Here is a 56,533-nt window from a genome sequence, read left to right as displayed (position 1 = left end):
CGGCACTCGTCTGTCTGTACGGGGGCAGGAGAGCTGCAGGAGGGCCCTGGGCAGGACGGGACGGCCCGCCCGCGTAGAAAGGGTGCATGCGGGGCAGCAACCCTCAAGACGGACAGCGATGGGGAGTTGAAAGGCGTTGGACACGCAGGAGCGTCATGGTGCGGCGGAGGTGCCGCCGGCCCGGATGACGGAAGAGGCGGGCACCGCGGAATCGGCGACGTGGGGCGGGCCGGAGATCCCACGGCAGCCACTCTGGGTCGAGGAGCCGGCCACGCGCCGGCGGATGCCGGATCCGGTGCGCAGAGCCGCCGTGCGCGCCGTACTCATCACGTCGCTGACACTCATCCAGGCCGTGGTCGCGTTCCTCGCCTCGTTGGCCGGTTCCTGGCTGGCCTTCCCGATGGTGCTCAGCAGTGTGGGCAGCACGGTGGTCGCGACGTGGTCGGTGCTGGACGTGTGGGTCACCCGGCAGGTGTGGAACCAGCGCAACGGCGTGGTGTCGGCGCCCAGCAGTTCGGCCCGGCAGCTGCGCCGCGAGCGGCGCAGGGCGAAGCGGGAGGCGCGGGTCGCCGAGCGGGACGCGGCGCGGATACGGCGGCGGGACGCGGGTCGCCGCCTCTCCCGGGCCTGACCGCGGCCCCGCCCCTCTCCTCGGGCGGGACCGTGGCCGGCTTCCGGGCCTGCGGGCCGGTCCCCGTGCCGCTTACCGGCTGCCGCGCGTCGCTTGCGTTTTTGGGCCTACGAGGCCGTGCCGGGCTCCGGAGCCCGGCGGTGCTCGTCCCCGGTCCGGGCCGCCGGCACATCCGGCGTAGCCGCGGACCGCTTGAACATGCGGGTGGCGGTGATCTCTCCGTGCACCGTCTCGCTTTCCGGGTCCTGCTGGGGCAGCCCGGGGCGCAGATGCTCCTCGACGCTGATGTACTTCAGCCCGGCCCTCAGGTCGGCGTCGTTGCGCAGCCTGATCACCAGCGGGAATTCGGCAAGCGCCGTCGTGTCGAAAAGCCCTGTGGTGTACAGCAGTTGGACGCCCAGCGCGTCCGCGACGGCGCGCTGGAGCTCCAGCAGGTAGGTGGCGTTGGCGCGGCCGATGGGATTGTCGAGGAACAGCGTCCCGGCGTGCCGGTGCTGGTGCCGGTCGCGGCCGCGGTCGTTGCTGCGCAGGGCGGCCATCGTGCAGTACAGGGCGATGGCGGCGGTGAGCAGCTGGCCACCGGAGAAGACGTCGCCCATCTGCCCGACCGGCACCCGCTCGGCCCGCAGCACCGCGTCCGGCTTGAGGATCTCGACCGCGATGCCGCGGGGCTCCAGCGCCGCCTGTACGCCGCGCAGCAGCAAGGACATCCCGTCCCGGCGCAGGTCGGAGTTCTTCTTCAGGGCCGCCTTGGTCGCCTCGTCGATGACGTCGCCGAGCCGTTCGGTGAGGGTGGCCTGGTCCGGTTCCTCGAAGCGGATCCGGAGGAATTCCTGGCCGGACCACTCCCCCAGTCCCTCCGGGAGCCGGGAGAGCCGCTGGGCGGAGCGGAGCGTGGTGAGCGCGGAATCCACCAGCCCGCGCAGCCGGTCGACGATGGAGTCACGGTTGCGCTCCAGCTGTGCCAGTTCGTCGGTGAGGACCCGCAGCCGGGGTGCGAACGCCGTAGCCCACTTCTGCGCGTGCTCGGGCAGCGCCGCGGCCGGGAGTTCGCGGATCTGCTGGCGGGCCGGGGTGCGGACCTGTTCGTAGCGGGTGGAGTTGGCGTGCCGGACGAGGATGTCGCTCGCCTCCCGTACGGCTGCTTCCGCGGTGGACAGGTCGGTGGCGCAGCCGCGCAGTGACCGGCGGGCCTCGGCCGCGGACTGCCGGGCCTCCTCCAGGCTGCCGGGGTACGGCTCGGGGGTTTCGGTCTCGTCCTCGGCGCCGTGGTCCCGCAGGAGGTCGCGCAGCAGGGCCGCGGTCTCGTCGAAGCCACCTGCCGAGTCCTCGGCGGTGCGGTGGGCGTGCAGCAGCTCCGCGTGGGCGGCGCGGGCGGTGTCCAGCGCGTCGGTCGCGGCGGCGAGCTCGGCCGTCGCGGTACGCAGCAGCGCCTGGGCCTGGTCGGCGTCGGCGGGTACCTGGTCGTCGGGGAGTTCCGTGTGCAGGCTCTCGCCGTCGGCGGGGGCCAGCCGCTCGGCCTCACCGCGCAGCCGCCCCAGCTGCTCGCTGGCGGCCGAAGCGCGCGTCTCCAGCAGCTGGACCAGGGACTCGGCGCGGGCCGCAGCGGCCTGCCGAGAGGGCCCGTCGGCGCCGTCCGTGCTTTCCAGGAGCTGGGCGGCCCGGGTGCGGACCTTGTTGGTGAGCCGGTCGAGCTCGGCCAGCGCGGCGCTCTCGTCGCTCTCCGCACGCGCCTGTTCGGCGCGCAGGTCGGCGCCCACGCCGACCTTCTCGTACAGCTGGGACGCCGCCCGGTAGGCCTCGCGCAGCGCGGGCAGGGTGTGACGCGGGGCGCCCGGCTCCGGCTCCGGGAGGTGCTCGGGGGCGCCGGCGATCTCGGCCCGCTCGGCGCGCAGGGCGCGGGCGGTGCGGCGGGCGTCGTCGGCCGCGCGCTGGGCGGCCCTGCGGTCCTCGTCGGCGGCGCGGGCCCGCTCCAGGCAGACGGTGGCACGGGCCTCGGACTCGGCCGCCTCGTCGACCAGTTCGCGCAGCTTCGCCTGCCAGCCCGCCCGTTCGCGGAGCCGGAAGGCGAGTCCGGCGAGCGCGTCGGCGGCACGACGGGCACGCTGGGCGGCCTCCTGGCGTTCGTCGCGGACGCGGGCGGTGTCCGCGGCCGCCTCGTCGGCCTCGGCCCGCACGGTTCGGGCCTCGGCGAGAGCGGCCTCGGCCGTCTGTGCGGCCGTACGGGCGGCGCGGGCGGCTTCGGCGAGTTCGGTGAGCATGCCGGGCGGGCAGTCCGCGCGCCAGGAGCCGATACGGGCGGCGAGGGCGCGGTCCCCGGCGAGGCGGGCCGCCAGCGTGCGGATGTCCTCGTCGCGGGCCGCGGCCCGGCTCCTGAGGGCCTGCCGTTCCTCGTCGGCGGCGTGCTCGTCGTGCATCGCCGGGTTCGGCGGGACGAGGAACACCCCGTCGGTGCTCGCGACGGATCCGGCGATGTGGTCCGGCACGGGCGCGAGCAGCGCGGCGGCGGTGCCCACGGCCACGGCGGAGCGCGGCAGCAGGGCGGCGGCGCCGAGCACCTCACGGGCGCGGGCGTGGGCGTCGGGGTCCGTGATGACGACGCCGTCGACGAGTTCGGGGCGGGCCGCGAGCACGGCCGCGTGGTCGGCGGGGTCGACGGCCTGGGCGAGGTAGCGCCAGCCGGGCAGCGCCGGAATGCCGTGTTCGCCGAGGTATTCGACGGTGGCGAGCACGTCCGGCCCCGGCGGCAGCAGCCCGCCGTCTCCGAGCGCGCCCAGGATGCGGGAGTCGTCCGCCGCCGCGGTGCGCAGTTCGAAGAGACGTCGTTCGGCTGCGGCCACACCCTGGTCGAGGAGGTCGCGCAGTTCCTCCGCGCTGCGGTCGAACTCGTCCGCGGTGAGGGGCTGTCCGGCGGACCCGGGCCGGGCCGCCGTGGCAGTGTGGGCTCCGTGCGGGGCCGCGCCGGTCCCGTCCGGGACGGCGGAGCCGGACTCCGGCCCCGATCCCTCCCCACCCTCGTCGTGCTGCCGCTGGTCCTCGCCACCGTCCTGCCCGTCCGGCGCGCCCCGTCGGGGCCGGGGCACTCCGCCGGTGGCGGGCAGGCCCAGGAGGTCGGCGAGACGGTGTTCGGCGGCGATCGACTCGGCGGTCCTGAGCTCGGCCTCGTACGCCTGTTCCGCGGCGCGCGCTCCGTCGGCGGCCCGCGCCGCGGCGAGTTCGGCCCGGCTCTCGGCGGCGGTGGCCTGCCTGGACCGGTCCGCCGCCGCCGCGGCGGCCTCGCGGGCGGTGTCCCACGCGGCCACCGCGGCGTGCTCGGCGTCGTTCGCCGCGAGCGCGGCGCGGGCCGGGTCCGCGTGGGGCGCGGTGTCGTCGAGCCAGCCCGCGCGGACGGCTTCGGCGGTCTCCTGCTCCACCTCGGCGAGGCGCTGGCGCAGATGACCCGCCTCGCTGCGGGCGCGCTGGGCCTCGGTGGCGGCGGTGGTGGCGTCGCGGTGGGCGGCCTCGCCCGCGGTCTGGAGGGTGTCGGAGCGTTCCTCCTCCTCGTTGGCGAGGCTCTCGCCGGCTTCGGCGGCGGTGTGCAGGGCCCGTACGAGATCGGCGGCGGCGGTGGCGCGTGCGGCAAGGGCCGGGGCGGCGTCGCGTTCGGCCTCACGGATCGCGACGGCGACCCGGGCGGATCGGTCGGCGGCGGCACGGTGGCGGAGCACCGCCTCGGCGGCCTGCCAGGCGGAGTGCAGGGTGCGGGCGTCGCCCAGTTCGCGGCGCTGGGCGGCGGCGCTCTTCTCGGCCGCGGTGAGCGCCAGGGAGGCGTGCCGGTAGGCGAGTTCGGCGGCGATCAGGGCGCTGCGGCCGCGGGCCTCCTCGGCACCGGTGACGGTGTGGGCGGCGCCGGTGACCTGCTGGGCGAGCTCCGCGGTCCGGCCGCGCTCCAGGCCGGCGCGGGCGGAGAGCCTGCGGGCCAGGGTGCGGGTGCGGCGCTCGGCGCCGGCGTGGACGTCGCGGGTCCTGGAGCGTACGTCGGCGGCTTCCACGATGCGGCCGAGCAGGTCGACGGAGCCCGCGGTGAACTCCCGCTCGGCGGTGAGCTCGGCACGGCGGCCCAGCTTGTTGCCGAAGCCGCTGACGAGGTCGGCGAGTCCGTCGGTGTCGCGGGTATCGGTGACGGCGCGCAGCAGCAGATCGGTGAAGTCGGAGTCCTTCTTCACCGCGAAGAGTCCGGCCGCCTCCCCCTCGTCGGCGTTCATCTCGCGCTGGTAGCGGAAGAGTTCGGGGTCCAGGCCCAGGTCGCCGAGGTGCTCGTTCCAGCGGTCGTGGATCTCTTCCCAGTGCACGTCCAGGTGCTGGTAGAACTTGCCCGCCTCGGTGAGCGCGTCGCGGAAGCCCTTCATGGTGCGGCGCCTGCCGCGGGCGCCGGAGACGCCTTCGGCGGGGCGGCCGACCGTGGTGGCCTCGGCGACGGGCAGCGAGTCGAGGCTGAGTCCGGGTCCGGGGCGGAAGGAGTACCAGGCCTCGGCGAACTTCCTCGGGTCGTTGGAGACCTGGCGCCCGCGCCACTCGCTGACCTTGCCGACGACCACGCACTCGCCGGTCAGGGTGTGCTGCCATTCCAGCGCGACGTGACCGCAGTCCTCCGCGAGCAGGAACTTGCGCAGGACGCCGGAACTGGCGCCGCCGAGGGTGTTGCGGTGACCGGGCAGCATCACCGAGAAGATCAGCTTCAGCAGGACGGACTTGCCTCCGCCGTTCTCCAGGAAGAGCACCCCGGCGGGGGCGGGCCGGCGCGGCGGGCCGACCGGCTCCTCCTCGAAGAACTCCGCCTGTGCCGGTGCGGGACGGGGCACGGGTTCGCCGACCCCGCGCAGGTCGAGCACGGTGTCGGCGTAGCGCGCGCCGGCAGGCCCGATGGAGTAGAGGCGGACCCGGGACAGCTCGTACATGGCGGCGGACTCTCGTCGTTCAGGCAGCGGGGGGAAGGCGTCGGGAGGAAGGCGTCGGCGGGGGTGGCCGGTCACCACCGCCCCGGTGGTGACGGGGGCCGGTCACCGGCCGCCCCGGTGGGGGCAGGTCAGCTGTGGAACGGGAGGCCGGCGTCGGCCACCAGCTCCAGGTCGTCGGGGTCGGGTGGCGGCAGCAGCGTGGCCGATCCGTCGGTGACCGGCACCACGCCCAGTTCCAGGAGCTCGGCCATGGCGGCGCTGCCTGCCATGTCGCGGACCTGGAGCTGGTAGCGGGCGGTGGTGCGGAAGGCGCCGCCGGCGTCGTCCCCGGTGCGCTGGAGGAAACCGGAGTCGGTGAGGAAGGCCACGGCCTTGCCGACGATGCCGGTGGTGGACCCCGCCAGCCGCCGGGCGTCCTTCGTCGCTCCGGTGGAGCTGCGCCGGGCGTAGATCCGCCAGCCGGCTTCCAGGCCGGGGGCGTCGCTGGCCGGGTCGGTGTTGTCGCCGTGCTCCTCCGCCCGCTCCTCCAGACGGTGGCACGCCTGGCGGACGAAGGCGTCGACGCCGTTGACCGTGATCCGGCCGATGTACGCGTCGTCGGCGAGGTCCTCGGGGCGCGGGAAGGCCATCGCGGCGACGGCCAGGTGCGCGAGCCCGTGGAGGAAGCGGTCGGCGGAGTCCGAGGAGGCCCGCCGCGCGTAGTCGCCCATGCGCACGGCGAAGACCGAGTCCTCGCCCGCCGTGACGGCCATGCCGGCCCGGGTGGACACCTCCAGTACGACGAGGCCCAGTCCGGTGGCTACGGCGTCGGCGAGCCGGGCGAAGGCCGGCTCCTCGCGGTAGCGGCGCAGCAGTTCGGCGTACTCGGCGTCGCGTGCGGGCAGCAGTTTGGGCTGGAGCCCGAAGGCGACGAGCCGGGAGGCGTCCGCCGCGTCGGCCGGGGTGACGGGGGTGGGGGCCGCCGCCGGCCCGGACGCGGGCCGGTCGGCGGGGTAGCCGGCCGTCGGCGTCACCCGGTCGGCCGGGTGCGCGGCGGCCGGGTCGCTCCACGCGTCGGTGTGCTCTGCGCGGTGGTCGCTCACGACGGTCGCTCCTCGGTGCGGAAGGTCTTCGGTACGGGGGGACCGGCCGGGGCGCCGGTGGCCGCGCCGTACAGCGCGGCGCCGGGTGCCGCAGGGGCGGCCGGGGTGGCCCGGGGCGTTCTCATGTCGCCTCCGAGCGGTCCGCCGCCATGCCGGCGGCGTCCAGCAGGGCCGTGCCGACGATCAGGTCGGCGCCGCCGAACTCGGGGTCCTGCAAGGGGGTCCCGTCGTCCACGGAGAACAGCAGGCGGCGCTCGCCCTGGCGGTAGGCGGTGCCGACCGGCGGGCTGGCGGCGTGCACCGCGAGCAGGGCGACCAGGTAGGGCAGTTCCGCGTCGCGCCGCCGGGCCTCGGCCAGGAGTCCGGAGAGGCGGCGCGGGGCGTCGTGTTCCAGGTCGAGCAGTTCCCTCGCCGACGCCAGCTGCTCCTCGCTGAACCGGCTGTCGTCCGGGGTGGCGATCAGGTCCGGCTCGGGCATCTCGGCGCCCAGGTGTTCCCGTTCGAGCGGCGGGGTGAGCAGCAGGTCGACCAGGTCGCCCACCCGGACCGCGGTGGGCGTGCGCAGCCCCGTGCCATGGGCGAAGAACGCGTCGGTGGCCCGGATGGCCTGCTCGACGGGGAGCGGCAGCAGCGGGGCCAGGAGCTGTCCGTACAGGTCGAGTCCGGTGCGGGCGGCGGGTGCGGCGAAGGCCTGGCGGTCCTGCTCGGCGCGGAACAGCGGTCCGGCCTCCAAAAGACGGGACTGGAGCTGGGTGTGGCGGCGGATGCAGTCCTTGACGATGTCGACGAGCTCCGCGGCGCGCCGCTTGTGCTCGGGCTCCTCGGCCTCGTCGCGGGCCTTGCGGATGTTGGTGAGGATCGCGTTCTCGTGGCGGTAGCGGTCGGCGACGTGGTCGAGTGCCTCGGCGATCATGTCGGGCACGGCGTTGAGCCAGTCGACCGCGCGCACGTTGCGCCGGGTCGCGTCGAGGGTCTTGCGGAGTGTCTCCGCGTACTGCACGGTCCGGTAGCGGGCCTGCTCCGCGGCGAGCTGGGCGTCGGCGAGGCGGCCCCGGCTGATCAGGACCTCCAGTTTCACCTCGGCGGCGATCTGGGCGCTGGTGACGTCCGTGTCGAGCGCGCCGACCAGGACGTTGACCGCCTCGTCGGTGGCTCGCAGGTAGACGCTGCCGCCGTATCCCGGGACCTCCTCGATCAGCTTGAAGTCGTAGTCCCGGCGGACGTAGACGCCGTCGGGTCCGAAGGTGCCGTAGACCGCGCGGAAGCCGCGGTCCACACTGCCGACGTTGATCAGGTTCTCCAGCACCCAGCGGGCGACCCGTTCGTGCTCGGCGACGGGGCGGCGAGGGGCCTGGGCGGCGACGCGCGGGAGCAGTCTGGCCACTATCTGGTCGTGGTCGGCGCCGGTGTCGAAGTCCATGTTGAGGGTGACGAGGTCGATCGCCGCGAGGGCGACCTCGGCCATCGCGTACACGGTGTACTCACCGGCGAGGTTCGCCTTGCGCACGTCGAGGTCGTGCAGCGGCGCCGTGCACGCGAGCGCGCGCAGCCGCCGCGAGAGCCCCTCGTCGGCGGCCGGGCCCGGTGCGGGCCGCGGCCCCGCGCTGAGCTGGGGCGCAGCGTTTTCCGTGTAGGCAGGCGAAGTCACGCTGCACAGATTAGGTCCTCGGACTGACAACGGTCGAAACGGCGCAGAAGCGGCCGGTTGCCCCGCAGTCGGTCATGCTCCCGCGCGCGGCTCCGGCCGGCCTTGCCGCGGGCCGTTCCCGGGCTCTTCGCCCGGGTCTCCGTATCCCCCGCCGCCCGGGGTGCGGACGACGAGTACGTCGCCAGCGCCGAGAAGGGCGGTGTCGCAGCCCTTCAGGGGGGTGCGGCTGCCGTCGGCGCGTTCGACGTGCTGGCTGCCCAGGGCGCCCGGGCCGCCGCCCGCCATGCCGTACGGCGGGACGCGGCGGTGGCCGGTCAGCAGCGCGACCGTGACGGGTTCGAGGAAGCGGATCCGGCGTTCCACTCCGCGGCCGCCGTGCCGGTGGCCGCGCCCCCCGCTGCCCTCGCGCACCTGGAAGCTCTCCAGGAGCACCGGGTAGCGCCATTCGAGGATCTCGGGGTCGGTGAGCCGCGAGTTGGTCATGTGCGTCTGCACGGCGTCGGCGCCGTCGAAGCCCTCCCCGGCGCCCGACCCGCTGGCCAGGGTCTCGTAGTACTGCACCCGTTCGTTGCCGAAGGTGACGTTGTTCATGGTGCCCGAGCCCTCGGCCTGGACGTTGAGGGCGGCGTACAGCGCTCCGGTAACAGCCTGCGAGGTCTCGACGTTGCCGGCGACCGTGGCCGCGGGGTGCACGGGCGACAGCATCGAGCCCTCCGGGATCCTGATGTCCAGCGGGGTGAGACAGCCGCTGTTGAGCGGGATGTCGTCGGCCACCAGGGTGCGGAACACGTACAGCACCGCGGCCATGACGACGGACTTCGGGGCGTTGAAGTTGCCCGGCTGCTGCGGTGAGGTGCCGGTGAAGTCGACGAGCGCGCTGCGGGCGGCCCGGTCCACGGTCAGCGTCACCTCGATCACGGCGCCGTTGTCGGTCTCGTACCGGCAACGGCCGTCGTGGAGCCCGGCGATGATGCGGCGCACGGACTCCTCGGCGTTGTCCTGGACGTGCCCCATGTAGGCGTCGACGACGTCGCGGCCGAACTCATCGACCATGCGGCGCAGTTCGGCGATGCCCTTCTCGTTGGCGGCGATCTGGGCGCGCAGGTCGGCGAGGTTGGTGTCCGGATCGCGGGAGGGGTGGGCGGCGGTGGTGAGCAGTTCACGGGTCTCCGCCTCGCGGAAGGCGCCGTCCCGTACCAGGAGCCAGTTGTCGAAGAGCACCCCCTCCTCGTCGACGGTGCGGCTGAAGGCGGGCATCGAGCCGGGCGTGATGCCGCCGATCTCGGCGTGGTGGCCCCGCGAGGCCACCAGGAATCTCAGCGCGGCAGCGCCGTCCGCCTCGTCGAAGACCGGGGTCACCACGGTCACGTCGGGCAGGTGTGTACCGCCGTGGTACGGATCGTTGATGGCGTACACGTCGCCGGGGCGCATCGTGGCGCCGTTGCGGCGCAGCACCTCCTTGATCGACTCCCCCATGGAGCCCAGGTGCACCGGGATGTGCGGTGCGTTGGCGATCAGGTTGCCGTCCGCGTCGAACAGGGCGCAGGAGAAGTCGAGCCGCTCCTTGATGTTGACGGAGCGGGCGGTGTTCTCCAGGCGCACGCCCATCTGTTCGGCGATGGACATGAAGAGGTTGTTGAAGATCTCCAGCATGACCGGGTCGACGCGGGTGCCGACGGCCTGTCGCGCGGGGCGCGGGCGGGCGCGGGTCAGGAGCAGGTGGCCGGTGGGGCCGGGGGCGGCCTGCCAGCCGGGGTCGACGACGGTGGTGGCGTCGGCCTCGGCGATGACGGCCGGACCGGTCACGGTGTCCGTGGGCCGCAGGTCGGCTCTGCGGTGGAGGGCGGCGTCCCGCCAGCCGCCCTCGGTGAACATCCGTGCCGTGTCGTGGGGTCGCGGGACGGTGGCGTCGCCCCGCTCCGGCCCGGACGGTCGCGGAGTCCCGTGCTCCCCCGCCGCCCCGGTGGCCTCGACGGAGACCGCTTCGACGACGAGTGGCCGGTCCATGGTGAAGCCGTAGCGCGCGCGGTGCTCAGCCGTGAACGCCTTGGTCATGGTGTCCGTCGTGTCCAGGTCGGCGGAGAGGCTCGCGTCGGTGCCCCGGTACCGCAGGAGTACGCGCGCCCGGGTGCTGATCGCACGGTCGGGGACACCGTCGGCGCGCAGGTCGGCCCGGGTACGGGCGGCCAGCGCGTCGCACACCTCGTCCAGTCGGGGCCGGGTGGACGCGTCGAGCGGCGCTTCGACGGACTGTTCGCGCATGGCGGTCGCGTCGGCCAGTCCGATGCCGTACGCGGACAGCACACCGGCCAGCGGGGGCACGAGGACCGTGTCGATGCCGAGGGCGTCGGCGACGGCGCAGACGTGCTGGCCGCCGGCTCCGCCGAAGCCGGTGAGGGCGTACCGGGTGATGTCGTGCCCGCGCTGCACGGAGATCTTCTTGACCGCGTTCGCCATGCCGAGCACGGCGATCTCCAGGAATCCGGCGGCGGTGTCGGCAGCGGTCCGCCGGATCCCGGTGGCCCGTGCGACCTCGTCGGCGAGCGCCTCGAAGCGCGTCCGTACGGTGTCGGCGTCGAGGGGCAGGTCGCCGTCCGGCCCGAACACGGCGGGGAAGTGGGCCGGCTGGATCCGCCCGAGCATGACCTGGGCGTCGGTCACGGTCAGCGGGCCGCCCCTGCGGTAGCAGGCCGGGCCCGGCACCGCTCCGGCCGAGTCGGGGCCGACCCGGTAGCGCCGGCCGTCGAAGTGCAGGACGGAGCCGCCGCCGGCCGCGACGGTGTGGATGCTCATCATGGGGGCGCGCATCCGCACACCCGCCACCTCGGTGCCGAGCTCGCGTTCGAACGTGCCCGCGTAGTGCGAGACATCGGTGGAGGTGCCGCCCATGTCGAGGCCGATGACCCGGTCGTAGCCCGCCTGCGCGGAGGTCCGGGCCATGCCGACGACCCCGCCGGCCGGCCCGGAGAGCACCGCGTCCTTGCCCCGGAAGTGCGCCGCCTCGCGCAGGCCGCCGTTGGACTGCATGAACATCAGCCGGATGCCGTCGAGCTCGGCGGCGACCGTGTCGACGTACCGGCGCAGGATCGGCGAGAGATAGGCGTCGACGACGGTGGTGTCGCCGCGCGGCACCAGCTTGATCAGCGGGCTGACCTCGTGGGAACAGCTGATCTGTGTGAACCCCGCCGCTCGGGCCTCGGCGGCGACCGCCTTCTCGTGGCCGGGGTGGCGGTAGCCGTGCATCAGGACGACGGCCGCGCTGCTCAGGCCGTCGCCGCGCGCGGCCCGCAGCCGCTCGGCCACGGCGGCCCGGTCCAGGGGCCGCACCGTGCGCCCCTGGGCGTCGACCCGCTCGGGGACCTCGATCACCCGCTCGTACACGGCCTCCGGCAGCAGGATGCGGCGGTCGAAGAGCCGGGGCCGGTTCTGGTAGGCGATGCGCAGGGCGTCGCGGAAGCCTTCGGTGATGACGAGGACGGTGGGCTCGCCGCGCCGCTCCAGCAGTGCGTTGGTGGCGACGGTGGTGCCCATCTTGACCGCGGCCACCCGGTCGGCGGGGACCGGTTCGTCCGGTCCGAGCCCCAGCAGCAGCCGGATCCCGGCCACGGCGGCGTCCCGGTAGCGGTCCGGGTCGTGGGAGAGGAGCTTGCGGGTGACCAGCCGCCCGTCGGGGTCGCGGCCCACCACGTCGGTGAACGTACCGCCTCGGTCGATCCAGAACTCCCAGCGCCCGGTCACCCCTCCATAGTGGCGCTCGGCCCTCGGGAAGGGATGCGAAACGCGCGAAAGGTCCGGCCGAGGGGTGGGGCGGTACGGCGCGGCGCGCCCCCGACGCGCTGCGTTCGTGCGGTTCCCCGGCTGGGCGGACGCCCGGTGAGGTGCGCCCGGCGCCCTGGGACCGCCGGTGTGTTCCTCGGCCCTGCGGCCGTCCTGCGGGATGCGTCCGGCGCCTTCGGACCGCTGACGCGTTCCCCCGTCGGACCGTCACCCCATGAGGTGCGTCCGGCGTCGTCAGACCGCCGGTGCGTCCGGTCCGATCCTGCTCCGTACGGCTGACTGCACCTCGGCCTCCTCGGCCGGGTCGGCGGCCAGTCGGCGCAGGCGCTCGGCCACCCTGATGTCACCGGTCTCCGCGTGGCGGGCGGCGACCTCCCGGGTCGTCTCCTCGCAGTCCCAGAGGCATTCGACGGCGAAGCCGGTGGCGAAGGAGGGATCGGTGGCGGCGAGGGCCCGGGCGGCCCTGCCCCGCAGCTGGGAGGAGGACGTCTCCCGGTAGACGTGGCGCAGGACGGGCGCGGCGCAGGCGATGCCGAGCCGGCCGGCGCCGTCGACCAGGGTCCACAGGCGGGGGGCGTCGGGTCCCTCGCCCCGTACGGCGTCGCGCAGGGCGCCGAGGACCAGCGGGGCGTCCTGCGCGCCACCGCGGCTCGCCAGCACACCGGCCGCCGAGGCGCCGAGGGCGTCGGGCCGCCGTGCCCAGCGGCGGGCCCGTTCCACGGCCGCCTCGCCGCACATCCGCTCGAAGGCGGCGACGGCCGCTTCGGCGACGGTGCGTGAGGCGCTGACCGACGCCTCCTCGATCAGGCCGAGCACGGCCGGGTCGCGGACCTCGGCGGCCAGGTAGTGCAGCGCGGCGCAGCGGGCGCCTTCCGGGCCGCTGCGGGCGGCCTCGACGATCATGGGCCGGTCCTCGGGTCCCGCCACCGCGGAGAGGCAGCGGGCGGCCGGCACGTGAAGGACGCTGCCGCGGTCGAGCCCTTCCTGGGCCCAGTCGAAAACCGCCTGGACGCTCCAGCCGGGGCGTGGACCGCCGGGCCGCATCTGCCGCTGCCAGCGGTCGAACGAGCCCTGTTCGGAGGCGGCGCGCACCCGGGCGCCGACCGATGCGCGCGGATCGTCGGCCCAGAGCCGCCAGGGGCGGGGCTCGTAGGCGTCGCGCACGGTGGCGGCCAGTTCGGCGCGGCCCTCAGCGTCCTCGGGGAACCGGGCGAGCACGGGCACGGCGAGGGACCGGAGCCCGGCGTCGTCGTCGCGCAGCGCCAGTTCGTCCAGGGCCCAGGCCCAGTTGGAGCCGGTGGCGGCGTAGCGCCGCAGCAGGGCCAGGGCGTCGCCGCGGCCGTAGGAGGCGAGGTGGCCGAGGACCGCCAGGGCCAGGCCGGTCCGTGAGTCGTCCGTGTCGAGGTGGTCGTCGGCGTCGCACAGGTGCCGCTCGATCTCCTCGATCCCGCCGTCGAGGTCGAGATACAGGCGTGCGTAGTAGAGGGAGCGGTTCTCCACCTGCCAGTCGTGACGCGGATCGCTCAGGACGCAGTGGTTGAGAGCCGCCAGGGCCTCGGGGCGTGGTGCGGCGAGCGCGTGGAGCGTGCCGTCGCCGCGGCCCCTCTGCAGCAGGCCGAGCAGCGTGCCGCTCGGCGCTATGAACGGATCAAACATGGGAAAAGCCTCACATCAAGCTGTCGACGCAACCGGGACTGTGCAGTTCCACGTGCCGGGTGGGGCACTGGTGCCGTGACCGGCGATGTTTGCCGCGACGGGCAAAGCCTGCCGGGAGGGGGCACTAAGCCGCGCAGCAACATGATCGGCCGACTGCCGTCTTCTGCCTGGTGTAGACCATCTTCCTCTGCCTCTCGTCGGTGGCCCGGATCGGGCCCGCGACGTCATGATGACCCAGCCATATCGCCACCGCGACCACATTTACGGCGAAGCCCCCTCAGCGGGCGCCGAAGAGTTCCAGCAGGTCGGCCTTGCCGAACATGCGCGCCGTGTCCAGCGCGGAGGGTACTCCGACGGCCGGATCGGCTCCGGCGTCGAGCAGGGCCCTGATCACCGCTTCCTCGCCCTTGAAGACGGCTCCGGCGAGCGGCGTCTGGCCTCGGTCGTTGGCGCGGTCCGGGTCGGCGCCGCGGCCGGTCAGGGCCGTGACCGCGCAGGCGTGCCCGTGGTAGGCGGCGAGCATCACCAGCGAGTCGCCCCGGTCGTTGGTGAGGTTGACCGGGACACCGGCGTCGACGTAGGCCGCGAGGGCGTCCGCGTCGCCGTGGCGGGCCAGGTCGAAGACCTTGGTCGCCAGTTCGACCACCTCGGGATCAGGGGTTTCGCTCATCGGGGGACCGCCTTCCTTTAACCGTCCGTGCTGCCGCCGGCCTGCCGGGGCGTGCGCCACGTGGGCCGTGCGAGTGAACCGACAGGGTACTGCCCGGGGGTGCACATGCCCCGGCCCGCCCATGGCGAAAGATCACGTCGAGTGACGACGGAGCGGGGCGCGGCCCCGGAATCCGCTCCGGCTGACGCCTCGGCGTGCGCCAGTCCAGTGAGAAAACAGACTTTTCACCCAATTGCAGCTTTTATCCTATAGATACTTCCGGTGAGCTTGGAAGGACTCATGGTGACTGTCCCCCCAACCAGGAGAACCACTCATGATCCTTTCCATGTCAGGCGTCGTCATCCTCGGCATCATCGTCTTCCTGTTCTTCAGGAAGGACGGCCTCAAGGCATCGCACGCCCTCGTCACCGCCCTGTTCGGCTTCTACCTGGCCGGCACCGCCATCGCACCGAGCATCACCGCGGGCGGAGCGAGCCTCGCCGGCCTCTTGGGCGGGATCAAGTTCTGACCTCCGCTACCGTTCCCACCCCTTTCAGGAGACCGACGTGGCCCGGCGACCACTCCCCCGCATTCTGAGCAGCGGCAGCGCTTCGCTCACTCGCAGTCGCGAGTTCGCGCGCACGGCCGCCGACAGCGCCACCGACGTGCTCCATCCGCTGATCATGGTCACCCGTGGTCTGCGGCTGCTGGCCGGTGCAGGACGGCAGAAGTGGGCCGCGACGCCCAAGGACCGGCGTGGTCCCACGCTGTTCCTCGTCGCGGCCTGCGTGCTCGTGGTCGCGCTCATCCCGTACGGGCCGCTGCTGGCCCTCGTCACGGTGATGGGCGCCGCCGCGTGGAAGGGACGGGAACGCACCCCCGCCAAAACCGGTCCGGACGAGGCGGAGGCCGGGCGCCTGCAGGCTCTGTACGAGGCGCTCGTTCCCTACTTCTCGACGGCCGACGACCCCGGTCCGCTGTTCACCCACGGCGGCGACTGGGACAAGGTCTTCAGTGGGTACGCGTTCGACGGCGACGGCCGGGTGAGCAGCCTCCGCGTGACGTATCCCCCCTACTTCACCGACAGCGAGCCCGCTTCCCGCGCCCGGATCGAACAGCTGTTGCACGCCAAGTCGGGCCGCGGCCGGGAGTACCGCTTCAGCTGGGACGAGGAGGGCAACCAGCTCCTCATGAACGTGCTCGACGCCCTGCCCACCTCCCTCACCGCCCAGCGCTTCGTCACGGCCCCCGGCGAGACCGTCCTCGGGTTCACCGACGACGACGCCGTGCAGCGCACGGTGCCGGTGAGCGACGGCGACGAGACCCGTGACGCGCCGGGAGTCGTCTGGCGGACCGGCGCGCGCTCCACCGAACCGCATCTGCTGATCGCCGGGCAGCCCGGCAGCGGCACCACCACCCTCCTGCGCTCCATCGCTCTCCAGGCCCTCCAGAACGGCGACATCCTGATCATCGAAGGCAGCGGCACCGGCGAGTACGCGTGCTTCACCGGACGCGAGGGCGTCCTGGCCGTCGAGAGCGGGCCGGCCGGAGCGCTGTCCACCCTGGAATGGGCGGCCAACGAGACGGAACGGCGGCTCATCGAGGCCCAGCGGGCCCGGCAGGCCGGTGACCCCGCCCCCGACGACATCCGGCGTCCCCTCTGGATCCTGCTGGACCGGCCGAGCGCGCTCGGCCCCCTCGCGGCCTCCGACGGCGTGAGCGATCCGCAGCGACTGCTCCAGGTGCCGCTGCGGCACGGCAGGGCCGCGGGCGTCACCGTGGTGGTGACCGAGCAGTTCGACAGCCTGGACGGCCTGAGCGACACCGTCCGGTCCCACACCAGGGCGCGGGTCGTGCTCGGCCCCTGCACGCCCGGCCAGATCGAGTCCGTGCTCGGTCTGGAGCCGCACACCACCCCCACTCCGGACGTCCCGCCCGGCCGCGGGTACGCCCGGCTCGGCACGGGCCAGGTGCTGCGCATCCAGGTGCCCGCCACGCCCGATCCGTACGACGACGCGACGAGCGAGGCGCAGCGCCAGGCCGTGCTCGACCTGCTGCCCGAGCGGCGGACCGCGGTCGAGGCGAGCATGCCCGAACCGGTGAGGGCGGAGGCCGTGACCGCTTCCGTCGCCGTCGAGGACCTGGCCCTCAGCGACTGACCCCGGCGGACGACGGGGCCCGGCGGATCCGCCGGGCCCCGTGGTCCGCCGCGGTGCTCACGCCACGAACGTGCGGGGCGCCTCAGCCCCCGCGCCCGCTCCCGAACCGACCAGCTGGGCGGCGGCCGCGAGCCGCAGGGCCGCTTCGTCCGCCACCGGCCCGCCGACCGTGAACGGCAGCCGCACGTACCCCTCGAAGGCCCCGTCGACCCCGAACCGGGGCCCGGACGGCACCCGCACCCCCACCCGCTCGCCGGCCACCGCGAGCCGCGAGCCGGAGAGACCGCCGGTGCGCACCCACAGGGTCAGCCCGCCGCGCGGCACGGCGAACTCCCACTCCGGCAGCTCCCGGCGTACCGCCGCGACGAGCGCGTCCCGGTTGTCGCGCGCCTGCTCCCGGCGGATCTGCACGGCCTGCTCCCAGCCGCCGGTGCGCATCAGCCAGTTGACGGCCAGCTGCTCGAGGACCGGGGTCCCCATGTCGGCGTAGGCGCGGGCGGCCACCAGGCTGCGGATCACGTCCGGGGCCGCACGGACCCACCCGATGCGCATGCCGGCCCAGAACGCCTTGCTCGCCGATCCGACGGTGAGCACGGTGCTGCCGGCCGGGTCGAAGGCGCAGACACGGCGGGGCATGCGCACGTCGTCGTCCAGGTACAGCTCGTGCATCGTCTCGTCGACCACCAGGACCGTGCCGGCCGAGCGGGCGGCGTCCACCAGCGCGCGGCGGCGGTCCTCGTCCGCGAGGGCGCCGGTGGGGTTGTGGAAGTCGGCGACCACGTACGCGAGCCGGGGCGCCGCGTCCCTCAGCACCTGGCGCCACCGGTTCACGTCCCAGCCGCCGAGCCCCTCCTCCATGGCCACCGGCACGAGACGGGCGCCCGCCTCCCGCATCAGCTGGAGGATGTTGGCGTAACTCGGGGACTCCACCGCGATCCGTTCCCCGCGGCCGGCGAAGAGGTGACAGATCGCGTCGATCGCGCCCATCGCCCCGGTGGTCACCATGATCTGTTCGGGCATCGTAGGGATACCGCTCGCGGTGTACCGGTCGGCGATCATCTGCCGCAGCGCGGGCAGCCCGGCCGGATAGTCGCCGTGGGTGTGCGCGTACGGGGCCAGCTCCTCCAGGGCGCCCTGGACGGCCCGGGTCAACCACGGCTCGGGGGCGGGCAGCGAGGCGCAGCCCAGGTCGATCATCGAGCCGAGCGCCTCGGGCGGCAGCGGCTCCAGTCCGCGGGCGGGCAGCGGGTTGCCCGCGGGGACCGCCGTCCAGCTGCCGGCCCCTCGCCGGGACTCCAGGAAGCCTTCGGCACGGAGCGCCTCGTAGGCCGCCGCGACCGTCGTACGGCTGACGGAGAGGGCCAGCGCCAGCTCGCGCTCGGCGGGCAGCCGGGCGGCGACCGGCACCCGGCCCTCGAGGACGAGCAGCCGGATGCCGTCGGCGAGCGCACGATAGGCGGGCGGCCTGCGGCTGCCGGGGGCCGCGGGCCGGGGCTGCTGGGCGTGGAGCTGCCGGGCGAGTTGCGCCGCACCGACGGCCGAGGTCCACTGCGCCATGAGAATCAGTCCACCTTCCTCGGATTGGCCATAGTTGGCGGCCAATCCCCTGCCACAGAGTGACACGCAGCAGTCCACGACCACCACTCCAGGGGGCACGCCTTGTCCATCACCGCCGCAGCGCGCGGAGCTCACCTCCCCCGACGGCTGATCCAGCTCTACGCGGGCCTGGCGCTGTACGGGGCGAGTTCGGCGCTGCTGGTCGTCGCCGGGCTCGGCCTGGAGCCCTGGGGTGTGCTGCACCAGGGGCTCGCCGAGCGCACCGGCATCAGCATCGGGGTCGTCTCCATCATCATCGGGGCGATCGTGCTGCTGCTCTGGATCCCGCTCCGGCAGCGGCCCGGACTGGGCACCGTCTCGAACGTCTTCGCCGTCGGTCTCGCGATGGACGGCACGCTCGCCCTCGTCCCCGAGGTGCGCGGGCTCGCCGCTCAGGCCGGGGTGATGGGGGCCGCGATCGTCCTCAACGGCGTGGCGACGGGGCTCTACATCGCCGCCCGGTTCGGCCCCGGACCACGGGACGGGCTGATGACCGGTCTGCACCGGCGGACCGGCCGGTCGATCCGGCTCGTCCGCACGGCGATAGAGATCGGGGTCGTGCTCACCGGATTCCTGCTCGGCGGCTCCCTCGGCGTGGGCACGGTCGTGTACGCCCTCGCCATCGGCCCGCTCGCCCAGTTCTTCCTGCGCTTCTTCGCGGTCAAGGACAACGGGGGCACCGCGGTCGCCGCCGGGACGTCCGAGCAGGCCATACTGCCGCGGTGACTTCCGTACGCCACCCCTATCTGGACCACCCCGTCCCTCTCGCGTTCGCCCACCGGGGCGGCGCGGCGGACGGGATCGAGAACACGGCGGCCGCGTTCCGCCGCGCCGCCGACGCCGGGTACCGCTACTTCGAGACCGATGTCCACGCCTCGGCCGACGGCCGGCTGGTCGCCTTCCACGACTCCACCCTGGACCGGGTCACCGACGCCCGGGGCCGGATAGCGCAGTTGCCGTGGAGCGAGATACGACGGGCCCGGGTCGCGGGGCGCGAGCCGCTGCCCTTGTTCGAGGAGCTCCTGGAGGAGTTCCCCGAAGCCCGCTGGAACGTGGACATCAAGGCGGGTCAGGCGCTCGCACCCCTCGTGCGGCTGATCCGCCGGGCGGACGCCTGGGACCGGGTGTGCGTCGGATCGTTCTCCGAGGCGCGGGTGGCCCGGGCGCACCGGCTGGCGGGCCCGCGGCTCGCCACCTCCTACGGCGTCCGCGGGGTCCTGGCGCTGCGGCTGCGCTCGTACGGCGTCCCGGCGGCCCTGCGTTCGGGCGCCGTCTGCGCCCAGGTCCCGGAGAGCCAGGGCGGCGTCCGGGTCGTCGACCGGCGCTTCGTGCGGGAGGCGCACGCGCGGGGACTCCAGGTGCACGTCTGGACGGTGAACGAGCCGGATCGGATGGCCGCGCTCCTGGACCTCGGGGTGGATGGCATCATGACCGATCACATCGAGACGCTGCGCACGGTGCTGAGCGAGCGGGGGGCCTGGGCCTGACGCCGGCCCGGTGACGTCTCCACGGGGAGAGACGAGGGGTGCGCGATGAGCGCCGAGACCGCGAACACCGCCGGACCGGCGGACGGCACGGCCTGGGCGGACAGCCCCGGCGACCGACGCCGGGAGCAGCGCGGCTGGTACTTCTACGACTTCGCCTGCTCCGTCTACTCGACGAGTGTCCTCACGGTGTTCCTCGGGCCGTACCTGACGTCCGTCGCCAAGGCCGCGGCCGACGCCGAGGGCTACGTCCACCCGCTCGGCGTGCCGGTCCGGGCCGGGTCGCTGTTCGCGTACGCGGTCTCGGCCTCCCTCGTCGTCGCGGTGATCCTGATGCCGGTCGTGGGCGCGGCGGCGGACCGCTCGGGCCGCAAGAAGCCCCTTCTCGCGGCGGCGGCCTACACGGGCGCGACCGCGACGGCCGCGATGTTCTTCCTGGACGGCCACCGCTATCTGCTCGGCGTCCTCCTGCTCATCGTGGCGAACGCCTCGATATCGGTGTCGATGGTGCTCTACAACGCCTATCTGCCGCAGATCGCGGGGCCCGACGAACGCGACGCGGTCTCCTCCCGGGGCTGGGCCTTCGGTTACACGTCGGGGGCCCTGGTCCTCGTCCTCGATCTGGTCCTCTACACCGGCCACGACTCCTTCGGCCTCTCCGAGCCGGACGCCGTGCGGATCTGCCTCGCCACGGCCGGCCTCTGGTGGGGCGCCTTCACCGTCATCCCGCTGCGGCGGCTGCGCGACCGGACCACGGGGGCGCGCGGGGGCGAGGCGGTCGGTTCCGGATGGCGGCAGCTGAGGGCGACCCTGCGCGACATGCGCCGCCACCCGCTCACCCTTTCCTTCCTGCTGGCCTACCTCGTCTACAACGACGGGGTGCAGACCGTCATCTCCCAGGCGTCCGTGTACGGCTCCGAGGAACTGGGCCTCGACCAGACGACGCTGATCACGGCGGTGCTGCTGGTCCAGGTGCTGGCGGTCGCCGGGGCGCTCGGGATGGGGCGGACGGCCCGGGTGTACGGGGCGAAGCACACGATCCTCGGGTCGCTCGTGGTCTGGACGCTGATCCTCGTCGCCGGCTACTTCCTGCCCGCCGGCTCACCGGTCTACTTCTACGCGCTGGCCGCGGCGATCGGCCTCGTCCTCGGCGGCAGCCAGGCGCTGTCCCGGTCCCTGTTCTCGCATCTGGTGCCGCGCGGCAAGGAGGCCGAGTACTTCTCCGCGTACGAGATGAGCGACCGGGGACTGAGCTGGCTGGGGCCCCTGGTGTTCGGGCTCGCGTATCAGCTGACCGGCAGTTATCGGGATGCGATCATCTCGCTGGTGGTCTTCTTCGTGGTCGGTTCCGTGCTGCTCGCGAGGGTGCCGGTACGGCAGGCGGTGGCGGCGGCCGGGAATCTCGTTCCGGAACGGATTTAGACGTTGAAGTGAAAGGCCGGTAGTGTACGCCTTTGGCCTGCCCGGAGGACCGTTACTGCGAGTGGAAGAATCCAAACCGTTGGGTGACAGCTTCCGTCAGATGTGACAAACCGGGCATTGGCGGGTACTTGAACACTCGCAAACCTGAAAAGCAGCGGCACGACGGGCGACGCATGACCGGCGACGGGAATCTTTGCCGCCGACCGGACGTTGACCGGATGACGACGACAGCGACACCTGTCCTGTGGGCGACAAGCCCGGGAGGCACGATTCATGAGTGAGCGAGCTCTCCGCGGCACGCGACTCGTGGTTACCAGCTACGAGACGGACCGCGGCATCGATCTGGCCCCGCGCCAGGCGGTGGAGTACGCATGCCAGAACGGACATCGATTTGAGATGCCCTTCTCGGTAGAGGCGGAAATTCCGCCGGAGTGGGAGTGCAAGGCGTGTGGCGCCCAGGCACTCCTGGTGGACGGGGATGGCCCCGAGGAGAAGAAGGGCAAGCCTGCGCGCACGCACTGGGACATGCTCATGGAGCGGCGCACACGCGAGGAGCTGGAAGAGGTGCTGGCCGAGAGGCTGGCGGTTCTGCGCTCCGGCGCCATGAACATTGCCGTGCATCCGCGGGACAGCAGGAAGTCTGCCTGACCGCGTAGCACCGCATCGAGACAGAGCCGCGGGCCGCGACACCTTGTGTGTCGCGGCCCGCGGCTCTGTGTATACGGGGGCCTGCGGGGCGGCGGGGCGCGGGGGCCGGGCCGGCTCACGGTGGCGCTCTGCCTCGTCCGGGCCGCCGCCAAGACGTCCTCGATCGCCGGAGGACGGGCTCGACCGGGCCGGTGGCCGTCTTGAGACGCCGAGGAGGTCGGCTGTGGCCGTCTTGAGAGGCCGAGGAAGTCGGCTCTACGCGGCCGGGGCGGCCCGACGGGGCCCGGGCCGGTCCTCCCGGGCGGCCGAGACCGGCTCGGCGCAGTGGCCGGGGCCGGTGGCGTTACGGCGTCAGCGGCGGACGGGGGTTGTCCTCCGGGCGGGCGGGCTCCTCGCGGATGACCTCACCCTGGACGACCTTTCCGTCCGGGCGGTGGATACGGGCCTGCTGGAAGGCGTCCGAGAAGCTGCCGGGGCCCGCGGCCTTCATCCGCCGTTCCAGTGAACGTTCCGCGTACGTGCTGAGCGCCGACCGGACCGGCGGCACCAGAAGCAGCAGTCCGGCCACGTCCGAGATCACCCCCGGGATCATGATCAGGAGCCCGGCGAGCATCAGGAAGCCGTTGCCCCGGGTACTGGCGGGGGCGGGCGACGAGCCGCCGGCCCCCGGCTGTCCCGGCATCTGCTGGAGCGTCTCGGTGAGATTGCGGAAGGCGCGGCGGCCGGCCCGCTTCATCACGACGGCCCCGAGGACGACCCCCGCGGCCAGGAGCAGCAGCACGGTGAACCCGCCCGCCACGTCCGCCACCACGGTGAGCAGCCAGATCTCCAGCACCGCCCAGGCGGCGATGGCGAGAGGTACGAAGGTCCGGGCGCGCGAGCGCTTACGGGCGGTCGGAGGCGGTGTGCCGGTCGTCATGCCCCCAGTGTGCCTGGAGCGGCGTCCGGACGCCGTAAGAGGGTCCGCAGGGCGGTCCCGCCCGGGATCAGGGCGTCCGGCGCCCGAGTACCCGGTTCGTCCGCGTGGTGACGCCCCACGCCGTCACTCGCCACAGCGCCTCGACCAGGATGTCGCGGCTCATCTTGGAGTCGCCGATCTCCCGGTCCACGAAGGTGATGGGGACCTCGACGACATGGAAGCCGGCCTCGATCGCACGGCGGGCCAGGTCGACCTGGAAGCAGTAGCCCTGCGAGGCGACCTCGTCCAGGCCGATGCCCTGCAGCGTCTCGGTGCGAAAGGCCCGGTAGCCGCCGGTGACGTCCCGCGTCTGCAGTCCGAGCAGCAGCCGGGAGTAGGTGCTGCCACCGCGGGAGATGATCTCGCGCGACTTGGGCCAGTTGACCACCCGGCCGCCCGGGACCCAGCGCGATCCGAGCACCAGGTCCGCGCCCTTGAGGGCGGTGAGCAGGCGGGGCAGTTCCTCGGGCTGGTGGGAGCCGTCGGCGTCCATCTCGACGACGACGCCGTAGTCGTGGTCGATGCCCCAGCGGAAGCCGGCGAGGTAGGCCGCGCCGAGTCCTTCCTTGCCCTTGCGGTGCAGCACATGGACCTGGTCGTCGGCCGCGGCGAGTTCGTCGGCGAGCTTGCCGGTGCCGTCCGGGCTGTTGTCGTCGGCGACCAGGATGTCAGCCTCCGGCACGGCGGCGCGCACCCGGCTGACGATCGGCTTGATGTTCTCGGCCTCGTTGTAGGTCGGAATGATCACCAATGCTCTGCCGAGCGGGCCGTATCGCCTCTGACCGCCGTCGTTCACTTACTGCCCCTTAAGTCCGTACGCAGATGCACACCATATCGAGCGCGGCACGTACCCGGACCGACCCGGTCGGGCGGCGTGGGAGGCGGCGGCGGACAGAAGAGCGGAAGTACGGACAGAACTGCGGATCGGGGCCCGGCGCCCTTCGGGCCGACCTGGGACCCGCCGGCTGCGGGTCGACCTAGAGCCGTTGTCTACTGAACGTCCGGGCCCCACCCGGGTCACACCCTCCGCCGGCTGGAACCTTCCCTCGCCCCCGAGGCGCGGGCGCTGAACCTGGCTGTCAGGAGTGGTGCGCCGGTGCGGCACACCACCCCATGACCCAGCGGCGTTCGACGACTGCGTGGAGGTTCAACCGGTCGGACGTCCTGTGGTGGACCCGGCCGAACCTACCGGCCGGTGGGCGCTTTCTGTCAATAGCCGCCTGACCTGCATCGATGAACGAACTTGCCTGGTCAGTCCCGAGGATCCCCAGGTGATGGCAGAACGGGGGCGACTTCGATCGGCGGTACGAAATGTCCGCACGTCACTCGTTCGGCCGTACGTAGACAGTTTGTCCGAAGACGACGGTGCGCAGGCAGACCGGGAGTGCGCCGCCGGGGCTCAGGTCGGGCAGCCCGGGCGTCCCCGACCGGGGATCCGTCGACCAGCGGGCCACCCGGTCGTCCGGAGCCTGGACCACCAGTTCCTCGGTGCGCCAGACCGCGTAGTCGGCCGGGGCGCCGGGCACCAGGGTGCCCGCGTCGTCGCGGCCGACGGCCCGCCAGCCGCCGCGCGTGTGGGCGGTGAAGCCGGCCCGGACCGAGATCCGGTGCTCGGGCGTCCGGTGGAACGCGGCGGCCCGCACGGTCCCCCACGGGTCCAGCGGGGTCACCGGGCTGTCGGAGCCGAACGCGAGGGGCACACCGGCCCGCAGGAGCGCCGCGTACGGGTTGAGGGTCCTCGCCCGCCCGGCGCCCAGCCGGCGGGCGTACATGCCCTCCTCACCGCCCCAGGCGGCGTCGAAGGCGGGCTGGACCGAGGCGGTGAGTCCGAGTTCGGCGAAGGCCGCCACCGTCTCGGGCGTGAGCATCTCCGCGTGCTCGACGCGGTGCCTGGCGGCCCGCACCCGGCCGAGGCCGACCTTCTCGGCCGCTGCCCTCACGCCGTCGACGACCGAGGACAGCGCCGCGTCGCCGATGGCGTGGAAGCCCGCCTGGAGCCCGGCCTCGGTACAGGCCGCGACATGGGAGGCGATCTGCGCGGCGTCCAGATGGGCGGCGCCCGAGACCGGCGCGTCGTCGTAGGGCTCGTGGAGGCAGGCGGTGTGCGAGCCGAACGACCCGTCGACGAAGAGGTCCCCCGCCGCGCCCACGGCACCGAGTTCCCGGACGCGCCGGGCGTCCTTCTCGCCGCCTACCTGTTCGGCCCAGTAGCCGAAGACCCGCGGCCCCGGCTGCCCGGCCGCCAGCTTCAGCAGCGAGGTGAAGTCCTCCTCGTCGGAGATGTCGGGGCCACCGCACTCGTGGACCGTGCCGATCCCGAGGGACGCCGCGTGGGCGAGCGCCGCGCGCTGGGCGTCGGCGCGCTGGCGCGGTGTGACGGCGCCGTGGGCGGCCGCGCGCACCGCGTGGTGGGCGGCGCCCGTCAGCGGCCCGTCCGGCCGGTAGCCGGCCATCGAGGCGATCGGGGGGACGAGATCGAGCAGCGCGGTCGTGACGACCGCCGAATGCACGTCGATCCGCGGCAGGTAGAGGGGTCGTCCGCCCGCCGCGTCATCGAGCTCGCCGCGGGTGGGCGGGCGCTGCTCCGGCCAGCGCGTGGCGTCCCAGCCGTGCCCCAGGATCACCCGGTCGGCGGGGTGCGCCGCCACGTACGCGCGCACCAGGGCGAGGGCCTCGCCGAGGGTACGGGCCCCCGAGAGGTCGAGGCCGGTGAGGGCCAGACCGGTCGATGTGGTGTGGACGTGCGCGTCGGTGAAAGCGGGGGTGACCAGGGCCCCGTCGAGGTCGATCACTTCGTCGACGCCGCTCGCGAAGGCGTCGGCGGCCCCTTCGGAACCCACCCAGGCGACATGGCCCCGTTCGACCACCATGGCGGTCGCGAAGGGATCGGCGGGGCTGTGGACGTCGCCACCGCGCAGCAGCACGGTGCGGTGTTCGCTCTGGGGGGCGGTGCTCTCGGTCATGAGGACCAGTCTCCCGCCTGCGGTGGGCCGCGCGGCGCGCGACCCCCTCAGATCTGCGGCGGGCGGGCCTCGTAGGGCGTGGAGAGGACGACGGTGGTGCGGGTGGAGACACCGGCGAGCGAACGGATCCGGGTGAGCAGGTGCTCCAGCTCCAGCGGGGTCGCGACCCGCACCTTGAGGATGTAGTTCTCGTCACCCGCCACGCTGTGACAGGCCTCCAGCTCCGGGACGCCGGCGAGCCGCTCCGCGATGTCGTCCGGGGCGCTCGGGTCGAAGGGCTTCACCGAGATGAAGGCGGTCAGCGGCAGACCGACGGCCTCGGGGTCGACGACGGCGGCATAGCCCCGGATCACCCCGCGCTGCTCCAGCCTGCGGACGCGCTGGTGCACCGCCGAGGTGGACAGGCCGGTGGCCTTGCCCAGGTCGGTGTAGCTCATCCGCCCGTCCTTGACGAGCAACTCCACGATGTGACGGTCCAGCTCCTCCATATGGATCAATCTATGGCCCCACGCCCTCCAGGCACAGCCGTGGACGGCTCGTGGAGGGCACCTGCGGGGGGCATGTGACGAATGCCACAGGTTTACGCGGCGGTAGCCGAGCCGCTCACGGTTACCGCGCAGGCGCGACGGGAAGTGCTTGCTGTGGTCGAGGCCGCGGCGCCTTGTCGGCCCACCCGAGGGGGGAATTTCCATGCAGAGCCTGAAGCTCACCGGACGTACCGAACCGGAGCCCGTTGATCCTTTCGAGGACACCGCTCCCGACGCGTACGACACGTTCGAGATGTACCGGGTCGTCTGCCCGGACTGCGCCCGGCCCATCGCGCTCCTGGCGGACGAGGACGTGCTGCCGGAGCACGCGCTGTGCCCCAGCCCGTGGAACCCGTTCGTCCTGACGGTGTGCGCCGGTACCGGCCGCGCCGCGTCGCACGCCCGTCCCGCCGACGACACGGCGGACGCCCAGGAGCAGGAGACGGCCCTGCTGCTGACGCTCCCCCAGGGGCTCGACTGGAGGACCCAGCCGTTCTCCCACGCCGGCGGCGCCGGCTCGCGCCCGCTCCGGGTGCCGCACCAGCTGCGTCACGACGCGGCCTGAGCCTTTCGCCCCGGGGGCGGTGACGCGCCCGGGGCGGACCGCCCGCACCACCACGGCGGCCGGACCGGCTGGGCGGCGCGCCCGGCCGCACCGGCCGTGCGCCGCCCACCCAGAGGACCTCGCGAACAGGCGCTCGAATCGGCCGGGCAGTGACCCGGCCCGGCCCTGTGCCGTTTCCCTGGCATGACCCTGCTGCAATCCACAGCCGGCCCCGGTCGCCGCCGTCTCGCCGCTCCGGCCTCCGAAGAATCGGTTCCGCAGTCCCGCACCTCGCCGGAACCGTCCGAGCCGCCCCGTCCGGCCCCGCGCTCGGCGGCGCCCCACTCGGCCGATCCGCCCCTCTACCAGGCACTGCTCCGGCACTGGGAGAGCACCGGCAGGGCCCTGCCGGGCCGTCATGACCAGGAGTGGAACCGGATCATGACGACGCCCGTGTGGTCGGACCGGCCGCCGCGGGTCAGCGCGTCTCAGGACCTGCGAGGTGGCGGGCGATGACCATCCGCTGGATCTGGTTGGTCCCCTCGACGATCTGCAGCACCTTCGCCTCGCGCATCAGCCTCTCGACGGGGAAGTCCAGCGTGTAGCCGTATCCGCCGAGCACCTGGACGGCATCGATGGTGACCCGCATCGCGGCGTCCGTGCAGAAGAGCTTGGCCATCGCCGCCTGCCGCGAGAAGGGGCTCCCCGCGTCGCGCAGCCTGGCGGCCTCCAGGTAGAGCGCGCGGCCGGCCTCGATCTGGGTCGCCATGTCGGCGAGCATGAACCGCAGACCCTGGAAGTCCGCGATGGGGCGGCCGAACTGCTTGCGTCCGGTGGCGTAGGCGACGGCCTCGTTCATCGCCGCCTGGGCCACGCCGATGGCGCAGGCGGCGATGCCCAGCCGTCCGGAGTCCAGCGCGGACAAGGCGATCGCGAAGCCCTGCCCCTCCTCGCCGATCCGGCTCGCGTCGGGGACCCGCACACCGTCGAAGTGCAGCTGGGCGGTGGGCGAGCCCTTCATCCCCATCTTCTTCTCGGGGAGGGCGGCGCCCAGGCCCGCGGCGTCGCCGGGGACGAGGAAGGCGGTGATGCCGCGGGGGCCCTCGACGCCGGTACGGGCCAGGACGGTGTAGAAGTCGGCGACGCCGCCGTGGGTGATCCACGCCTTGGTGCCGGTGACGACCCAGTCCTCGCCGTCGCGTACGGCCTTGGTGCGCAGCGAGGCGGCATCGGAGCCGGAGGCGGGCTCCGAGAGGCAGTAGGCGCCCAGCAGGCCGCCCGTGAGCATCGCCGGCAGGTGTTCGGACTGCTGGTCCTTGGTCCCGTAGCCGGCGACCGCGTGGCAGGCGAGGGAGTGGACGCTCACGCCGAGACCGACGGTGAGCCGGGCGGCGGCGAGCTCTTCGAGTACCTGGAGGTAGACCTCGTACGGCTGGTCGCCGCCGCCGTGGGCGGAGTCGTAGGGCAGACCCAGCAGGCCGGACTCGGAGAGCAGGGTGAAGACTTCGCGCGGGAACCGGCCCGCGTCCTCCTCCTCGGCGGCCCGCGGCGCGATCTCCCGCTGGGCGATGTCGCGGACGAGCACGAGGAGTTGCCTGGACTCCTCGCTGGGCAGACGGCGTTCCACCGATTGCGGGGCACGGTCGGACATGACGGCGCTCTCCTCCCTGTCGGGCGTTGCGACGGTCGCGCGCGCGGGGTGTGAGCGGCGCCGCCGGAGGGATCTCCGGACGATGCCCGGAAAACACTGCTGTGCAGCCGATGTTGCCCTCCCGGATTACGAGAGGCGCAGGCCGGCGGCTGTGGCGGGTTGAGTATGCCCGATCGGACGGCATCCGTCACCGGTTGACAGAACACGTCCGGAAACGGGCGAGGGAGAGCGGGGATGATCACCGGAATTGACCCGCGCCATCGGCCAACTGGTCTAGTCCATCTGCGATTTCCGGCCGACCGAGTCTCCGCGCGCCTGCCACGTTCGCTCGTTCGGCGGAAGCGGTTCCCCAGGGGCTCGCCCGCTCCCCCGCGAGGAGCAGCCACGACCGGACCGCATCGCCCGGGAGCCCGCCGCCGGGCTCTCGCCGCTGCCGCCTGTGGCGCCGCGCTGGACGTCACCGGCGCCGGGCCCGTCTGCGCGGCCCCGGCCGCCCCCGCAGCGGTCGGCAGCAAGGTGATCGGATCGTTCCCCACCTGGGGTGTCCGCCATCGCGATCACCCGGTGACACCACCGGCGCGAACTGATCAAGGCGACCGGCTGACGTCGTCACCAGGTGTGAAGGGGGCGGGGGGCCGGGGCGGCTGCCCCGCCTCCTGTCACGTCCGGGGGTGGAGGCGGGTCACATGAGGCCGAGCTGCGTGACGAGCATGGCGATGACGACGACGAGCGTCCAGCCCAGGACGTTCTCCAGCAGCTTGGAGCCGTCCTCGGGTCCGCCGGTCCGCGCGCGGCGGCGGGCAGAGGTGGTGGTGATGGCGGCAGTCGTGGTCATGGCATCCCGTTCGGTCGGCCGGCAGTCGGTGTCGCTCGGGGGTGCTGCGGGCCTGCGCCGCGAGCCCGGCCAGGACCCCCGGCACTTCGCGGGGACCCGACCACAGTGCCAGCCCGCCTGGGCCCCAGGGTAGAGATCTGCGTCACTGCGCCGGGGACGGCCGGACGGCGCCGACGGCCGCCGCCTCCCCTCGGAGCCCGGCGCGGGGCGGGCGGCGGGCGAACGGGGCGTTCAAGCGGCGCACCGCCACCTGTGGGCGAGACCACACGGGCGCGCTCCGCCGGGAACCCGCCGGTCCCGGTCCGGATGCCGAGTCCCGCCGGGGGTACGCCACCGCCTGGGAGCCGCGGGGCCGAACCGCCACGGCGCGGCCCTGGTCGCCCCCTCGTCGTTGCGCGAGCACCGTCGCGGCGGCGTACCGCCGTGCCGGCGCCCCGCGGCCGAAACTCCGGTGCGGGGACCGCGCGGTCGCCCCTAGGCTGCGCTCACGGCGCGCGCCAGGCGCCGTGTGGGAAATCGGCGAAGCGGGGATCCACGGGGCATGACCAGTCAACTGTTCGCGATATGTTTCCGTGCGACCCGGCCGTCGGGCCTGGCGCGGTTCTGGTCCGCGGTCCTGGGCTGGGAGCCGGCCGCCGGCCCCGGCGACGAGGTCACGCTCCTGCCCCCTGACGCCTCCGGGTTCCGCCTCCGCTTCATACCGGGCCAGGAGCCGAAGACCGTGCAGAACCGGGCCCACTTCGACCTGACGAGCACCTCGCCGGACGACCAGAAGCAGACGGTGGCCCAAGCGGTGGGGCTCGGCGCAACCCACATCGACGTGGGCCAGCGCCCCGAGGATGGACACGTGGTGCTCGCCGATCCGGACGGCAACGAGTTCTGCGTCATCGAGGCGGGCAACACGTTCCTCGCCGGTACCGGCTTCATCGGAGCGCTGGCCTGCGACGGGACGCAGGAGGTCGGCTACTTCTGGAGCGAGGCGCTCGGGTGGCCGCTGGTCTGGGACCAGGACCAGGAGACCGCGATCCAGTCACCGGACGGCGGCACGAAGATCACCTGGGGCGGTCCTCCGGTGGCCCCGAAGGCGGGCCCGAACAGACTGCGGTTCGAGCTGGCGGTCCCCGCCGACACCGACTGGGCCGCGGAGGTCGACCGACTGATCTCGCTCGGCGCGACCCGCCCGGACACCGGCGCGGGTGAGGGTGGCCTGCTGTTGCTCGACCCCGACGGCAACGAGTTCACCGTACCCAAGCCCCGCTAGCAGGGCCGCGGCGCAGAGCCCGCGGACGCCCCAGGTGCCCCTCCCGCGCACCGTACGGAAAGGGGCCGGCGTAGGGGCCGGCCCCCGGTCTCAGGCATCGACGAGCCGTGCGGACGACGGGACCTGCGGAGCAGGGTCCTGCGTGTCGCGCCACTCACGGGGGGCCATTCCGTAGGCGGCCCGGAACACCCGGCTGAAGTGCGCGGCCCTGACGAAACCCCATCGGTGTGCCACCGCGGCGATCGTGACGTGTCCGTGGAGTGCCAGATCGCGTCGGCACTCCTCCAGGCGGCGGCGCTGGATCCACCGGCCGACCGTGGCGTCCTCGCGCTCGAACAGTTTGTGCAGGTACCGCAGGGATATGTGATGGGCTTGGGCGATGGCCTGCGGGGTCAGGTCGGGATCCGCGAGATGGCGGTCGATGAACGCCTGGATGCGCAGCAGCAGCGCCCGGTTCCCGGCGGGCGTGTCCTCGGTGTCCCGGCCGAGTACTTCGTCGGCCACCGCACCGAGCAGATCCACGACGTTACGGGCCATCAGCTCGCTGGTGCGCGGTGGGTAGGTTCCGGCTCCGTCCACGAGCCCGGAGAGGAAGGGGGAGAGCAGGCCCCCGAGAGGCGTGTCGGCACCGAGCGGGCGCGCGGTCACGTGCGCCATGTCGGCCTCGCTCAGGCCCAGTACCTCCCTCGGGACGGCGAGGGACTTGGTCCGGAAGGGTCCGGGGAATTCCAGGTGGAGGGGGCGCGCCATGTCGTAGAGGAAGTTGTCTCCGGCCTCGATGACCGCTTCACGGCCGTCCTGCCTCAGGCGGGCGGTTCCCTTGTCCAGCAGTTTGACCACCACGTAGTCGCCGTCCGGGGCGTCCTGCGCGAGGTGCCGGCGCGTGCGCACGGCGGACAGGTGATCGCCGTCCACGGTGACCGCCCGGAGCCGGCCGAGCGGCGTCGCACGGATCGTGCCGGAGTACACCTCGTCGGGGACGGTCATGTCCACGGTACCGAAGGTCCGGGAGAGGGCCTCGCGCCAGTAGGCCCGTCGGTGGGGGACCGGCAGCGCATCGGTGGTGTGGAAGCTGCCGAGGGCGCTTCCGTCCGGGACATCCGGCGCCATGATCTTCGCCTTTCGACTGGTGTGTGCCTTCTGTAGCACCGTGCCAGTCGGTCCGGGGGCGGCACATCGCGTGAACCCGCTAGATCGGGGGTCGAGTGCGTCTCACCTGTCGGCCGGGCCGGTGACACGCCCTGGAGGGGCAACGAGCAGCGGGACGCCGGCGAGGGCTCGGACGAGGGCCCGGTCAGTCAGCGGCAGCGATCTGCTGCGCGTGCTCCAGGGCTTCCTCCGGAGTCCGCTCCCCCGTCAGTGCGGACTGGATCGCCGTGTAGATCCCGGTTGCCGCCTTGGGCCATCTGACCCCGAGTTCGCCGGTACGCACGCGCGCGCCTCGCACACTCTTGACGAAGACGGCCATCGACGGGTCCTGTTCCGCGTAGCGGGCGGCGACCGCGGTGCGGGAGGGCACGGTGAAGTGCTGCTTGGCCAGGGTGAGCGTGTTCGAGGGGGTGTTGAGGCAGGCGAGGACGTCAGCGGCCTTCCTCTGCCGGTCCTCGGACCGGCTTCGGGGGAGCGTCCACACTTCGCCGCCGAGGGGCGTGACCGGGCTCTGTCCCAGCCGGGGAACAGGGATGGGGGCCACTCCCCAGTGCAGGTCCTTGTCCTTGTCCAGGGCGGCGATCCGCCAGGGTCCGTTGATCATCATGGCCGTCCGGCCGGCGGCGAACTGGTCGTGGACGTCCGCCTGCGTCCAGTTCAGCACCGACTTCGACATGGATCCGTTCCTCACCAGGTCCACCCACAGCTGGAGTGCCTGTGCGGCCTGCGGAGTGTCCAGCCGCTTCTCGTTCCCGCCGTTGGACCACAGGAAGGGCAGGAACTGCCAGCTGCTCTCGAAGGTGGCGTTCGCGTCGACCGCCATGCCGTAGCGCCCGTGGCGGGTCAGCCCCGCTGCCGCCTCCTTCAGTTCGTCCCAGGTCCTCGGCACGGCGACACCGGCCTCGGCGAGCATGTCCTTGTTGTAGAAGAGGGCGACCGTACTGACGTAGGGAGCGAGCCCGTACACCTCTCCCTCGTACGTCCCCGCCGACAGGATGCCCTCGGCGAAGCCGCCGGTGTCGATGCCGTACCGGCTCAGCGGGGTCAACGCGCCGGTCTGCGCGATCCGCTGCAGGTCGGCGTTGTCCAGCATCAGCAGGTCGGGAAGGGTCCGCGCCGAGGCCTGCCGCAGGACCCTGGGGATGAGGGAGGCCGGCGGAACGCTCGTGTGCTCGATCCGGACGCCGGCGGTCTTGCCGCACGCGTCGAGCACCTGGTCCCACTGGGCGTGCTCGGATCTCTGGGTGTAGTAGTCGAGCACGGTGAGCGAGGTGACCTTGCCCGTCACCGCCCCGCTGCCGCTTCCGTCGACGCACCCGGTGGCGGCCATCAGCAGCGCCATGGCTCCGGTCAGGCGGGCGGCGATGCGCCGCGCCGGCCGTCCAGCCGGTGAGATCATGCGAGTGCCTTCGTCGAGTCGCTGTCCGTGGCCGCGGCCCGTATCGCGAGGGGGGCGGACTTCCGGGGCCGCCAGGGCAGCCCCGAACCGGGGGCCTCTTTCGTTCGAACGCATCCTAAACGCCCTCGCCCGGGCCCTGCCGGGGGGCATGCGCGACGCGGCGCCCCCGCTGTGGTCAGCGCGCCTGCCCGGCGGCTTCCCGGATCATCCTCACCACGGCGTCGGGCTGGGACAGCACCACGGCGTGCGAACCGTCCAGCACGTGCTCGGTGGCCGCCATGCGCTGGGCCATGAAGCGCTGGGCGGTGGGGCTGAGTATCCGGTCGGCGGTCGCGATCGCGTACCAGGACGGCGTGGAGGCCCATGCGGGCGGGCCCGCCCGGTCGGTCAGCGCGGTGCGGGCGATCGGGCGTTGCGCCACGGACAGCACCTCCTTGACGCCGGAGGGCAGGTCGGCGGCGTACACCAGCGGGAACAGTTCCTTACGGATGTACAGCTCGCTGTCCGGGCCGCCGGGGCCCCGAGCGGGCAGGGTGGCGGCGATGGTCGCGTGGGTCACCGGCGCGGGGGCGAAGCGGTTCACGATGTCCAGGACGCACTCGCCCGCGTCGAGGCCGAACGCCGCCACGTAACACAGGGCCACGACGTTGTCGGCGCCGGCGGCGGCCTGGGTGAGGACCGCGCCACCGTAGTCGTGGCCGACCAGGACGACCGGCGCGTCGATGTCCGTCACCACGCTCCTGAGGTAGGCGGCGTCCTGCGCCAGACCGCGCAGCGGGTTGGCCGCGGCGCGCACGGTCAGTCCGCCGGCGTGCAGGCGGCTGATGACCTCCGTCCACGACGAGGCGTCCGTGAACGCCCCGTGCACCAGCACGATGACCGGACGTGGGGAGCTGGAACTGCGCATGCCGGTGACCTCCGCCTGGGTGTGGAGCACCCAGCCAAGCGCACGAGGCGGCGCCGGGCATCGCGCGAACGTACCAGCGGATGCCCTCAGCTGTCGGGCAGGGCCATGACCAGGTTGGCGAGCTGCACCCGGGAGTTGACCGACAGCTTGCGGAAGGCGGACGTCAGGTGGGTGTTGACCGTGTGCGGCGAGACGACGAGCAGGTCGGCGGCCGACCGGTTGGTGTGGCCCTGGGCCACGAGGCGCGCGATCTTCTTCTCCGAGGCCGTGAGAGCCTCCCATCCCTGCACGGGGCGCTGGACGGCCGCCGCCCCGCGGCTGTCGGCCCCCGCTCCCTTCGCGGCGCGCTGGACGCGTGCCGCCGCCGCGGTGGCGCCGGACGCGGCGAACGTGTCACGGGCGTGCGTCAGCGCGTCCGCTGCCTGAGCCCTCCGGCCCGCCGCCAGGAGCGCGTGTCCGAGATCCGCGGACGCGGCTGCCCGGACCAGCGGGCGGGGGCTCGCGCCGAGCAGTTCCACGGAGTGTTCGAGCATGGCGATGTCGTTCCGCACGAGCCCGGCGGCCTGCGCGGCGATGCCCGTGGCCGTCGGCACGGCGGGGTTGCGTCCGGCGTGGGCTTCGGCCTGAGCGGCGAGGTCCTCGGCGAGCTCCCGGTCGGCGCCGCTCAGCGCCATGCGTATGCCCGCGTCGACCCAGTCACGCAGAAGCCGCCAGCGCATGAAGGATCCCTCCTGCTGCACGTCCCGGATCTTCTCGACAGCGAGGCGGACGTCCCCGTCCGCCTCGGCGTGGACCGCTTCCAGGAAGCGCACCGCGGCTGTGTTGCCCGGGTTCGGCCTGGCCGCCAGTCTCTCCCGCGCCGCGATCAGATGCTCGCGCGCCGCTTCCCGGTCGCCGCGCAGGAGGGCGATCCGGGAGCGGATCACGCGGCCGTTCACCTGCTGGACGGGTACCCGCACCTCGTCCTCCAGGCGTTCCATGGTCAGGAAGCCGGCGTCGGCGTCATCCAGCCGTCCGAGCCCCAGATCGTGCTGGCCCCGCGCCCACAGCATCACCGCCTGACGCGTCGCCCCTGCTTCCCTCGCTTGGAGGAGCAGCCGTTCGCCGGACTCGAAGTCGTCCACGTGCAGGTGCGCGACGATCTCTTCGGGAAGGAAGGCGGAGTCGATGACGCTCAGCGCGGCGAAGCGCTCCAGCGCGACCGCGCTCTCCCCCGCGTTCTGCGCGATCTCACCGAGCCCGGCCAGGGCCAGGATGTGTGCCTCCCGGTCGCCGGTCGCGGTGGCGGCGCGCAGCGCGGTCTCGCCGGCCTCACGTGCCGCGGGCAGGTCGTGGCCCCGGGACAAGGCCATGGTGCGCAGGGCGGCCAGCCTCGCCGCGACCTCCGGGGCGGCGCCTCCCATCGCGAGGGCGGCCTCGGCCCGGCGGCGCAGTTCGCCGGCGAGGTCCATGTTCCACAGCGCCCCGCCGAGGGCGGCCTGCAGGCGGCTGAACGTCTCCGGCGGTGGCCGTTCGGCCAGCAGCCCGTCGCCCGTCGACACCGCCTCCCGGTTCCGGCCGGCCCGGGCCAGGCAGAGGATCGCCTGCTCCCCCACCGCGAACCTCAGCGGCCGCGCCGAGGGCACCAGGGCCAGCGCGCGCGTCATCAGGTCGGCCGCGAGGTCCGGCGTGACCGGCAGTACGTCGTCAGCCGCGCGCTGGAGCAGCGCCACGGCGTCTTCGTCGCCGGGCAGGGCCCCCCTCAGGATGTGCGGCACCGCGTCGACCGGCCGGCGCCCCGCGGTGACGAGGCTGCGGGCAGCCTCTCGGTGCAGGGCTTTACGGGCCGAGGGCAGGATGTCGGCGTAGACCGCCTGGCGCAGCAGATCGTGGCGGAAGACGAGGTGCTCCCCGTCGTCGTCCAGAAGCCCGGCGCGCACGGCTTCCTCGAGCTCCGCTATCAGGGAGGTGGTCGGCCGGCCGCAGAGCGCGGCGGCGTCGTGGAAGGCGAAACTGCGGCCCAGTACCGCGCCCATCTGAAGGAAACGCAGGGTGTCGGGCTTCAGGGACCTGAGTCTGCCGCGCACGCCCACCACAAGCCCTGGGGGTACGAGGTGGTCAGGGGTCTCGGCGGCGCGCAGGCCCGCGAGCATCTCGACGGCCAGAAACGGGTTTCCGCCCGCTCCGTCGAGCAAGTCCCGTACCCGCTCGTCGGCCGCTGCCCCGAGTGCGTCGCCGGCCAGTTGGGCGATGGCCGCGCCGGACAGGGGGCCCAAGGACACGGTGACCGTCGGGAGCTCGCCGGCCGCGGCCGCGGCGATCTCGTCCGCGGGGCCCGTCGGCTCACGTCGGGCGGTCAGCATCCACAGCACCGGCGAGGTCCGCAAGCGGGCGGGCAGCCGCTGCAGGGCGAAGCGGCTCAGCGGATCGGCCCATTGCACGTCGTCCAGGCTGATCAGTACCGGCACGCTGCCCGCTCTGGCTTCGATCGCCTCCGCCAGGCGCTCCACCAACCAGATCCGCTGATCGTGGTTGCGGGCGAGATCGGCGAAGGCGTCGCCGGACAACAGGGGCTGATCGCCGTCCAGGACGCAGGCCGCCAGCGACGACAACGGCACGATGTGATGCAGCTCATCGGCCTTGCCGACGCCGACGGAGAAGCCCGCCGCCCTGGCGTGGGAGACGGCTTCGGCGAGCAGCGTGGTCTTGCCGATGCCCGGTTCGCCCCGGACGAGGGCCAGCGCGCCGCTTCCGGTGCGGGCCACGGAGGCGATCAGCGCCTCGAGTTCCGCGAGCTCGGCCTCCCGGCCGCGCAGACCGCGACGCGACAGCGGACCGCCTGCTCCTGCCATGTTCGACCCGTTCCGTCCGCACTCGCCTGCCGAAGCCGGCTTTCCCTGCCGGCGGGTGGCCTCGCACGGCTCGATACCGCGTCCCACCAGGGCACACGGGATGACTCGCGCCGTCGGCACGGAGATCACGAAGTGGTTACGGCAAGGCTATTACCGGCGCACATGTGTCCCTCCGTGCACTCTAACTGTTCTCTGCGTGCACTCGGACGGCTGTCCACGGCGTGGCCTTCGCCCTCCGCGGCCGCAGTCGCCGTAAGGGGCTCGCGGTCGCCGGACGCGTCGAGAAGGCGCTCGGCCCCTTGCGCAAGCGCGGCGACTCGCGCCATTGCGGAACGCGCTCACCGGCTTCGGCCGCCCCGCCGGGAAGGTGGTGCCCACCAGGACGGACCGCCGGGGCCGGCCTCCTCGCGGCATCGGCACATCGGCCCGGTACCTGTCAGCGCACCGCTGCCCCTCGGTGGTCCGGGGGCCTCTTCGGTGCACGGTGAGGCCACAGTCGGTGCACCGGCGTGCAACGACAGGCGTCTTCGCGGTTCTAGCGTGGCCGGAGGCGGCCCTGTGCTCTCGCGCCTTACTGGAGGCCGCCTCGCCGGAGACACCGGCACCCCCATATGTTTTTGAGGAGTTCGCATGTCCCCCACTGTCGAGCCGGTCCAGCCCGTCCTGGAGCCGGCCGCGGCCGCTTTCGCCGAAGCCACCGCGAACCCGCCGTACCTCTTCGATCTGGCGCCGGCCGAGGGCCGCAAGGCCGTCGACGAGGTGCAGTCCGGCGACATCGCCAAGCCGGCCGTCGACGAGGAGTGGGTCACCGTGTCCGGCGGCCCGACGGGCAGCGTCCGGGCCCGCATCGTCCGTCCGGCCGGCGCCGAGGGCCCCCTGCCGGTGATCCTCTACATCCACGGCGCGGGCTGGGTGTTCGGCAACGCCCACACCCACGACCGGCTCGTCCGGGAACTCGCCGTCGGCGCGGAAGCGGCCGTGGTCTTCCCCGAGTACGACCTCTCCCCCGAGGCCCGCTACCCGGTCGCCATCGAGCAGAACTACACGGTCGCCCGCTGGATCGTCACCGAGGGCGCCGCCAAGGACCTGGACGCCACCCGCATCGCGGTGGCGGGTGACTCCGTCGGCGGCAACATGAGCGCCGCGCTGACCCTCATGGCCAAGGAGCGCGGCGACGTCCCGCTGGTCCAGCAGGTGCTGTTCTACCCCGTCACCGACGCGAGCTTCGACACGGCGTCCTACCACCAGTTCGCCGAGGGCTACTTCCTGCGCCGCGACGGCATGCAGTGGTTCTGGGACCAGTACACCACCGACGAGAAGCAGCGCGCGGAGATCACCGCCTCCCCCCTGCGGGCCACCACCGAGCAGCTCACCGGACTGCCCCCGGCCCTGGTCATCACCGGCGAGGCCGACGTCCTGCGCGACGAGGGCGAGGCCTACGCCAACAAGCTCCGCCAGGCAGGCGTCCCCGTCACGGCCGTCCGCTACCAGGGCGTCATCCACGACTTCGTGATGCTCAACGCCCTGCGCGAGACCCACGCCGCCGAAGGCGCCATCAGCCAGGCCGTCGCCACCCTGCGCACCGCACTGCACAGCCGCTGATCCAGCGTCCCGGCTCACCTTCTCCAAGGAGTACACGAATGGTCACCACCCCCACCGCCCTGCTCGTCCATGGCGCCTTCGCCGACGCCGGCAGCTGGTCCGGCGTCATCGCGGAGCTGCAGAACCAGGGCATCCCGGTGGTGGCGCCGCCGAACCCGCTCCGGGGCCTGGCCTCCGATGCCGCGTACATCGCCTCGGCGGCCTCCCAGATCGACGGCCCCGTCGTCCTGGTCGGACACTCGTACGGCGGTGCCGTCATCTCCGTGGCCGGCACCGCGGAGAACGTCGTCGGCCTGGTCTACGTCGCGGCCTACATCCCCGAAGAGGGGGAGAGCCTCGGCGAGCTGCAGGGGCGTTTCCCGCTCTCGGCGCTGGTCAGCAACCTCAAGGAGGCGACGTACCCGGGCGGTGACGGGGAACCCGCGGTCGAGGTCACCATCGACGCCGAGGCGTTCCCCGCGATATTCGCCGCGGACGTCCCGGCCGCCGTCACCAAGGTCCTGGCGGCAGCGCAGCGCCCGCTGGCCGCGTCCTCGTTCACGGAGACGGCCTCGGCCGCCGCGTGGGTGACCAAGCCGTCCTGGGCGCTCGTGGCCGGTGCGGACGCGGCGATCAACCCGGAGGTGGAGCGCTTCGGCGCCGAGCGCGCCGGAGCGACGGTGGTGGAGCTCGACGGCGCTTCCCACGCCGTCGCCGTCTCCCGGCCCAGGGAAGTCGCCGAACTGATCGGTGACGCCGTGCGCGCGACCACCTGACGCGGCCGTAGCCGTAACGCCTGCCGCGCGGACGTGCCCTTCGGGGTGGTCCGCGCGGCTTTCGCGTTGCGCTCAGCCGGCCGCCTGCCGCGCGATGGGGGTCGCCTCCTGGGTGGCGGCCCAGGAGGCGAGCAGGCGCAGGCCCTCTTCGGAGGGGGAGGCGGGTTCGGCGGTGTAGACGGTGAGGGTGAGGCCGGGTTCGGCGGCCATGTCGAGGCCTTCGTAGGCGAGGGTCAGTTCCCCGACGGCCTGGTGGTGGTAGCGCTTGGAGCCGGTGCCGTGGTGGCGGACGTCGTGGGCGCCCCAGCGGGTACGGAAGGCGTCGCTGCGGGTGGACAGCTCACCGACGAGGTCGTGGAGGTCCTTGTCGTGCGGGTCGCGGCCCGCTTCGGTGCGCAGGATGGCGACGACGATGTCGGCGGCCTGGTCCCAGTCCGGGTAGAAGCGCGGGGCGGCGGGGTCGAGGAACTGGAAGCGGGCGAGGTTCGCCTGGTTGTGCGGTGTGGCGTAGACGTCGTCGTAGAAGGCGCGGGCGAGCTGGTTGGTGGCGAGGATGTCCATGCGGCCGTTGCGTACGAAGGCGGGTCCGGCGGTGATCGCGTCCAGGGTCCACTGGAGGCTGCGGTGCGGGGCCCACTGGCGGGGGGTGCGGCGGCGGGGGCGGGCGAGGGTGTCGGAGCCGTCGGCGGCCTGGGCCAGCCGCAGGAGGTGGGCGCGTTCGGCGTCGTCGAGCCGCAGGGCACGGGCGACGGCTTCGAGGACGGCCGGGGAGGCGCCGGCGAGGTTGCCGCGTTCCAGCTTGGCGTAGTACTCCACGCTCATGTCGGCCAGGGCCGCGACCTCGCTGCGGCGCAGGCCGGGGACGCGTCGCCGGGGGCCGGAGGGCATTCCCGCCTGCTCCGGGGTGATCTTGGCACGCCGCGAGGTGAGGAACTCGCGGACCTCTTGAGTGTTGTCCACGCCTTCGACGGTACGTCTCGCGCACGGTCGCAGAGGTGTACTGCCGGTACACCTCTCGCTGGTGACTCGCTGGGCGTGCGTGGAGGGGGTTACCTGGATGACGTGGCGCTTTCCCGTCCGGCCCCGAACGCGGGCGGGCCGTGCGCCCGCATCCGGCCCGGGTCGGCCTCTCGCCGCCTGTGCCGGGCCCTCAACCGTCATCGGCGGCCGGTACGTCCCCCGGTACCGCTCGCCCTTACCTGTAAGGACCCCTCATGCGCGGAGCAGTGATCCACGCCCCCGGCGATGTGCGTTTCGAGACCGTGGACGACGCGAAGATCCTCAAGCCGACGGATGCGGTCATCCGCACGGCCGTGACCTGTGTGTGCGGCTCGGACCTGTGGCCGTATCGCGGTGCGGAGCCGACCGACGCGGCGCACCCGATGGGGCACGAGTACGTCGGCTTCGTCGAGGAGGTCGGCTCCGAGGTCACCTCGGTGAAGCCGGGCCAGTTCGTCGTCGGCTCGTTCGCGACCTCGGACAACACCTGCGCGAACTGTCGCAACGGTTTCCAGTCGAACTGCCTGAACCGCGAGTTCATGAGCACCTGCCAGGCCGAGTACGTGCGCATCCCCCACGCCCAGGGCACCCTCGTCGCCACCGACGACATCCCGGGCGAGGAGCTGTGGCCCGGCCTGCTGGCCGTCTCCGACGTCATGGGCACCGGCTGGTGGGCCGCCGACGCCGCCGAGGTGAAGCCCGGCTCGACCGCCGTGGTGGTCGGCGACGGCGCGGTCGGCCTGTGCGCCGTGATCGCGGCGAAGGAGAGGGGCGCGGAGCGGATCATCGTCATGTCGCGGCACGCCTCCCGGCAGGACCTCGCCCTGGAGTTCGGGGCCACCGACATCGTCGCCGAGCGCGGCGAGGAAGGCATCGCCCGGATCAAGGACCTCACCGGCGGGATCGGCGCCGACAGCGTGCTGGAGTGCGTCGGCACCGCGCAGGCCATGCAGCAGGCGCTGCACTCGGCCCGCCCCGGCGGCACCGTCGGCTTCGTCGGCGTCCCCCACGAAGTCGCCGTCGACGGCCAGGAGCTGTTCTTCTCCCACGTCGGCCTGCGCGGCGGCCCCGCCCCCGTACGCCGCTACCTCCCCGACCTCATCGAGCGGGTCCTGACCGGCCGGATCGACCCGGGCAAGGTCTTCGACCTCACCCTCCCCCTGGACCAGGTCGCCGAGGGCTACAAGGCCATGGACGAACGCCGCGCCATCAAGACCCTCCTCAAGCCCTGACCTCTCTCGGGCCGGCGTCGCCGTACGGGGACGCCGGCCCGGACACTGCCCGCCCCAAGCGCGCACTGCGAAGGAACGACCATGCAGATCACCCGAAGCTCGATCGACACCGTCAAGGGCCCGGCCGACTGGTTCACCGGCGACGTCTACATCGACCCCGTCGCCGCGGCCCCGGCGCCGTCCCGGGTCACCGCCTCCCTGGTGCACTTCATGCCCGGCGCGCGCACCCACTGGCACCGCCACCCGCTGGGCCAGACCGTCTTCGTCACCGAAGGCGTCGGCCTGTGCCAGCGCCGCGGCGGGCCCGTGGAGGTCATCCGGCCCGGCGACCGGGTCCTGTTCGAGGCCGACGAGGAGCACTGGCACGGCGCCGCCCAGAACCGGCTGATGGTCCACGTGGCCATCAACGAGGGCGATGCCGACCACGACGTCGTGCACTGGCTGACCCCCGTCACCGACGAGGAGTACGCCGCGGCCCCGCCCACCGTCTGAGCCCCGTCCGCACCGTGCCCGGCGCACCTGTGAGCCCCGGCGCCGCGGAGGACGAGGCGGCCAGGGGCCTTCTTCCGGCGGGCGCGGGGCGCGCTGTGCACGGACGGGCTCCCCCGCGTGCGCTGCGGAGCAAAGAGGGACTCCTCGCGCCGCCTACCGTCGCTCGAGTACACCCGGCACAGCACCGCAGGAGGCCCCTCATGACCATCAGCTCCCCTCACGTGAGCGGCAGCCAGCCGTGGCTCCACCAGAAGGGTGAAGTGATCCAGGAGTTCGGGACCGTGAAGCAGTTCCCGCTCGGCCTGTCGTACGAGGCCCGGATGTACTCGTGCCAGCGGCTGAACAAGGTCCTCGCGGACACGCAGATCCTCTACGGCCTCTACAAGAAGCATCACTGGCTGATGCGCGGCGCGACCTTCTACCAGCTGCACCTCGTGCTGGACAAGCACGCGGGCGAGCAGCTGGAGATCGTCGACACCCTCGCCGAGCGCGTCCAGTCCCTGGGTGGCGTGGCGGTCGGCGACCCCCGGCACGTCGCGGAGATCACGTCGATCCCGCGTCCGCCGGACGGTGTGGAGCAGGTGCCGGCGATGCTGTCCCGGCTGCTGGAAGCCCACGAGACCATCCTGATCGAGGCCCATGACGCCGCCGCACGCACCGCCGAGCTGGGCGACGACGGCACCAACGACCTGCTGGTCTCGCAGGTGATCAGGACCGGCGAACTGCAGGCGTGGTTCCTGGCCGAGCACCTGGTCGACACGCCGCTCGTCCGCTCCTGAACGGCCGCCTCACCCCGGACGCGTCACGCCGGCGTCCGGGGTGAGGCGACCGTGGCCCCGTAAGGGGCTACAGCAGGCCGAACGACTTCAGGACCCGGCGCTGACCCGGCGTCGGGTCCGAGGGCCAGTAGACGTAGCAGACCCCGCCCGTACCGCTTCTGACCTTGCCGTTCGCGTCGTAACGCTTCGTCCGCAGCCAGATGTTCTCCCACTCCTGCCGCAGGTAGACGTGCCGCACCGCCTCGTCGCTCGGCGACGCAGGGTCGTTGGCGATCACATCGCCGTCCCCGGTGAAGCCGATCACCGTCATCAGGTGGCCCGAGGTGCCGTAGCCCGCGCCGGTCAGTTCCGTCTTGAGGAACGACTGCGACGTTATGACCGGGATGCCGGCCCCGATCAGGGCCTCCAGGTCCTTCAGCGAGCCGAGCCGGGTCACCGCCGCGCTCATGTCCTCGTACGTCGCCGCGTAGGCGGCGTTGAACGGCCAGTTCCCGCAGCCCTCGTACTGGTTGTCGTACGTGAAGCGCGCCGCGTGGCAGACCTGCGGGTCCTCCAGTCCCGGCTTGACCCAGGAGAGGTCCTCGGCGCTGGGCCTGCGGCCCCAGTACTCGATGATCATCTGCGAGGAGGTGGGGCTGCACCACGCCTCGCCGCCGTTGTCGTACTCGGGGTACTGCCCCACGTGCACGTTCTGCGAGTACCGCGGCACCGGCAGCTCCCGGGCGAGGCCGGGAGTGGAGGCGGGCACGGTGAAGCGGTCGGGAACGTCCGAGGCCATCGCGCCCAGCCGCCACACGGTGGGGGTCGAGTCGGTGCCCGGTGTGCGGTACAGGGTCAGCCGCAGCCGGTAGGAGAGCAGGCGCAGACCGCTCGCCGCGTCGTCCACGGAGAAGGTGTCGGTCCAGATCGAGCTCTTGCCGTCGGTCTGGTCGTCGACGGAGGTACGGCGGATGTCGCCGTCGCCCGCGGCCCAGCGGCCCATCACGTACCACGGGGTGTCGGTGCCGTCCGAGTAGCTGCCCCGCAGTTCGATCTGGATCCAGGTGCCGGCGGGCGTGTCCGCGTTCCAGGACGCGATCACCTCGGTGGCCGGGACGGCGGAGCGGTGGACCGGTGAGGTCCAGGTGGCGTAGTCCCACGCCGCGGTGGTGCCGGTGTGCGGGTCGGTGTAGTCGGTGCGCCCCAGCGGGTGTCCGATCACCAGACCCGCCCGGCGGCCCGCGACGGCACGGGTCCCGGCGCCCGAGCCGCAGCGCCAGTCGGTGTACGTGGTCCAGGCGCGGTTGTCCACGAGCGAGGCGGCAGCCGTAGGTGCGTGGTGCGGATGACGTGACGGAGCGGCAGCGGCGGCGGCCGGCACCGCCGCGGTGCCGGCCGCTGCCGCGAGCGCGGCGGTGAGCACGGTTCTGCGTGAGGTCGGACTGGGCATGGGCGAGACCCCCGGTCGTCAGCGGAGTGGGGCTGCGGGTGCACGGCAGTGCCCAACTATTACGGGTCACCCGCCGTTTCGGCCAGCGATTCTGCTCGCGTCGACGGACCAATATGGGTCTGGACCACTGGCGTGACCTGCGGCTGCTTGCCGGGCTGCCAGGCACCGGCTCATAGGCTGGGGCCATGAACGACCTCTCGCGCCTGGCCGCACGGCTGCGCACCCTGCCGCCCTCCTGCGGTCCGGTCCGGCTGATCGCCGTCGACGGCCACGCGGGATCGGGCAAGAGCACGTTCGCCGCCCGGCTCGCGACGGAGCTCGGCGACGCCCCCGTGCTGCACCTGGACGATCTGGCCACCCACGAGGAGCTGTTCGGCTGGACCGGCAGGCTGCGGGAGCAGGTGACCGGCCCGCTCTCGCGCGGCGAAACCGCCCGCTACGCGCCGTACGACTGGACGGCCCGCGGCTTCGGGCCGCCGCGCACCCTGGCCCCGGCCCCGCTGGTGCTGATCGAGGGCGTCGGCGCGGGACGGCGGGCGCTGCGCCCCGCCCTCGCCCACCTGGTGTGGATGGACCTGCCGGCGGCCGACTCCTGGGAGCGGGGCCGTCGGCGGGACGGACCGGCGCTGAGCGCCTTCTGGGACGGCTGGACGGCCGCCGAGGCGGCTCATTTCTCGGCCGATCCCTCGCGCCCTTGGGCCGATGCCCTGGTACGCCAGTTGCCCGTGGGATACGAGTGGCTGGAGGGACGTCCTCCGACAGCGGGAACGAACCCTTCCGTCACCCACCGTGATCACTCCGGACCGCCATACTGAGCAGTCGGAAATCGGACCGGAAGTGCCTCAACTCTGCTTGACCCGGGGGCGGTACAGGTCTTACGTTCTCAATGTGCGGCTTTTCGGAGCCCCCGCAGACGCGAAGCCCCCGGTTGTTCCCCCGTGATCGGGGGCTTCGCTCTGTGCCCGACGCCCCTTTCCGGCCCCGGCGCACCCCCCTCCGCTTACCGTGGGTCACGGCCCGTCTTCGGCCTGCGGCGCCCTTAGTCGCACACTCCCTGCGCAGGTACGATGCCTCTCGGTGCGGTCAATTCCCGTCCATGGCACAGTGATTCGGCGCGCCTCGGCGGGCCGTCGTGCGACGGGACATCCTGGGGGCACGGTTGGTGGGGGACCTGATGGACAGCGGCACGCAGGGCGCACAGGCCCCGGCCGACCTCGCGTGGCTGCGCGGCGTGGACGCCTACACGATGGGCGCCTATCCGCAGGCCGAGGAGGAGTTCAGAGCCGCGGTGCGCCTCGATCCCGGCATGGCGGACGCCTGGCTCGGCCTCCACGCGCTGCGGGTCGACACGACCACGGCGCTGCTGCACATGTACCGCCATCGCGAGCGGTTCGGCGATCAGCGCGGGCGCCACCGGCGCACACTCAACTCGTGGTACTGGCTGGGCTGGTGGGTGCAGCCGGTGCTGGAGAGCCCGCGCGATCTGCTGCTCGCGCACGCCTCGCACTGGCTGGACGGCCGTCATGTGCCGGAGCTCGACCGGGCGTTGGCCGGCCTTCCGCCGGTGGACGCCGACGCTCAGGTCCGCTTCCTGCACGCCTGCCGCTCCTACCTCGTCAAGGACTGGGAACAGCTCGTACGCCATACGGAGCAGCTGATCGACGATCCGCTGCTGGGCATCGAGGCGGGCCTGTTCGGCGGGATGGCGCGGGTGCGGCTGGAGATGTACGGGCAGGCCGAGCCCCTGCTGTCCACCGCGCTCATGCGCTGCCGCAGCGAGCAGCCGCAGCGCAAGGAGCTGCGCTACTGGCTGGCCCGCGCGCACGAGGGCACGGGCCGCAGCGCGGCCGCACTGCCCCTGTACCGCGCGGTCCACCGCATCGACCCGGCGTTCATGGACACCTCCGCGCGGCTCGCCGCGATCGCGGACTACGACGGGCTGGAGGGCTCCGAGGAGGCGGCCGGCCTGGCCGCCGTCTCGCTGACCGGCCTGGGCGCCGACGGCACGTACGCGGAGGCGCAGCCCGACGGCGACTCGTTGCTGGGCACGGACCTGCTGGGCACCGATCTGGTCGACGGCAGGGAGCTGCCGCCCGGCGTCGAGGCGCCGGACCTGCCCGGCGTCGGGGTGCCTCCGGGCGGGGCGCGGCGGAAGACCGCGGTCCCGGGACAGTCCGCGCCGCAGCCGTTCCCGGCCGGGCCCAGTGACCCCGTGCTGCTCGCCGAGGCGCTGGCGGAACTGGAGCGTATGGTCGGCCTGGAACCGGTGAAGCGGCAGGTCAAGGCGTTGTCGGCACAGCTGAACATGGCGCGGCTGCGCACGGGCCAGGGGCTGCCCGTACAGCCGCCGAAGCGGCATTTCGTGTTCTCGGGGCCGTCCGGGACCGGCAAGACCACGGTGGCCCGGATCCTCGGCCGGGTGTTCTACGCGCTGGGCCTGCTCGGCGGGGACCATCTCGTCGAGGCCCAGCGGGCCGACCTGGTCGGCGAGTTCCTCGGCCAGACCGCGGTGAAGGCCAACGAACTGATCGACTCGGCGCTGGGCGGGGTGCTCTTCGTCGACGAGGCGTACAGCCTCTCCAACACCGGGTACAGCAAGGGCGACGCGTACGGCGACGAGGCCCTGCAGGTCCTCCTCAAGCGCGCGGAGGACAACCGGGACCATCTCGTCGTCATCCTGGCCGGCTATCCGGAGGGCATGGACCGGCTGCTGTCCGCCAACCCGGGGCTCTCGTCGCGCTTCACGACCCGGGTGGACTTCCCCAGCTACCGGCCGCTGGAGCTCACCTCCATCGGCGAGGTGCTGGCCGCGGAGAACGGGGACGTGTGGGACGAGGAGGCGCTGGAGGAGCTGCGGTCCATCAGCGGCCACGTCGTCGACCAGGGCTGGCTCGACGAGCTGGGCAACGGACGCTTCCTGCGCACGCTGTACGAGAAGAGCTGCGCCTACCGTGATCTGCGGCTCTCGGGATACGGGACGGTGCCGGGGCGGGACGATCTGGCGACGCTGCGGCTGCCGGACCTGATGCAGGCGTACGGCGAGGTGCTGTCCGGGCGGGGGCCGGTGGGGCGGGGCCGGCAGGAACCGCCCGAGGTGTGACGCTCCCGCCCCGCCGGGGCGGACTGTCTGCGGGCGCGGCCCCCGGCCCGCCGGGGAGGACTCCCGGCGGGCGGGGGCTGAGCCGGCTAACCGACCAGGGCGGACAGCTCGTCCGAACCGGTCTGCCGCTCGTCGGTGCGGCGGGGCTCCGAGACCCGGTGGGCCGGGTCCCGTACCTCTCCGACCAGCATTTCCAGTACGTCCTCCATGGCGACCAGGCCGAGCACGCGGCCCGACGCGTCGGCGACCTGGGCCAGGTGCGTCGCCGCGCGGCGCATCACGGTCAGGGCGTCGTCCAGGGGCAGTTCGGCCCGTACGGTCGCCATGGGGCGCCACACGTGCTGCGGGACGGCCCGCTCACCGTCTTCCAGGTCCAGGACGTCCTTGACGTGCAGGTAGCCCATGAACGGGCCGCCGCCCTCGGCGCAGACGGGGAAGCGCGAGTAGCCGGTGCGCACCGTGAGCTCCTCGATCCGGCGCGGGGTGACGGAAGGGTCCACCGTCACCAGGGACGCCCGGCGCAGGAGCACGTCGGTGACGGGCCGGCTGCCCAGCTCCAGGGCGTCCTCCAGCCGTTCCTGCGCCTCCGGTTCGAGGAGCCCGGCCTGTCCGGAGTCCTCCACGAGCCGGTTGAGCTGCTCGCTGGTGAAGACGGCCTCCACCTCGTCCTTCGGCTCGACCCCGAAGAGCCGGAGCACCAGCCGGGCGCAGGCGCCCAGCGCGGAGGTGACCGGACGGCAGAGACGGGCGAAGCCGACGAGGCCCGGGCTGAGCCAGAGCGAGGTCTTCTCCGGGGCCGCCATCGCCAGGTTCTTCGGGACCATCTCGCCGATGACGAGATGGAGGAAGACGACGAGGACCAGCGCCACCACGAAGCCGAGCGGGTGGATCATCCCGTCGGGCAGGTGCACCGCGTGGAAGACCGGCTCCAGCAGACGGGCGACGGTCGGTTCCGCGACGGCGCCGAGGGTCAGCGAGCAGACGGTGATGCCGAACTGGGCGGCCGCCATCATCTGCGGCAGGTTCTCCAGGCCGTACAGCACCTTGCGGGCCCGGCTCGACCCCGCTGCCGCCAGGGGTTCGACCTGGCTGCGGCGCACCGAGACGAGGGCGAACTCCGCCCCGACGAAGAAGCCGTTCGCCAGGACGAGGAGTCCGGCGAAGAGCAACTGGACCAGGCTCATCGCGCAGCCTCCAGGACGCGGCGGGACGGCGTGGCGGCCGGCGCGGGCGTGTCGGCCAGGCGCACGAAGCGGACCTTCTCGGCCCGGTAGTGACCGACCTGGCGGACGGCGATCCGCCAGCCGGGGAGTTCGGCCCGGTCCCCGGGGGCGGGGATCCGGCCGAGCAGGTCGGCGACCAGCCCGGCGACGGTCTCGTAGGGGCCGTCGGGCACGTCGAGACCTATCCGGCGCAGGGTCAGTACCCGGCAGCTGCCTTCCGCGTCCCAGGCGGGCCGCCCGTCCTCGGGGGCTGCTGCCGCCAGCTCGGGGCGGTCGGCGCCTTCGGCGTCGTGCTCGTCCCGCACCTCGCCGACGAGCTCCTCGATGATGTCCTCCAGAGTGACGACCCCGGCGGTGCCGCCGTACTCGTCGACCACGACGGCGATCGGCTGCTCCTTGCGCAGCCGCTGGAGCAGCTGTTCGACCGGCAGGGTCTCGGGCACCAGCAGCGGCGGCACGGCGATCCGGCCGGCCGGGGTCCGCAGGCGGTCCTGGGCGGGGACGGCGAGCGCGTCCTTGAGGTGGATCATGCCGACGACCTCGTCGATGCGCTCCCGGTAGACGGGGAAGCGCGAGAGGCCGGTGGCCCGGGTGAGGTTGAGCACGTCCGCCGCGGTGGCGGTGGACTGGAGGGCGCTGACCTTCACGCGCGGGGTCATCACGTGCTGGGCGGTGAGCCCGGCGAGCGACAGGGTGCGCACGAAGAGGTCCGCGGTGTCCTGTTCGAGGGTGCCGGCCTCGGCCGAGTGGCGCGCGAGGGAGACCAGCTCCCCCGGCGTACGGGCGGACGCCAGTTCCTCGGCCGGCTCGACGCCCAGGAGCCGCACCAGCCGGTTGGCGGCGGTGTCCAGCAGGCCGATCACCGGGCGGAAGACCCGGGTGAACCCCTGCTGGGGTCCGGCGACGAACCGTGCGACGTGAAGCGGCTTGGAGACCGCCCAGTTCTTCGGCACGAGTTCGCCGATGACCATCTGGACGGCGGCCGCGAGCAGCATGCCGACGACCACGCTGATGCCGGGGACGGCACCGTCGGGCAGACCGGTCAGGGAGAGGGGGCCGTTCAGCAGCTGGGCGAGCGCCGGCTCGGCGAGCATGCCGACCACCAGTGAGGTGATGGTGATGCCGAGCTGGGTGCCGGAGAGCTGGAAGGAGAGCTCGCGCAGGGCGTCGACGACGGTTCGGGCCCGTCGGTCGCCCTCGGCGGCGGCGCGTTCGGCGTCCGCGCGTTCCACGGTGACGAGCCCGAACTCGGCTGCCACGAAGAAACCGTTGGCGAGGATGAGAAGGAATGCCGCACCGAGGAGCAGCAGGGGGGTGGTCATGCCGCCGCCTCCGCAGAAGGGGCGGCGCAGGTACTACCGGACGATCCGTCCATTGCTGGAGGGAGTCACTCCTTGGGTCGCAGGAAAGCCCCGCCGGCCTCGGGGGCCTCTGGTGCGGGGCGGGGCGCACAGGGCGCCGCCACCCTCCAGAGTAATCAACGAGAGCCGGTACGGGGCAGGGGGCTCAGCGGTTGTCCGTGCCGGCGCCGTGGATATCGGCCAGATCGCGGAGCGTGCGGGCGTCGCGGATGGCCTGCGCCTTGGCGATTCCGGGCTGGATGCCGAGGGCGGGCATGCTGGTCCCGTCGCTGAGGTCGAGGAAGACCCACGGGTCACCGGCCCGCAGGTTGACGCGCACGATCTCCGCCCAGGACAGCCGCCGGCTACGGGTGAGGTTGACCACCGTCACCCCGCTGTCGTCCGCCACGATCCTGGGGCGGCTGAGCAGCGCCAGGACGCCGAAGAAGAGCAGCGCGGTGAAGACGAAACTGGCCCGCTCACCCCCGCTGAGCTGTTCCAGGGTGAAGGCGACGACGGTGATGACGGCGAACATCACCGCCCCGACGCTCAGCAGGACCACCCGGGTCAGGGTGGGCCGGAAGGTGACCGGCAGGGCGGGGGGTGCGGGAGCTGACATGGTCTTCCTCCGTCCCTGCCGTCAGAGGCGGCAGGCGTGGATGGCCGTGGTGAGGATGGCGCGGGCGCCGAGGTCGTACAGGTCGTCCATGATCCGCTGTGCCTCCTTGGCGGCGACCATGGACCGGACGGCGACCCAGCCCTCGTGGTGCAGCGGGGAGATGGTCGGCGACTCCAGGCCCGGGGTGAGGGCGACCGCGCGCTCCAGGTGCTCGACGCGGCAGTCGTAGTCCATCATCACGTAGCTGCGGGCCACCAGGACGCCCTGGAGGCGGCGCAGGAACTGCTGGACCTTGGGGTCGTCGCCGGGGGCGCCGGTGCGGCGGATGACGACCGCTTCCGACTTCATGATCGGCTCGCCGATGACTTCGAGTCCCGCGTTGCGCAGGCTGGTGCCGGTCTCGACGACGTCGGCGATGATCTGGGCGACGCCGAGCTCGATGGCCGTCTCGACGGCGCCGTCGAGGTGGACGACGGAGGCGTTGACGCCGACGTCCGCGAGGTGCTTGGCGACGATGCCCTCGTAGGAGGTGGCGATCGTCAGACCGTCGAAGTCCTGTGGGCCCTCGGCCGTGCCGGGCTTGGTGGCGTAGCGGAAGGTGGAGCGGGCGAAGCCGAGCTGGAGGATCTCCTCGGAGTCGGCTCCGCTGTCCAGCAGCAGGTCGCGGCCGGTGATGCCGATGTCGAGGCGGCCCGAGCTGACGTAGATCGCGATGTCGCGGGGGCGCAGGTAGAAGAACTCGACCTGGTTCTCCGGGTCGACGAGGACGAGTTCCTTGGACTCCTTGCGCTGCTGGTACCCGGCCTCATGGAGCATCGCCATCGCAGGCCCGGAGAGTGAACCCTTGTTGGGGACGGCGATGCGCAGCATGAGGTCGGGTTTCCTTTGCGAAAGGGGTGTGCGGGTACGGGCGGAGGGGTGCGGTCGTGCTCAGAGGTGGGCGTAGACGTCGTCGAGGGAGATTCCGCGCGCGACCATCATCACCTGGACGTGGTACAGCAGTTGCGAGATCTCCTCGGCGGCGGCGTCCTTGCTCTCGTGCTCGGCGGCCATCCAGACTTCGGCGGCCTCCTCTACGACCTTCTTGCCGATGGCATGCACGCCCTTGTCCACCAGTTCGGCGGTACGTGAGGTGGAGGGGTCGCCGTTGGCGGCCTTGAGCTGCAGCTCGGCGAAGAGCTCTTCGAAGGTTTTGTTCGCCATGATGTCGCTAAGAATACGGGGTCCTGGACCCGCACTCAGCGCCAGGGCTCGCTGACGGTGCGCAGTGTGGTGGCGGTGGCGACGGCGGCGGTGACCGCTTCGTGCCCCTTGTCCTCGTTGGACCCGTCCAGGCCGGCCCGGTCGAGTGCCTGCTCCTCGGTGTCACAGGTGAGGACGCCGAAGCCGACGGGAACGCCGGTGTCGACGGCGACCTGGGTGAGACCGTTGGTGACGCCGTGGGACACGTATTCGAAGTGGGGAGTGCCGCCGCGGATGATCACACCGAGGGCGACGATCGCGTCGTACCCGCGGCCGGCCAGCACCTTGGCGACGACCGGGAGCTCGAAGCTGCCGGGGACCCGCAGCAGGGTCGGCTCGTCGATGCCCAGCTCGTGCAGCGCGCGCAGTGCGCCGTCGACGAGCCCGTCCATGACCTTCTCGTGCCACTGCGCCGCGACGACCGCGACGCGCAGGTCGCCGCAGTTGCGTACGGACAGTTCGGGTGCGCCCTTGCCACTCATGTATCTGCCTATCTCGGTCGGGTGACTACTGGAAGTGCGGGTGGGTCACTGGTTGCCGCAGGTCGACACCGTGGCGGCGTCGAGCCAGGGCAGGTCGTGGCCCATGCGGTCGCGCTTCGTGCGCAGGTACCGCAGATTGTGCTCGCCGGCCTGGACCGGCATCGGCTCCCGGCCGGTGACGGTCAGGCCGTACCGCAGGATCGCGGCGGTCTTCTCGGGGTTGTTCGTCATGAGCCGCAGGCCTCGGACGCCGAGGTCCTTGAGGATCTGGGCGCCGGCCGCGTAGTCCCGCGCGTCGGCGGGCAGGCCCAGCTCCAGATTGGCGTCCAGGGTGTCGACGCCGCGCTCCTGGAGTTCGTACGCGCGCAGCTTGGACAGCAGTCCGATGCCGCGCCCCTCGTGGCCGCGCAGGTAGACGACCACGCCGCGGCCCTCCTCCGTGATGCGCCGCATGGAGGCGTGCAGCTGGGGACCGCAGTCGCAGCGCTGCGACTGGAAGATGTCGCCGGTCAGGCACTCGGAGTGGACCCGGACCAGGACGTCCTCGCCGTCCCCGATGTCGCCGTGGACCAGGGCGACGTGTTCGACCCCGTCCACGGTGGAGCGGTAGCCGTACGCGGTGAAGGCGCCGAAGTTGGTCGGCAGCCGGACCTCGGCCTCGCGGCGGACGGTCGGCTCGGAGGTCCGGCGGTAGGCGATCAGGTCCTCGATGGAGATGATCGTCAGCCCGTGCTTGCGGGCGAAGGGGACCAGCTGGGGCAGCCGCAGCATGACGCCGTCCTCCCCCGCGATCTCGACGATCGCGCCGGCGGGCCGCAGTCCGGCCAGGCGGGCGAGGTCGACGGCGGCCTCCGTGTGACCGTTGCGCACGAGCACCCCGCCGGAGCGGGCGCGCAGCGGGAAGACGTGACCGGGGCGCACGAAGTCGCCGGGGCCCGCCGTGCCGCCCGCGAGCATCCGGAGCGTGGTCGCCCGGTCGGCGGCGGAGATGCCGGTGCTCACGCCGTGGGCGGCCGAGGCGTCGACGGAGACGGTGAAGGCGGTCTTCATCGACTCGGTGTTGTGCTCGACCATCTGCGGCAGTTCGAGCCGGTCCAGCTCGTCGTCCTTCATGGGCGCGCAGATGAGTCCGCGGCATTCGCTCATCATGAAGGCGACGATCTCGGGCGTGGCCTTCTCGGCCGCGATGACGAGGTCGCCCTCGTTCTCCCGGTCCTCGTCGTCGACGACCACGACGGGCCGGCCTGCGGCGATGTCACGGATGGCCTGCTCGACGGGGTCGAGGGCGAGGTCCTCGGCCGGTACGTCGTGATCGCGGTGCAACCAGGTGGGCTGGGCAGTCATGCCGTGGCTCCTTTCAGAGCGGGTGTCCGCGTACGCAGCCACCAGTCGCGCATGCCCCACAGGACGAGGGCCCCGTAGACGACGTAGATCAGACCGGAGAAGGCGAGACCGCTGTGGAAGTTGAGCGGTACGCCGACCAGGTCGACGAGGAGCCAGGCGAACCAGAACTCGACCATGCCGCGGGCCTGGGCGAGCATCGCCACGAGCGTGCCGGCGAAGATGTACGCGTCCGCCCACGGGCTCCACGAGAGCGAGGGGAAGGCGGTGAACAGGCCACCGACCGCGAGGGTGCCGACGGCGGCGCCGCCGAGCAGGTAGCCGCGCTCGCGCCAGGTGGCGAACCGTACGGCGATGGTGCCGTCCTGGGCCTGCTGCCGGCCGCGGGTCCACTGCTGCCAGCCCCAGACGGCCACCGCGATGACGATCAGCTGCTTGCCGACGCTGCCCGCCTGGTGCACGGAGACGTTGGCGGCGACCAGCACGACGCCGGACAGCAGCTGGGCGGGCCAGGTCCAGATCGAGCGGAGCCAGCCCAGGGTCAGGGCGATCAGACCGATCGTGTTGCCGATCATGTCGGACCAGATGATGTGCTGGTCGAAGACGGTGAACGCCTCCGAGTTCAGCCAGTGCAGGGCACTCACTTGGACGGCTCCTCGGGCTCCTGCGCGGAGGTGCCGAGCAGCCGCTCGACGTACTTCGCGATGACGTCCACCTCGAGGTTGACCGGGTCGCCGGGCTCCTTGATGCCGAGCGTGGTCAGCGCGAGGGTGGTGGGGATGAGGCTGATGGTGAAGTAGTCGGGCCCGGCGTCCACCACGGTCAGGCTCACGCCGTCGACCGTGATGGACCCCTTCTCCACCACGTAGCGGGTCAGGTCCGCCGGGAGGGAGATCTTCACGATCTCCCAGTTCTCGGAGACCTTGCGCTCGAGGATCCGGCCCGTGCCGTCGACGTGTCCTTGGACGATGTGTCCGCCGAGCCGGCCGCCGAGTGCCATCGGACGCTCCAGGTTGACCCGGGAGCCGGTCGCCAGCGCGCCGAGGCTGGAGCGGTTCAGGGTCTCGGCCATCACATCGGCGGTGAACTCGTGCTCGCCGAAGTCGACGACGGTCAGGCAGACACCGTTGACGGCGATCGAGTCGCCGTGCTTGGCGCCCTCGGTCACGACGGGCCCGCGCAGGCGGAATCGTGAGGCGTCGCCGAGCTGCTCGACGGCGGTGACCTCACCCAGTTCTTCGACAATTCCGGTGAACACTCAGATTTCCTTCCGGGCGGGGCCGGGGACGGCGGTGATGCGCAGATCGGGCCCGATGCGAACGGTCTCGGTCACATCGAGGCGCAACGCCTGGTCGATGGTGGTGATTCCGGCGTCGGCGAGGGCCGCGGGGCCGGCGCCGAGGAGGACGGGGGCGAGATAGCCGACGACTTTGTCGACCAGTCCCGCCGCGACGAAGGCCCCGGCCAGGGTCGGCCCGCCTTCGAGGAGTACGGAGCGGACGCCGCGTCCGTGCAGGGCGGCGAGGAGAGCGGGCAGGTCCAGCCCGGGGCCGCCGGCCGCGCGCGGCAGCCGCAGCACGGCCGCATCGGGGAGGTGGCCGGCGTCGGCGTCATCGGCGACCGCGACCACGGTGGGCGCGGTGGGATCGAGGACCCGGGCGCCGGGCCGTACGGCGGTGGCGGCGGTGTCGACGACGACCCGCAGCGGCTGGACGGCGCCGTCGACGCCCCGGACACCGAGCTGGGGGTCGTCGATGCGGGCGGTGCCGGAGCCGACCACCACGGCGTCCGCCTCGGCGCGCAGCCGGTGCACGTCGGCGCGGGACTCGGCGGAGGTGATCCAGCGGCTGGTGGCGTCCGCGGCCGCGATGCGGCCGTCGAGGGTCGCCGCGTACTTCCACGTGACGTGCGGGCGGCCGAGGCGCACCGAGGTCAGCCAGGCGGCGTTGACCGCTTCGGCCTCCTCGGCGAGCAGACCCCGCTCGGCGGCGACCCCGGCGCTGCGCAGGGTGTCCGCACCGCCCGTGGCCTGCGGGTTCGGGTCGCCGACCGCGTACACGACCCGGGCGATCCCGGCCTCGATGAGCGCCTGTGCACAGGGGCCGGTGCGACCGGTGTGGTTACAGGGTTCGAGGGTGACGTAGGCCGTGCCGCCACGGGCCTTCCCGCCGGCCGCGCGCAGGGCGTGGATCTCGGCGTGCGGCCCGCCGGCGCGCTGGTGGAAGCCCTCACCGACGGGCTGTCCCGTCGCGTCGAGGACGACACACCCGACGACCGGATTGGGGCTGGTGGAGCCGAGACCACGGGCGGCGAGCGTGACGGCTCGGCGCATGGCGGTCGTGTCGGCTGCGGTGTCCACCGGGTCCTCCTGCCTCTTCGGGCACGGACTCCGGGGCCTGTCGATGACGACAGATGAAGCGGAACGCGGTACGAGGACGCCGATATGCCCGAAAAAACGGATGGATCGGTCGCCCGAAAACCATCCGCCGACGGCGGCGTACCCGCGAAACGGCCCGCCGCGCACTGCCTCCCATCCGGACTTTAACCGTCGGTCCAGGAATCTCACCTGGTCAACCGGCCGCTGGATGCGGACGGGTCGCGGACTATAACCGCCGGTTCGGAATTACACCGACCCCGGAGTGCGCTGCTGCTGGTACACGATCAGTGTGCCACGAGTGGGGGTGGCCCATACGGGTGAACACTGTGGAGTGGCTCACAAACAGCCGGTGACAACGCCTCTTTCCGGACACGGTGGCCGGGGCGGACCCGCCGTTCGCCCCGGTCGGGGCGCGGGCCCCCTGTTGCTCGCCCCGGTCCGGGGCGCGGGCCCCCTGTTGCTCGCCCGGGTCCGGGGCGCGGGCCCCCTGTTGCTCGCCCGGGTCCGGGGCGCGGGGTTCCGTCCTCAATCGCCGGACGGGCTTGATGTGGTGCGGGTGCTCCGCGGGGTGTGGGGTGGTCCGGGCTGCGGGCCCCCTCGTTGTTCGCCCCGGTCCGGGGCGCGGGGTTCCGTCCTCAATCGCCGGACGGGCTTGAACGGTGCGGCCTGCCCCGCGGGGTGTGCCCCTGCCCGGTGGGTGGGGGTCCGGGGCCCCTCCGGGGCGTCTCCTCAAACGACGAACGTTCCGCGGGTACGCAGCGGACCCGGGTATCTGTTCGTCGTCCTGCGGGGACTCCCCTGCACGCC

46 protein-coding genes and 1 riboswitch are annotated in these 56,533 nt (G+C 72.9%); of the genes, 16 read left to right on the top strand and 30 right to left on the bottom strand.

Annotated features, from left to right (window positions below):
- Positions 1-184 precede the first annotated feature (184 nt).
- Entirely contained in the window at positions 185-631 is a 447-nt protein-coding gene (locus tag ABZ454_RS34720; protein ID WP_356325161.1) for a hypothetical protein, read from the top strand.
- 107 nt (positions 632-738) lie between these two features.
- Here the strand turns inward: ABZ454_RS34720 and ABZ454_RS34715 are convergent, their stop codons facing one another.
- From ABZ454_RS34715 to ABZ454_RS34685, 7 genes are all read right to left on the bottom strand, one after another.
- On the bottom strand, positions 739-5,568 hold the full coding sequence (locus ABZ454_RS34715; protein ID WP_359543517.1) for a hypothetical protein: 4,830 nt from the start codon (positions 5,566-5,568) through the stop codon (positions 739-741).
- A 128-nt stretch (positions 5,569-5,696) separates the two neighbouring features.
- Complete coding sequence (locus ABZ454_RS34710; protein WP_359543516.1) at positions 5,697-6,650, bottom strand: hypothetical protein; 954 nt, start codon at positions 6,648-6,650, stop codon at positions 5,697-5,699.
- Positions 6,647-6,775, bottom strand: a complete 129-nt coding sequence (locus ABZ454_RS34705) for a hypothetical protein (protein WP_356325404.1) — start codon at positions 6,773-6,775, stop codon at positions 6,647-6,649. Before ABZ454_RS34705 ends, ABZ454_RS34710 begins: the two co-directional genes overlap by 4 nt.
- Positions 6,772-8,298 (bottom strand): hypothetical protein, encoded by a 1,527-nt coding sequence (locus ABZ454_RS34700; RefSeq protein ID WP_359543515.1) that lies wholly within the window; start codon positions 8,296-8,298, stop codon positions 6,772-6,774. The genes ABZ454_RS34705 and ABZ454_RS34700 overlap by 4 nt, the downstream gene beginning before the upstream one ends.
- Before the next feature lie 72 nt (positions 8,299-8,370).
- On the bottom strand, positions 8,371-12,036 hold the full coding sequence (locus ABZ454_RS34695) for a hydantoinase B/oxoprolinase family protein (protein ID WP_359543514.1): 3,666 nt from the start codon (positions 12,034-12,036) through the stop codon (positions 8,371-8,373).
- Positions 12,037-12,309: 273 nt separating this feature from the next.
- Positions 12,310-13,731: a HEAT repeat domain-containing protein gene (locus ABZ454_RS34690; RefSeq protein ID WP_359543513.1), complete on the bottom strand. Its 1,422-nt coding sequence runs from the start codon at positions 13,729-13,731 to the stop codon at positions 12,310-12,312.
- A 277-nt stretch (positions 13,732-14,008) separates the two neighbouring features.
- Positions 14,009-14,401 carry an ankyrin repeat domain-containing protein gene (locus tag ABZ454_RS34685; protein WP_356325412.1) on the bottom strand — a complete coding sequence of 131 codons (393 nt, stop codon included), beginning with the start codon at positions 14,399-14,401 and terminating at the stop codon, positions 14,009-14,011.
- Positions 14,402-14,714: 313 nt separating this feature from the next.
- Here ABZ454_RS34685 and ABZ454_RS34680 point away from each other — a divergent pair, with 313 nt between their 5' ends.
- The gene (locus ABZ454_RS34680) at positions 14,715-14,909 is read left to right on the top strand and encodes a hypothetical protein (RefSeq protein WP_018103962.1); all 195 of its coding nucleotides are present in this window, start codon (positions 14,715-14,717) and stop codon (positions 14,907-14,909) included.
- A gap of 37 nt (positions 14,910-14,946) precedes the next feature.
- On the top strand, positions 14,947-16,539 hold the full coding sequence (locus ABZ454_RS34675; RefSeq protein WP_359543512.1) for a hypothetical protein: 1,593 nt from the start codon (positions 14,947-14,949) through the stop codon (positions 16,537-16,539).
- A 57-nt stretch (positions 16,540-16,596) separates the two neighbouring features.
- Here the strand turns inward: ABZ454_RS34675 and ABZ454_RS34670 are convergent, their stop codons facing one another.
- Positions 16,597-18,096, bottom strand: coding sequence for a PLP-dependent aminotransferase family protein (locus tag ABZ454_RS34670; protein WP_359543511.1), 1,500 nt, complete (start codon positions 18,094-18,096; stop codon positions 16,597-16,599).
- Between the two features lie 102 nt (positions 18,097-18,198).
- On the opposite strand from ABZ454_RS34670, the gene ABZ454_RS34665 reads away from it, so the two are divergent.
- The 4 genes from ABZ454_RS34665 to ABZ454_RS34650 all read left to right on the top strand — a co-directional run bounded on the left by ABZ454_RS34665 (position 18,199) and on the right by ABZ454_RS34650 (position 21,689).
- Positions 18,199-18,861, top strand: a complete 663-nt coding sequence (locus ABZ454_RS34665) for a hypothetical protein (RefSeq protein ID WP_359543510.1) — start codon at positions 18,199-18,201, stop codon at positions 18,859-18,861.
- Positions 18,858-19,622 carry a glycerophosphodiester phosphodiesterase family protein gene (locus ABZ454_RS34660; RefSeq protein WP_356325421.1) on the top strand — a complete coding sequence of 255 codons (765 nt, stop codon included), beginning with the start codon at positions 18,858-18,860 and terminating at the stop codon, positions 19,620-19,622. Before ABZ454_RS34665 ends, ABZ454_RS34660 begins: the two co-directional genes overlap by 4 nt.
- A 45-nt stretch (positions 19,623-19,667) precedes the next feature.
- A complete protein-coding gene (locus ABZ454_RS34655; RefSeq protein WP_359543509.1) occupies positions 19,668-21,041 on the top strand; it encodes an MFS transporter in 1,374 nt (457 codons plus the stop codon).
- Positions 21,042-21,314: 273 nt separating this feature from the next.
- Positions 21,315-21,689, top strand: coding sequence for an RNA polymerase-binding protein RbpA (locus ABZ454_RS34650; RefSeq protein WP_003959706.1), 375 nt, complete (start codon positions 21,315-21,317; stop codon positions 21,687-21,689).
- Positions 21,690-22,032: 343 nt separating this feature from the next.
- On the opposite strand, the gene fxsA is transcribed toward ABZ454_RS34650, so the two are convergent.
- From fxsA to ABZ454_RS34630, 4 genes are all read right to left on the bottom strand, one after another.
- Positions 22,033-22,608: an FxsA family membrane protein gene (gene fxsA / locus ABZ454_RS34645; RefSeq protein WP_356318842.1), complete on the bottom strand. Its 576-nt coding sequence runs from the start codon at positions 22,606-22,608 to the stop codon at positions 22,033-22,035.
- A gap of 67 nt (positions 22,609-22,675) precedes the next feature.
- On the bottom strand, positions 22,676-23,443 hold the full coding sequence (locus ABZ454_RS34640) for a polyprenol monophosphomannose synthase (RefSeq protein WP_356318841.1): 768 nt from the start codon (positions 23,441-23,443) through the stop codon (positions 22,676-22,678).
- 526 nt (positions 23,444-23,969) lie between these two features.
- The gene (locus tag ABZ454_RS34635; RefSeq protein WP_359543508.1) at positions 23,970-25,610 is read right to left on the bottom strand and encodes an amidohydrolase; all 1,641 of its coding nucleotides are present in this window, start codon (positions 25,608-25,610) and stop codon (positions 23,970-23,972) included.
- Positions 25,611-25,657: 47 nt separating this feature from the next.
- Positions 25,658-26,098 carry an Lrp/AsnC family transcriptional regulator gene (locus ABZ454_RS34630; protein ID WP_136327380.1) on the bottom strand — a complete coding sequence of 147 codons (441 nt, stop codon included), beginning with the start codon at positions 26,096-26,098 and terminating at the stop codon, positions 25,658-25,660.
- Positions 26,099-26,300: 202 nt separating this feature from the next.
- On the opposite strand from ABZ454_RS34630, the gene ABZ454_RS34625 reads away from it, so the two are divergent.
- Positions 26,301-26,702, top strand: coding sequence for a hypothetical protein (locus ABZ454_RS34625; RefSeq protein WP_356318839.1), 402 nt, complete (start codon positions 26,301-26,303; stop codon positions 26,700-26,702).
- A gap of 457 nt (positions 26,703-27,159) precedes the next feature.
- Here ABZ454_RS34625 and ABZ454_RS34620 read toward each other — a convergent pair whose 3' ends face one another.
- Entirely contained in the window at positions 27,160-28,332 is a 1,173-nt protein-coding gene (locus ABZ454_RS34620; RefSeq protein WP_359543507.1) for an acyl-CoA dehydrogenase family protein, read from the bottom strand.
- A gap of 682 nt (positions 28,333-29,014) precedes the next feature.
- Positions 29,015-29,167, bottom strand: coding sequence for an SCO1431 family membrane protein (locus ABZ454_RS34615; protein ID WP_356318837.1), 153 nt, complete (start codon positions 29,165-29,167; stop codon positions 29,015-29,017).
- 541 nt (positions 29,168-29,708) lie between these two features.
- On the opposite strand from ABZ454_RS34615, the gene ABZ454_RS34610 reads away from it, so the two are divergent.
- Positions 29,709-30,428: a VOC family protein gene (locus ABZ454_RS34610; protein WP_359543506.1), complete on the top strand. Its 720-nt coding sequence runs from the start codon at positions 29,709-29,711 to the stop codon at positions 30,426-30,428.
- 90 nt (positions 30,429-30,518) lie between these two features.
- Here ABZ454_RS34610 and ABZ454_RS34605 read toward each other — a convergent pair whose 3' ends face one another.
- The 4 genes from ABZ454_RS34605 to ABZ454_RS34590 all read right to left on the bottom strand — a co-directional run bounded on the left by ABZ454_RS34605 (position 30,519) and on the right by ABZ454_RS34590 (position 36,714).
- Positions 30,519-31,538 carry a helix-turn-helix domain-containing protein gene (locus ABZ454_RS34605; RefSeq protein WP_356318835.1) on the bottom strand — a complete coding sequence of 340 codons (1,020 nt, stop codon included), beginning with the start codon at positions 31,536-31,538 and terminating at the stop codon, positions 30,519-30,521.
- 184 nt (positions 31,539-31,722) lie between these two features.
- Complete coding sequence (locus ABZ454_RS34600) at positions 31,723-32,976, bottom strand: extracellular solute-binding protein (RefSeq protein ID WP_359543505.1); 1,254 nt, start codon at positions 32,974-32,976, stop codon at positions 31,723-31,725.
- 175 nt (positions 32,977-33,151) lie between these two features.
- On the bottom strand, positions 33,152-33,913 hold the full coding sequence (locus tag ABZ454_RS34595) for an alpha/beta hydrolase (RefSeq protein WP_359543504.1): 762 nt from the start codon (positions 33,911-33,913) through the stop codon (positions 33,152-33,154).
- Positions 33,914-33,969: 56 nt separating this feature from the next.
- Positions 33,970-36,714, bottom strand: a complete 2,745-nt coding sequence (locus ABZ454_RS34590; protein WP_359543503.1) for an AAA family ATPase — start codon at positions 36,712-36,714, stop codon at positions 33,970-33,972.
- Positions 36,715-37,344: 630 nt separating this feature from the next.
- Here ABZ454_RS34590 and ABZ454_RS34585 point away from each other — a divergent pair.
- A complete protein-coding gene (locus ABZ454_RS34585; protein ID WP_359543502.1) occupies positions 37,345-38,316 on the top strand; it encodes an alpha/beta hydrolase in 972 nt (323 codons plus the stop codon).
- Positions 38,317-38,354: 38 nt separating this feature from the next.
- Positions 38,355-39,071: an alpha/beta hydrolase gene (locus tag ABZ454_RS34580; RefSeq protein ID WP_356318830.1), complete on the top strand. Its 717-nt coding sequence runs from the start codon at positions 38,355-38,357 to the stop codon at positions 39,069-39,071.
- Between the two features lie 72 nt (positions 39,072-39,143).
- Here the strand turns inward: ABZ454_RS34580 and ABZ454_RS34575 are convergent, their stop codons facing one another.
- Positions 39,144-40,031: a helix-turn-helix transcriptional regulator gene (locus ABZ454_RS34575; RefSeq protein WP_359543501.1), complete on the bottom strand. Its 888-nt coding sequence runs from the start codon at positions 40,029-40,031 to the stop codon at positions 39,144-39,146.
- A gap of 254 nt (positions 40,032-40,285) precedes the next feature.
- Between ABZ454_RS34575 and ABZ454_RS34570 the strand changes: the two genes are divergently transcribed.
- From ABZ454_RS34570 to ABZ454_RS34560, 3 genes are all read left to right on the top strand, one after another.
- Entirely contained in the window at positions 40,286-41,302 is a 1,017-nt protein-coding gene (locus ABZ454_RS34570; protein ID WP_359543500.1) for a zinc-dependent alcohol dehydrogenase family protein, read from the top strand.
- Between the two features lie 81 nt (positions 41,303-41,383).
- Positions 41,384-41,794 (top strand): cupin domain-containing protein, encoded by a 411-nt coding sequence (locus ABZ454_RS34565; RefSeq protein WP_359543499.1) that lies wholly within the window; start codon positions 41,384-41,386, stop codon positions 41,792-41,794.
- A gap of 200 nt (positions 41,795-41,994) precedes the next feature.
- On the top strand, positions 41,995-42,573 hold the full coding sequence (locus ABZ454_RS34560; RefSeq protein WP_356318826.1) for a DNA starvation/stationary phase protection protein: 579 nt from the start codon (positions 41,995-41,997) through the stop codon (positions 42,571-42,573).
- A 67-nt stretch (positions 42,574-42,640) separates the two neighbouring features.
- Here the strand turns inward: ABZ454_RS34560 and ABZ454_RS34555 are convergent, their stop codons facing one another.
- Positions 42,641-44,002, bottom strand: a complete 1,362-nt coding sequence (locus ABZ454_RS34555) for a peptidase C39 family protein (RefSeq protein ID WP_359543498.1) — start codon at positions 44,000-44,002, stop codon at positions 42,641-42,643.
- A 185-nt stretch (positions 44,003-44,187) separates the two neighbouring features.
- On the opposite strand from ABZ454_RS34555, the gene ABZ454_RS34550 reads away from it, so the two are divergent.
- Together ABZ454_RS34550 and ABZ454_RS34545 are read left to right on the top strand one after the other, a co-directional pair.
- The gene (locus tag ABZ454_RS34550) at positions 44,188-44,817 is read left to right on the top strand and encodes a hypothetical protein (RefSeq protein WP_359543497.1); all 630 of its coding nucleotides are present in this window, start codon (positions 44,188-44,190) and stop codon (positions 44,815-44,817) included.
- A 359-nt stretch (positions 44,818-45,176) separates the two neighbouring features.
- Positions 45,177-47,102, top strand: a complete 1,926-nt coding sequence (locus ABZ454_RS34545; RefSeq protein WP_359543496.1) for an AAA family ATPase — start codon at positions 45,177-45,179, stop codon at positions 47,100-47,102.
- Positions 47,103-47,188: 86 nt separating this feature from the next.
- Here ABZ454_RS34545 and ABZ454_RS34540 read toward each other — a convergent pair whose 3' ends face one another.
- From ABZ454_RS34540 to ribD, 10 genes are all read right to left on the bottom strand, one after another.
- Complete coding sequence (locus tag ABZ454_RS34540) at positions 47,189-48,286, bottom strand: hemolysin family protein (RefSeq protein WP_359543495.1); 1,098 nt, start codon at positions 48,284-48,286, stop codon at positions 47,189-47,191.
- Positions 48,283-49,647: a hemolysin family protein gene (locus tag ABZ454_RS34535; protein ID WP_356318821.1), complete on the bottom strand. Its 1,365-nt coding sequence runs from the start codon at positions 49,645-49,647 to the stop codon at positions 48,283-48,285. Before ABZ454_RS34535 ends, ABZ454_RS34540 begins: the two co-directional genes overlap by 4 nt.
- Positions 49,648-49,831: 184 nt before the next feature.
- Positions 49,832-50,284: a PH domain-containing protein gene (locus ABZ454_RS34530; RefSeq protein ID WP_356318820.1), complete on the bottom strand. Its 453-nt coding sequence runs from the start codon at positions 50,282-50,284 to the stop codon at positions 49,832-49,834.
- A 21-nt stretch (positions 50,285-50,305) separates the two neighbouring features.
- The gene (hisG, locus tag ABZ454_RS34525) at positions 50,306-51,154 is read right to left on the bottom strand and encodes an ATP phosphoribosyltransferase (protein ID WP_356318819.1); all 849 of its coding nucleotides are present in this window, start codon (positions 51,152-51,154) and stop codon (positions 50,306-50,308) included.
- 60 nt (positions 51,155-51,214) lie between these two features.
- A complete protein-coding gene (locus ABZ454_RS34520) occupies positions 51,215-51,487 on the bottom strand; it encodes a phosphoribosyl-ATP diphosphatase (protein WP_018524273.1) in 273 nt (90 codons plus the stop codon).
- Positions 51,488-51,522: 35 nt separating this feature from the next.
- Complete coding sequence (gene ribH, locus ABZ454_RS34515) at positions 51,523-52,008, bottom strand: 6,7-dimethyl-8-ribityllumazine synthase (protein WP_356318818.1); 486 nt, start codon at positions 52,006-52,008, stop codon at positions 51,523-51,525.
- 45 nt (positions 52,009-52,053) lie between these two features.
- Positions 52,054-53,352 carry a bifunctional 3,4-dihydroxy-2-butanone-4-phosphate synthase/GTP cyclohydrolase II gene (locus tag ABZ454_RS34510; protein WP_359543494.1) on the bottom strand — a complete coding sequence of 433 codons (1,299 nt, stop codon included), beginning with the start codon at positions 53,350-53,352 and terminating at the stop codon, positions 52,054-52,056.
- Positions 53,349-53,993, bottom strand: a complete 645-nt coding sequence (locus ABZ454_RS34505) for a nicotinamide mononucleotide transporter family protein (protein WP_359543493.1) — start codon at positions 53,991-53,993, stop codon at positions 53,349-53,351. Before ABZ454_RS34505 ends, ABZ454_RS34510 begins: the two co-directional genes overlap by 4 nt.
- A complete protein-coding gene (locus tag ABZ454_RS34500) occupies positions 53,990-54,607 on the bottom strand; it encodes a riboflavin synthase (protein ID WP_356318815.1) in 618 nt (205 codons plus the stop codon). The genes ABZ454_RS34505 and ABZ454_RS34500 overlap by 4 nt, the downstream gene beginning before the upstream one ends.
- Positions 54,608-55,708: a bifunctional diaminohydroxyphosphoribosylaminopyrimidine deaminase/5-amino-6-(5-phosphoribosylamino)uracil reductase RibD gene (gene ribD / locus ABZ454_RS34495; RefSeq protein ID WP_359543492.1), complete on the bottom strand. Its 1,101-nt coding sequence runs from the start codon at positions 55,706-55,708 to the stop codon at positions 54,608-54,610.
- Between the two features lie 157 nt (positions 55,709-55,865).
- Positions 55,866-55,996: riboswitch (FMN riboswitch) on the bottom strand.
- Positions 55,997-56,533 lie beyond the last annotated feature (537 nt).

It is taken from the genome of Streptomyces sp. NPDC005803, from assembly GCF_040630435.1.
In the GTDB taxonomy this organism is placed as follows: Bacteria; Actinomycetota; Actinomycetes; order Streptomycetales; family Streptomycetaceae; genus Streptomyces.
This window is presented reverse-complemented; position numbering and strand designations above follow the sequence as displayed.

What these genes read in the sequence shown, in the direction of transcription:
- ABZ454_RS34630 (WP_136327380.1), bottom strand. Translation starts at nt 26,098, where the DNA reads ATGGAGGAGCTGGACCGTCACATCGTGGAGTTGCTCGTCAAGGACGGG.
- ABZ454_RS34670 (WP_359543511.1), bottom strand. Translation starts at nt 18,096, where the DNA reads ATGGCGCAGTGGACCTCGGCCGTCGGTGCGGCGCAACTCGCCCGGCAG.
- ABZ454_RS34605 (WP_356318835.1), bottom strand. Translation starts at nt 31,538, where the DNA reads ATGGCGCCGGATGTCCCGGACGGAAGCGCCCTCGGCAGCTTCCACACC.
- ABZ454_RS34555 (WP_359543498.1), bottom strand. Translation starts at nt 44,002, where the DNA reads ATGCCCAGTCCGACCTCACGCAGAACCGTGCTCACCGCCGCGCTCGCG.
- ABZ454_RS34585 (WP_359543502.1), top strand. Translation starts at nt 37,345, where the DNA reads ATGTCCCCCACTGTCGAGCCGGTCCAGCCCGTCCTGGAGCCGGCCGCG.
- ribH (WP_356318818.1), bottom strand. Translation starts at nt 52,008, where the DNA reads ATGAGTGGCAAGGGCGCACCCGAACTGTCCGTACGCAACTGCGGCGAC.
- ABZ454_RS34620 (WP_359543507.1), bottom strand. Translation starts at nt 28,332, where the DNA reads ATGTCCGACCGTGCCCCGCAATCGGTGGAACGCCGTCTGCCCAGCGAG.
- ABZ454_RS34570 (WP_359543500.1), top strand. Translation starts at nt 40,286, where the DNA reads ATGCGCGGAGCAGTGATCCACGCCCCCGGCGATGTGCGTTTCGAGACC.
- ABZ454_RS34635 (WP_359543508.1), bottom strand. Translation starts at nt 25,610, where the DNA reads ATGACCGAGAGCACCGCCCCCCAGAGCGAACACCGCACCGTGCTGCTG.
- ABZ454_RS34590 (WP_359543503.1), bottom strand. Translation starts at nt 36,714, where the DNA reads ATGGCAGGAGCAGGCGGTCCGCTGTCGCGTCGCGGTCTGCGCGGCCGG.
- hisG (WP_356318819.1), bottom strand. Translation starts at nt 51,154, where the DNA reads ATGCTGCGCATCGCCGTCCCCAACAAGGGTTCACTCTCCGGGCCTGCG.
- ABZ454_RS34510 (WP_359543494.1), bottom strand. Translation starts at nt 53,352, where the DNA reads ATGACTGCCCAGCCCACCTGGTTGCACCGCGATCACGACGTACCGGCC.
- ABZ454_RS34545 (WP_359543496.1), top strand. Translation starts at nt 45,177, where the DNA reads ATGGACAGCGGCACGCAGGGCGCACAGGCCCCGGCCGACCTCGCGTGG.
- ABZ454_RS34560 (WP_356318826.1), top strand. Translation starts at nt 41,995, where the DNA reads ATGACCATCAGCTCCCCTCACGTGAGCGGCAGCCAGCCGTGGCTCCAC.
- ABZ454_RS34580 (WP_356318830.1), top strand. Translation starts at nt 38,355, where the DNA reads ATGGTCACCACCCCCACCGCCCTGCTCGTCCATGGCGCCTTCGCCGAC.
- ABZ454_RS34520 (WP_018524273.1), bottom strand. Translation starts at nt 51,487, where the DNA reads ATGGCGAACAAAACCTTCGAAGAGCTCTTCGCCGAGCTGCAGCTCAAG.
- ABZ454_RS34680 (WP_018103962.1), top strand. Translation starts at nt 14,715, where the DNA reads ATGATCCTTTCCATGTCAGGCGTCGTCATCCTCGGCATCATCGTCTTC.
- ABZ454_RS34690 (WP_359543513.1), bottom strand. Translation starts at nt 13,731, where the DNA reads ATGTTTGATCCGTTCATAGCGCCGAGCGGCACGCTGCTCGGCCTGCTG.
- ABZ454_RS34685 (WP_356325412.1), bottom strand. Translation starts at nt 14,401, where the DNA reads ATGAGCGAAACCCCTGATCCCGAGGTGGTCGAACTGGCGACCAAGGTC.
- ABZ454_RS34650 (WP_003959706.1), top strand. Translation starts at nt 21,315, where the DNA reads ATGAGTGAGCGAGCTCTCCGCGGCACGCGACTCGTGGTTACCAGCTAC.
- ABZ454_RS34720 (WP_356325161.1), top strand. Translation starts at nt 185, where the DNA reads ATGACGGAAGAGGCGGGCACCGCGGAATCGGCGACGTGGGGCGGGCCG.
- ABZ454_RS34655 (WP_359543509.1), top strand. Translation starts at nt 19,668, where the DNA reads ATGAGCGCCGAGACCGCGAACACCGCCGGACCGGCGGACGGCACGGCC.
- ABZ454_RS34625 (WP_356318839.1), top strand. Translation starts at nt 26,301, where the DNA reads ATGCAGAGCCTGAAGCTCACCGGACGTACCGAACCGGAGCCCGTTGAT.
- ABZ454_RS34600 (WP_359543505.1), bottom strand. Translation starts at nt 32,976, where the DNA reads ATGATCTCACCGGCTGGACGGCCGGCGCGGCGCATCGCCGCCCGCCTG.
- ABZ454_RS34715 (WP_359543517.1), bottom strand. Translation starts at nt 5,568, where the DNA reads ATGTACGAGCTGTCCCGGGTCCGCCTCTACTCCATCGGGCCTGCCGGC.
- ABZ454_RS34705 (WP_356325404.1), bottom strand. Translation starts at nt 6,775, where the DNA reads ATGAGAACGCCCCGGGCCACCCCGGCCGCCCCTGCGGCACCCGGCGCC.
- ABZ454_RS34540 (WP_359543495.1), bottom strand. Translation starts at nt 48,286, where the DNA reads ATGAGCCTGGTCCAGTTGCTCTTCGCCGGACTCCTCGTCCTGGCGAAC.
- ABZ454_RS34550 (WP_359543497.1), top strand. Translation starts at nt 44,188, where the DNA reads ATGAACGACCTCTCGCGCCTGGCCGCACGGCTGCGCACCCTGCCGCCC.
- ABZ454_RS34610 (WP_359543506.1), top strand. Translation starts at nt 29,709, where the DNA reads ATGACCAGTCAACTGTTCGCGATATGTTTCCGTGCGACCCGGCCGTCG.
- ABZ454_RS34565 (WP_359543499.1), top strand. Translation starts at nt 41,384, where the DNA reads ATGCAGATCACCCGAAGCTCGATCGACACCGTCAAGGGCCCGGCCGAC.
- ABZ454_RS34530 (WP_356318820.1), bottom strand. Translation starts at nt 50,284, where the DNA reads ATGTCAGCTCCCGCACCCCCCGCCCTGCCGGTCACCTTCCGGCCCACC.
- fxsA (WP_356318842.1), bottom strand. Translation starts at nt 22,608, where the DNA reads ATGACGACCGGCACACCGCCTCCGACCGCCCGTAAGCGCTCGCGCGCC.
- ABZ454_RS34615 (WP_356318837.1), bottom strand. Translation starts at nt 29,167, where the DNA reads ATGACCACGACTGCCGCCATCACCACCACCTCTGCCCGCCGCCGCGCG.
- ABZ454_RS34535 (WP_356318821.1), bottom strand. Translation starts at nt 49,647, where the DNA reads ATGACCACCCCCCTGCTGCTCCTCGGTGCGGCATTCCTTCTCATCCTC.